Genomic DNA, 57,671 nt, shown 5'->3' with positions numbered 1-57,671 from the left:
CCCAAGATGCGCGCCAGAAGCCCATCTTTAGCGATGTAGTCCACGCCTTTGACACCATACATATCCCCTGCTGCAATCGGGTGGATCGTGGTGATGTTGCGCGGGTGGCCCTGGGCCTCAAACCGCGCGCCGATCCCTTTGAGCACGAGATCAGGGCAGCCAAGCGCCGATGACGACGACACCGTGATAACGGCATGATCAGGGATGCGGGCAACCGCGTCGGTAAGCGTGTGGACCTTGCTCATGGGGCACCTCTAAAGTCTACGGTTTGCGCCACGCCAGTGTCTGCGGCCCGCTTTACGGTATCGGCGATGATCATGGATTTGACGCCGTCCCAGCCTGATGCCGACGGAGTTTTTCCGCTGGCAACGCAGTTGCAAAAATCGCGGATCACCTCGACATAGAGCGAATGGAGACTAAAACTGATCGTCTCCTGAGCGTCTTGGGCGATCACCGTGACAGTGCCGGTCGGATCTTGGGCAAAAACACCTTTGGCGATCACAGATCCCTTGGTGCCGTGCACTTCGATACCGGACCCTGCATGCGGATGCGTAAAACTTTCGTGGCTGAACACCATCGTCCCCGAGGGTATCGACCAAACCGACATCGCGCTGTCTTCGACACCCTGACCAAGACCCGAGACGCAGGACTGCGCGACGATTGTTTGCGGGTCTTCGTCAAGCAGAAAGCGGGCAACATCAGCATTGTGAACGGTCAGGTCAGCAATCACACCACCGCCCGCTTTGGGATCATCAAGCCGCCAGCCGCGCAAATGCGTCGGTAGCTCAACCGCATGAAACAATCGAAGCGACAGTACCCGCCCAATCCGGCCCGATTGAATGATCTCGCGCATGGCTCGATGGCTTCCGGCGCAGCGCAGATGGTGGTTGGTTGCAAAGGTGACACCGGCCGTCTCAGCGGCGCGCACCATGGTGATGGCCTGATCAATATCGGTGGCCAGCGGCTTTTCGCAAAGCACATGTTTCCCGGCTTCAATCGCCGCCATGGATTGCGCAAAATGTTTTTCGTTGGTCGAGGATATATAGACCGCGTCAAGGTCTGGATCGGTCAGAACCTCTGTTAGGTCTGACGTAGAACTGGCAATCCCTTGGGCATCAGAAAACGCTTTGGCACGGGCCGCGCTTGAGCTTTGCACCCAAGTGATGTCAGCACCTGCATGCGAGCGTATCGCGCCAATCATGTATTGCCCAGCGATAGTGCTGGTTCCGATCAAAGCCCAATTCACGGGTATCCTCCTCAGTCGTCGCTCCATTTAATGGAACGTTCCACTTAACTATTGGAACGTTCCATATTTTGTCAATGAGTCTTTTTCGGTCTGTATACTCCTGTCTGTTTTTTCGGAGGTATGGCGCGTCTGGGCGCATAGCCCTGACGTTTTAGCTTGCGCGGATTTCCAGTGATCGCGTCAAGTTTTGAGCCACTTATCCACGCCAACACTGTCGCAAGAGGGCCGGTGCGCGGTATGCAAATCGGTTCCTTGGTCCAGAAGCGCCATCACCAAAAGGCCCCTTGCATTGTACCAATTGCCCAGCGGGCGTAGGATACAAGGGGGAGAGGGCTGAACGACATGTTCAGTTTTGGCAAGGTCTCAAACCAAGTCAGGTGGGACCCCGACCAGCGGCATCTTCCAGAGCGCCATTTTGTGACTGAGAATGGTATTGGGACGGTGACAGTCCTGGCTTTGGCCAACATACGGCCAGCGAAAACCAAGCCCCGGTTGTTACCGGCGCGGGTTTGCTCAGTCAGCTCCTCAGAGAGGAAGGTCTTGATTGTGCAGCTGAACGTAATATTGCACGGAAAATCAGGCCCAAAGGGCGCTATTGCTCGGCAGGCCAAAGCCACATCGCACAATGCCTTGCCCCGCCAAGCAAACCGCGGCGGGGCATGGGGTTACCCCACAGAAATGGGGCGTCCTAATTCTAATGAACGTGCGGCACCATCGGCCAGAATTTGAGCGTTGAGACCATCGGTGATACTCGGTGACATCGGCACATTTTCGACCAGAGCCTGCACGAAATGCACCATTTCTGCGCGGTAGGCGGCCTCGTATCGTTCCAGAAAGAAATGCTGTGCCGGGGCTTTGCGAAACCCGGTTTCCGTGGCGATTTCGACCGTATTTTCGAGCATATTGTCGGCCCGCAACATGCCTTTTGATCCATGCACTTCGACCCTTTGGTCATATCCAAAACTGGCCCGGCGCGAGTTTGAGATTTGGCAAATCTTACCGCTTGCGGTGGTGAGCGTGACAGCAGCTGTGTCAACATCCCCTGCGCGACCAATGTCAGGATCAACCAAAGACGAGCCCACTGCATAAACGGAAACCGGTTCTTCACCCAGCAAAAATCGCGCCATATCCAAATCATGAATCATCATGTCACGGAAAAGGCCCCCCGACGACTTTATGTAGCTAATTGTCGGTGGCGATGGATCGCGGGATAGGATCGTTACGATTTCCACCTCGCCAATGTCACCTGCTGCAATCCGCGATTGAAGGTTCGCGAAATTTGGGTCAAAGCGCCGGTTAAACGCCGTCAAAAAAGGCGTGTTGGTATCTTGGATCAGCTTCAGACAATCCTGAATACGATCCGCTGACAAATCTACGGGTTTTTCGCAGAAAATCGCCTTGCCTGCGCGGGCGGCAGAATGGATCAAATCGTAATGCGTGTCCGTGGGGGTGCCGATGACGATCGCATCCACATCTGGGCTGGTGATGAGGGCTTCAGGACTCATCACCTCTGAGCCAGTCGTTTTGGCTAGTGCCTTCGCAGCGTCTGGAACGGCATCCGCGACGGCTGACACACGCGCTTTGTCAATCTGGGCGATTGATCGGGCGTGTACCTGACCAATGCGGCCACAGCCCAACAGTCCGATTTTTAACATCTTAAGCTCCTTTGAACCCCTGTAAAACACGGCGCGCGGCGGCAACGACAGGATCATGAGTTTCTTTTAGAATTTGCACCCGGTCGAACCGTTCAGGATCGTTGTTGACGGCGTCGCGCAAGGCTTGGCCAAAGGCCATGCGCAGTTCTGTTCCAACGTTGAATTTGCATATTCGCGACCCGCGCGCCAATGCGCTGCGCTGCGACAGGGGCACTCCAGACCCACCATGGATCACCAACGGCCCTTGTGTTGTCGCTTCGATTGCGCGAATGCGGGCTTCGTCGAGACCGCCTTGTTTGTCCTGTTGCAGATGGACATTCCCGACCGAGATGGCCATGGCATCGACATTGGTTTCTCGTTCGAATTGTGCAGCTTCTGCCGGATCGGTTCCGGCCGATTTTTCGCCCCCCGAATAGCCCACAAAACCAATTTCGCCTTCACATGACACGCCAGCAGCATGTGCCATTTCGACGATGGCGGCGGTTTCGGCGATGTTCTCGCTGAGGGATTTGCGGGATCCGTCAAACATGACCGAGGTGAACCCGCTATCTATCGCGATCCTGCATTCCTCAGCGGTGTATCCGTGGTCCAAATGCGCAACGACCGGGACCGAGGCGTTCTCGGCCAAATGACGAAACATCTTGCCCAGAACCGGCAGTGGTGTGTGTTCTCGGCAAGAGGGACCGGCTTGCAAGATGACAGGGACGCTCTCGGCTTCGGCGGCCGCAACATAGGCCCGCATGTCTTCCCAACCAAGTGTCACAAGGCCCGCGACCGCATGCCCTTGTTTCAGGGCCGGTTGAAGCACTTGAGCAAGTGTGACCAATGTCATTTGAACTTTGCCACCATGTCCATAATTCCGGGAATAGTGTGTAGCTGCTCTTCGTGGGTTGGCTGGAAATACTGTTTCAACGATCGCTGGCTCTCGCCGCCTAGGATCGTGAAATAATACATCTCATAACCCGGAAGAACGGCACAGGGGTGATAGCCCTTGTCGATCATAACCGTTGAGCGGTCCATGATATGATAGGCATCGCCTGGTTCGTTGTCCTCACGCTGAAGCATCTGAAGGCCTGACCCATAATTCGGTTTGAAGCGGAAATTATAGGTCTCGTCATGGCGGGTTTCGTCAGGGAGACGGTCGGTATCGTGCTTATGGGAGGGAAAGCCTGACCAACCACCCGCACCAACGGTGTAAAGCTCGCTCACCAACAGGCGGCCGACCTTGTCATGATAGTTCGCTCCGAGGATGTGCTTGATTTTGCGATGTGTTTTTGTGTCATCGGAGCCGTATTGCACCACGTCCAAATCGGCGGCACGCACATCAAAGGGCTCAAGGACCCGGTCGTATTTTGCCCCAGCGACAAAGGTTTCGGTCTCATCGCTGATACAGGTGATCCGTACCTTTGCCCCAACGGGGACATATACGCCTTCGGGCTCGCCATCCCAAACGTCGATGGTTCGGGTGCCTATGTTTTCATAGACGGCCCCGTCAACATCAACCGTGACGGTGCCGGTCGCGGGCACCACGCAGGTTTCATATCCCGGTACGCTATAGTCAAAGGTGTCGCCCTTTTTCAGCTTGACGATGTTGAAATAGTTCAGCGGCACCAACGCGTCTTCCACATCAACGATTGGCTTGTTCTGATTGTCATGAGGCGCAATGTGCATTGGCGTCTCCTTTCATTCTTGAGTGGGGCCAGGGTGGTCCGATAAAAACGTTTCCAGCTCGGCCTTGGTCGGCATGGAAGGGGCACATCCCGGCTTCGAGACAACGATAGAGGCGCAGGCTGAGCCGCGAAGGACGGCTTGACGCAACGGGTAGCCTTCGGCGAGGCTCGCCAAGATTCCGGCCATAAAACTGTCACCGGCACCATTGGGCTTGACGGCGGTAACCGGGAAAATACCGGTGCGAATTTCTTGGTCACCGGATAGGGTGATCGCACCTTCTTGGCCCATTTTGTACACGACAAGCTTGCCTGTCGCGGCCAGTTCACGCGCTTTATCAAGCCCTTTTTCGATACCTCCGGCCATAAAGCCGAATTCCTCGTCATTGCCGACGATCAGATCACTTTCATCACCTGCACGCGACAGAACCTGCGAGGCGATTTCGGCGGAGGGCCATGAATACGGGCGATAATCAATGTCAAAGAGTATCGGAATGCCCGCAGCACGGGCGTTTTCAAACGCGCGAAACGTTGAGCTGCGAGACGGTTCAGCGGCAAAAACAGTGCCTGCGGTAATGATGGATCCGAAGGCGGAATAATCGACCTTGTCGACATCCTCGTTTGTGACTTGAAAATCCACGGCGTTGTTGCGGTAGATGCACAGTTGGAAATCGTCCATGGTGCTTTCGTAAACTGCCAAAGACACGCGATATTCGCCGCCCAGCACCGACACATGTTTTGTATCGACGCCATAGTGCTGCAGCTTGTTGATGCAGAACCGGCCAACGGTGTCATCGCTTACCGATGTGACCAATGCTGACTGCATCCCCAATTTGCAAAGGCCTGCGCAAATATTGGCGGAGGAGCCGCCCAAATCAGCGCGAAACATCTCGGCGTGCTCGGCTTTGGTGCCTTGGGGATCGGCAAACATGTCCATTCCTGCACGTCCAAAGACTGCGAAGTTTCCTTTTTGAATTCCGTCGATAAGAGCGCGCATCAGACACCCCGCCGCTGTTTGCTTCGTGAGGCTTCCCATTCCACATGAGCATCGCGGACACGGGCGTTTTCGGTGATGTGGGGGGTGCCGACTTCCCACCAAGCGTGACCTTGGGTGGTCCAGCCTTCATAGGGATCAACATCCATCACGATGACATAGGTTTTGTCCGATGCTTTGGCACGCTTAAACGCTTCGCCCAATTCAAAGGGATTGGCGACTTTTTCGGACGTTGCGCCCATCGAGCGCGCATGTGCCACGAAATCAACACCAAAGGGGTCTGGGATGGTGGGGCAGTCTTCGAGCAGGTTGTTAAAGCTTTCGTTGCCGGTGTTGTTTTGCAGCTTGTTGATGACCGCAAAACCGCCGTTGTCCAGAACCAGAACAATCATTTTCTTGCGACTTAGGACGCTGGAATAAATGTCCGAGTTCAACATCATGTATGAGCCGTCGCCACAGAACGTAATGGTGTCTTTGTCAGGTTCTCTTTCTGCCTGTGCGATGCGGGCGCCCCAGGCCCCGGCGATTTCGTATCCCATACAAGAGAAACCAAACTCCACGTCCACCGTCCCGATATCCAAGGTGCGCCAATTGGCCGTGACCTCAGCAGGAAGCCCCCCTGCGGCGGCGACCACGCGGTCTCGAGGATCGCAAAGCTCATTCACAACACCAATCGCTTGGGCGTAGGAATTTGGCCGGTTTCCATGCGCGACATTGTCGGCGACATAACTGTCCCATTTTTTCCGTTCAGCTTGGGCAAACGACAGCCATTCCGCAGGGGCGGTATAGTCCAGTCCTTGGGCCAGAGCCGCCAGTGACAGCTTGGCATCACCCACCACCGACAAGGACATGTGCTTGCCCGCATCATGGCGTCCTGCGTTCAGCGAGATGAGCTTTGCCTTCTTGTCGAAGGCGGTCCAGGATCCGGTGGTGAAATCCTGAAGGCGTGTGCCGATGGCGACAATAACATCCGCCTGTTCGGCAATCGCATTGGCGCTGTCTGACCCTGTCACGCCAATGGGGCCAATGTTTAACGGGTGTGTTGCCAGCAAATTGGCACGTCCCGCGATGGTTTCGACAACCGGTATGTGATGCGCCTGAGCAAAAGAGCCGAGCTCATTGACGGCTTGTGAATACTGAACGCCCCCACCCGCAATAATCATCGGGCGCTTGGCGGTTTTCAAAAGGGCGATCGCATCGGAAATCTCCAAAGAGTCCGGGGCTTGGCGGCGGATTCGGTGCACTTTTTTGTCAAAAAATGTCACCGGATAATCATATGTCCAGCCCTGCACATCTTGCGGAAGCCCAATAAAGGCAGGGCCACAATCTGCCGGGTCCAGCATGGTCGCGATGGCGTTTGGCAGCGATTGGATCACTTGGGCGGGGTGGCAGATGCGGTCCCAATAGCGGCTAACCGGTTTGAACGCGTCGTTCACACCAAAGGTTGGATCGCCAAAATGTTCCATTTGCTGCAGAACCGGATCGGGCAGGCGGGTTAAAAACGTATCGCCACACAGCATCAGCATCGGCAGTCGGTTAGCATGTGCCAAACCCGCAGCGGTCAAGAGATTTGCGGTGCCTGGGCCCGCGCTGGCTGTGCAGAACATAAACCGCTGGCGCAACCATTGCTTGGCATAGCCTGCTGCGGCAAAGCCCATGCTTTGTTCGTTCTGGCCGCGGTACAAGGGCAGCTCGTCTTGCACCCCATTCAGCGCTTCACCAAGGCACGTGACATTACCGTGCCCAAAGATGCCAAAGCCGCCTCCGAACAGGCGCATTTCCGTGCCATCAATTTCGATGAATTGATTGGAAAGCCACCGAATTATCGCCTGCGCTGTTGTGAGTTGGATTGTGTCGCTTGAGGTTGTCATATCGGCGCGGGCCTTTCGAAAAAATCGGTCAAACGCCGATTGCAACTTGCGAGGTTTCGATTCTCAAGATACAAGTTTTGCAACCGGTTGCAAACAGAATTTCAAATTGGAGAGATGCGCAGCGTGACTAAAGTCGGGATCGGCATTATTGGAGGCGGCTACATGGGTAAGGCCCATGCGGTTGCTATGTCTTCTGTCGGGGCGGTGTTCAACACGGGCCTGAGGCCGCATTTGGAGATGGTTTGCGCCTCTCGCGACGCAAGCGCCGAGCGGTATCGCAAAGCCTTTGGATTTTCACGGGCCACATCAGATTGGCAAAAGTTGGTCGCGGATCCGAAGGTTCAGGCGGTGGTTATTGCATCGCCTCAGGAGACGCATCGTGAAATTGCCGAGGCTGCTTTTGCCGCCGGCAAGCCCGTCTTGTGTGAAAAGCCGCTTGGCGCATCCTTGGAGGAGAGTGCCGCCATGGTTGCCGCGGCGGAGGCGTCAGGCGTGGCGAATATGGTCGGGTTCAACTACATCCGCACCCCCGCCAGCCAATTCGCCCGGCAATTGGTTGCCGCTGGTGAAATAGGCAATATTACATGGTTTCGTGGGGAGCATACCGAAGATTTCTATGCGGACCCGAACGCACCTGCGTCCTGGCGGACAACCGGCATGGCCAACGGGACCATGGGCGATTTGGCACCTCATATGATCAACGCCGCGCTGGCTTTGATGGGACCAATCGCAAAGGTGATGGGAACGGTTGAGACGGTTCACAAGTCCCGCCCCGGTGGAGAAGTTACCAATGATGATCACGCGCAGGTGATGTGCCGGTTTGAAAACGGAGCCATGGGGCATTTGTTTTTCTCGCGGATCGCGACCGGTAGAAAGATGGGCTACGCCTATGAAATCACGGGAACAAAGGGGGCAATCCGCTTTGACCAAGAGGATCAGAACGCTCTTTGGCTATACCGCATGGACGGACCACAAGCCGAACGCGGGTTTCGCAAGATTTTGACCGGCCCAGCCCATCCCAATTACGAACCTTTTTGCCAAGGACCCGGCCACGGCACTGGCTATCAGGATCAAATCATCATCGAAGCCCGTGACTTTTTGCGCGCAATCGAAACCGGAAAACCCGTCTGGCCAACCTTTCGAGATGGCCATGAGGTCAACCGCGTCGTGGCGGCAACTCTGGCCTCGTCCAAAGACGAAACATGGAAAGATATCAGTCGCTTCTGATAATCGGAGACAAAACATGACCATCAGAATCGGAAATGCCCCTTGTTCCTGGGGCGTGGAATTTGCCCAAGATCCACGTAATCCAACATGGCAAACCGTGCTCAGGGAATGTGCCCAAGCTGGCTACAAGGGGATCGAATTGGGCCCCGTCGGGTTCATGCCCGAAGACCCTGCGTTGCTTGCAGATGGATTGGCTGAGCATGACCTTGAGCTGACCGGCGGCGTTGTTTTTCGCCCCTATCATGATCCTGCCGCTTGGGAGGATGTTCTGGATGCGACGCATCGAACCGCGCGCTCCCTAAAGGCACATGGAGCCGAACATTTAGTCCTTATCGACTCGATCTCTCCCAGACGCGCGCCGACGGCTGGCCGTGCTAGCGAAGCCGAGCAGATGGATCAGGCTGAGTGGAATGCCTACCGTGATCGTATCGCAGAAAGCGCGCGGATTGGGGCCGAAGAATATGGCTTAACAGTCGGTATTCACGCACACGCTGGCGGGTTCTTGGATTTCGAGCCAGAGCTTGAACGCTTGCTCAACGAGGTTGACGAAGAAATCCTAAAGATCTGTTTCGACACGGGGCATCACTCTTATGCGGGCTTTGATCCGGTGGCGTTCATGAAGCGCCATATTGAGCGAATTTCTTATATGCACTTCAAGGACATAGACCCAAAAGTGAAGGCCGATGTCATCGGCAATCGCACCGGGTTTTATGACGCCTGTGGTCAGGGGATTTTCTGCAATCTTGGTGAGGGTGATGTGGATTTTCCAGCGGTGCGCCAGATTTTGGTGGAAGCAGGGTTTGAGGGCTGGTGTACGGTTGAGCAAGACTGTGATCCGACATTGGATCCCGATCCCGTTGGAGACGCTCGGATGAACAGAGAATACCTTGAAAATATTGGCTTTAACTAAAGGGGCCACGAGATGCAGAAGCTTAAATGGGGAATGATTGGCGGCGGCGAAGGTAGCCAGATTGGCCCTGCGCACCGCTTGGGGGCTTTGGCGGATGGCCATTTTGAACTGGCCGCTGGCGCACTTGATCATAGACCGGATGCCGGGCGCGAATATGCGGAGCGGTTGGGGGTTGCCCCTGATCGCGCATATGGTGATTGGACTGAGATGTTAGAGGGTGAAAAGGGGCGGTCCGATCGCATTGATTTGGTCACCATCGCCACGCCGAATTCTACACATTTTGAGATCACCAAGGCCTTCCTGGAGGCTGGGTTTAACGTGCTCTGCGAAAAACCGATGACCATGACGGTCGAGGAAGGTGAAGAGATTGTTCGTGTGGCTGAGAAGACCGGTAAAATCTGTGCGGTAAACTATTGCTACTCGGCCTATCCGATGGTGCGCCAGGCCCGCGCGATGGTCCAAAACGGCGAAATTGGCAAGGTGCGTTTGGTTGTGACGGCCTTTAGTCACGGACATCACGGGGATGCGACGGATGCCGATAACCCACGGGTCCGTTGGCGCTATAACCCTGAAATGGCAGGGGTTTCTGGGCAGTTCGCCGATTGTGGGATCCATGCATTGCACATGGCGAGCTTTATCTGCAACGATGAAGTCGCGACACTGTCCGCTGATTTTGCGTCGACCATCCCAAGCCGTGAGTTGGAGGATGACGCAATGGTCAACTTCCGTATGCAGGGCGGAACTGTTGGGCGGCTTTGGACATCCTCTGTCGCGATTGGCCGCCAGCATGGGTTCGACATTCAGGTATTTGGGGAAACCGGAGGTCTGCGCTGGGCGTCTGAGCAGCCGAACCAGTTGATTTATACCCCGGTTGGTGGCCGAACGCAGATCATCGAAAAAGGCGAGGGTGGGTTGCATGACGATGCACAACGCCTAAGCCGTGTGTCGATTGCGCACCCAGAAGGGTTTCCGCTTGCGGTGGCCAATATCTATTGTGATCTGGCCGATGCCATTCGCGGAGAAATTCGAGATGGGTTGCCCAATGCCGCGGATGGGGTCCGGTCTATGTCAGCGGTTCACACGGCTGTGGCTTCGGCAAAAGACGGCGGGGCATGGAAAGATGCGCGGCCGTCAATTTTCAAATAACATAGGCCGGGCGAACGCCCGGTCTTTTAATTGGAGGTGTTAATTTTCTCAATTTAATATAGCGTCTTAGAGGGTTTTGGGTCAATCCGACCGGGGGCGCAGGGTGCCCCGTTCAACCACGGAGCAAGGGAAGATACGGGCTTCTGGCAAGCGATCAGGTTCGTCGAGCATCCCCGCCATCAGCTCGATTGATGACGAAACAATTTGCCGGATCGGTTGGTGGATCGTCGTCAGGTTGATGTTTTCCCATCGGGACATTTCCATGTCGTTCAATCCAATGATGCCAATGTCTTTGGGGCAGGTCAGTTTGCTGTCTTGTATCGCTGACAAAGCCCCAATCGACAAAACGTCATCACCGCAGAAATAAGCTTGGGCGGGATTTTGGCGTAACAGTCGCATCATTTCGCGGCGACCCGCGTCAAACGAATAGGCGTCTGCAAAAGAATAGCTGGTTTTGACCTTCGAATGCGCGCCCATTTCAGACATGAAACCCGAGTAACGATCTTGGGTGGATGTTGCGGCTTCTGGTCCACCGAGGAATGCCACATGAGAATAGTCACGCGAAACAAGTTCGCGCGCAGCCATCCGACCACATTCGACGTTATCAATGCCGACCACATGCACCTGGGGCGTGGAGGCAGACCGGCCAAAGGCGTGAACAACAGGAACCCCGGCATCACGGAATGCTTTTGAGAAGCCGGGGGGGAGGGTTGACGAGGCGACCACGACACCATCAACGGAATATTGCCGCATCATTCGGACCGAGCTTTCCGGGTCGATTTCGCTTGAAAGGTTGACAAGCAAAGGGCGCAATCCGCGATCTTGGAGCCCCTTTGTAAAAAGATCAAAAACTTCCAAAAAAATCGGGTTATGAAAGTTGTTGGAGACCAGACCGATGAGTTTGGTGCGCCCGGTTGTCAAAGATGAGGCCAGCGCATTGGGGCTATATCCCAGGTCATCGGCGGCTTTCTGCACTTTGCGACGCATTTTTTCGGACACAGACGCGCCGTCGGTGAAAGTGCGCGAGACTGCGGAGCGGGAAACGCCCGCACGCTCTGCAACCTCTTTCAATGTAACGGCCATTCTGGGTCTTCCTTTGGTATCTGCGGCGCCTTTCTTAACGCGTTTCCCCTGAGGATGCAGCATGAAACGTTTTATTAAATTTTGCAACCGGTTGCAAAATGACGGTGGATGTGTTTAACTTTGAGTCGGAGTGGCGGTCCAAGGCCGCTGTCGCTCTTAATAAAGTGAATCTTGGGAGGATCACATGACAACACTGCTTAGGAAACTGACGCTGGCAACTGCACTTGTGGCTGCGCCGTTTATGGCGGCGACCACTGCGTCAGCAGAAGGTGAGAAGTACATTCTCGTCAGCCACGCACCGGACAGTGACAGCTGGTGGAACACCATCAAGAACGGTATCGCGCTTGCTGGCGAACAGATGGGTGTCGAGGTCGAGTATCGCAACCCGCCCACCGGCGACCTTGCCGACATGGCGCGCATCATTGAGCAGGCCGCTGCGTCTGGTCCCAATGGTATCATCACCACCCTGGCAGACCCCGATATTCTCGAAGGGCCTATTCGGTCAGCCGTTGATAGCGGTGTTGACGTGATCATCATGAACACCGGCACCCCGGAAAAAGCCCGCGAAGTTGGTGCTTTGATGTATATCGGTCAGCCCGAGTATGATGCCGGTTACGCCGCTGGGTTGCGCGCCAAGGGTGACGGCATTGGGTCGTTCCTGTGCGTTAACCACTACATCGTTCAGCCCTCGAGCCAAGAACGCTGCCAAGGTTTTGCAGATGGTTTGGGAATTGAACTTGGCAACCAGATGATTGATGCGGGGCAAGATCCGGCAGAAATCAAAAACCGTGTTCTGGCCTATCTCTCGGCCAATCCTGATACAGATGCGGTTTTGACACTTGGCCCGACCTCGGCTGATCCGACGCTTTTGGCGCTTGATGAAAACGGTATGGCCGGTGACATCTATTTCGGCACTTTCGACCTTGGCGGTGAAATCGTCAAAGGTATCAAATCGGGTGTCATCCAGTGGGGCATCGACCAACAGCCCTTCTTGCAGGCTTACCTGCCAGTGGTCGTGATGGCCAACTATCACCGCTTCGGTGTTTTGCCCGGCAACAACATCAACTCAGGCCCCGGTTTCGTAACTGCGGATGGTCTGACTAAGATCGAAGAGTTTGCAGGCGAATACCGCTAAACTCTCCTTGAGGACGCCGCATGACCGGCGTCCTCACTGCTTCTGAATACTTTCCTGACAATCAAATCAAAAAGGGGGATGTCGCATGCAAGACGCGACCCAACCCACGGTACAGACCGACGAGCGCATCAAGGACATCTCTGCGTTCCGAAAAGCGCTGATTCGTCCAGAATTGGGCGGGATGGTCGGAACTGTCGCCGTGTTTACGTTTTTCCTGTTGTTCGCTTTCGATAGCGGAATGTTCAACAGTCAGGGCATTATGAATTGGTCGATCGTTTCGGCCCAGTTCATGATTATCGCAGTGGGCGCATGCTTGCTTATGATCGCCGGAGAGTTTGACCTGTCCGTCGGCTCCATGATTGGTTTTGCGGGAATGTTGGTCGCAATCTTTTCGGTCACGTTGGGGTGGCCGGTTTGGATGGCGATCATTGTGACGTTTGTGGTTTGCATCGCGATTGGTGCGCTCAACGGCTGGATCGTGATCCGGACGGGTCTGCCAAGTTTCATCGTAACGCTCGCCTTCTTGTTCATCCTGCGCGGCTTCACAATCTTTTTGCCGCAAGTGATTGAGCGCAAAACGATTATCGGGGGCATCAAAGACGTAGCCGAGGGCGATTGGTTGGCAGCGGTCTTTGGCGGCGAAATCTTTCAAGGGTTGTTCGTTTGGTTGGCTGACGCGGGCATGATTGCTACATTCGAACGCGGCACCCGCAAAGGTCAGCCCGTGGTCGATGGCATTCCTATGTTGATCGTCTGGGCGATCATTTTGATCATCTTTGGCCACATCCTTTTGACCAAGACCAAATTTGGAAACTGGATTTTCGCCTCGGGCGGAGATGCTGAGGCCGCCCGTAATTCGGGTGTTCCAGTGAACAAGGTTAAGATCCTGATGTTCATGTTCACGGCATTTTGCGCAACGATCTTTGCCGTTTGTCAGGTGATGGAATTCGGCTCAGCGGGTGCAGACCGTGGATTGCTCAAAGAATTTGAAGCGATTATCGCAGTGGTCATCGGCGGGGCGCTGTTGACTGGTGGCTATGGCTCGGTTCTTGGGGCGGCACTTGGGGCGCTTATCTTTGGCGTGGTTCAACAGGGGCTGTTTTTTGCAGGGGTCGAAAGCTCGCTGTTCCGCGTGTTCCTTGGTGTGATCTTGCTCGGAGCTGTGATCCTAAACACCTATATTCGCCGCATCATCACGGGAGAGCGTTAAGATGAACCCGGAAAAAGCCCCCATCATCCAGATGAAGGATATCGAAAAGCATTTCGGCAGTGTCATTGCTCTGGCCGGTGTCTCTGTCGATGTTTTCCCCGGCGAGTGCCATTGCCTTCTTGGCGACAATGGTGCCGGCAAGTCGACCTTTATCAAGACCATGTCGGGGGTTCACCAACCCACCCACGGCACGATTGAGTTCGAAGGCAAGCCCCTGCATTTTCAGAACCCGAGGGATGCGATCGAAGCTGGGATTGCGACGGTCCACCAGCATTTGGCGATGATCCCGCTGATGTCGGTGAGCCGTAACTTCTTTATGGGCAATGAGCCAGAAAAGAAGGTCGGACCTCTGTCATTCTTTGATCATGATTATGCGAACCGTGTCACCATGGAAGAGATGCGCAAAATGGGCATTAACTTGCGTGGCCCTGATCAGGCGGTCGGAACCCTATCGGGGGGCGAGCGCCAAACAGTGGCTATTGCGCGTGCGGTACATTTTGGGGCCAAGGTTCTGATTTTGGACGAACCCACATCGGCCCTTGGTGTGCGGCAGACGGCCAATGTGCTTGCCACCATTGATAAGGTCCGCAAGCAAGGCATCGCTGTGGTCTTTATTACTCACAATGTTCGCCATGCCTTGGCTGTCGGAGATCGGTTCACGGTTTTGAACCGTGGCAAGACACTCGGGACGGCGCAGCGCGGTCAAATCACACCTGAGGAACTGCAGGATCTGATGGCGGGTGGTCAAGAAATGGTGGCGCTTGAAGGCAGTTTGGGCGGCACAGTTTAAGGTCTTAGGCTGCGTCACAAGCAGGTCGAAGTGCCCCGAAAGGGCTTTGACACTATATGCGCGTGGCGCGGCCGACTGTTTTGGCACAAATGGTTGTGCTGTCCGTCGTGAACAGCTGGAATCTTCCACATGACAAGGGCCGCTCCTGCTGTGCTTCGGATCGGGGCAACAACGCCGGTTACGAGACCAAAGCCCAATAGTTTGGCAGTCAAAGCCTTCCCTTAGCTCCGTTTTTAACAGGAGATTTTGACCTCCTGTTTTCAAGACTTGAGGCAAAACACATTTTGGGACCGCCTCCCATTAGTCCTTGAAGGATAACAGAAAATTTTCCGCATATTCTGCGTGCGAAATTCTCGTGTTTAACTGCTTTTTTCCTTGTTTTCGAGACTGTCGGAAAGTGTGTCGTAACAAGGAAACTCTGCAATGCCTGATGTTATAGGGTACAACAAAAAAGCTTTTGATCACATTTCAGCTTTCCCCAAGATTTTCACTTGAGAAGCATTGCCTGCATTTTGATATTACAGAGTCGGGTGCCTCAGCCGATGCTGCGACCTTTAACGCTGGGGTAAATACCCACAGCCATCATAATACACACGGCCACCACGGCCACCATGGCCACCACGGACGATACGAAGACGAGGGCGACTCGGGACAATCCGGGGTGATAGCACGTTTTCCAAAGGTGAGCTGAAGGAAGAGGTAACCGGTGATATTTATCTTGAAACGGCGCACCTTCTCACGGCCGCTAATGGGGACGTTATAACCCTTTACCGGGTTGAGATTGATAACAAGCACGAAGGCTGGGTGAGCGACGGCGAACTGGATCCTGGTGTCACATACACAGTCACATCTGTGTCGGACGTCACCGATGAAAACGCGCCAGACTACAACGATCTTGTGGATGTGACTGCCGGATCTAAGTTCGAGTACGAAATTATCGGCTCCAACGATGATGACCAGATCACTGCCGGTGCCGACAACGATTATGTCCAAGGTGGTTCTGGCGATGATACCATTTTCGGAAATGATGGTGACGACCGCATTGTCGGGGATGGCGCGGGGCTCGTCACCAAGACCATAGACCGAACCAATTTTTCCGATACATCAAACGGTTACACAGTGACTGCAACAAATATTGTTGCGGGGCAGCAAACAACCGCCAGCGTGTCCAACATAGACGTTCATGGCAGCGGTTTTTTTGGCGCAGGTGGGACCGTTTCAGATAGCGATAGTGGCGTTCACCAACAAATTGGTTTCGACAAAGCGTCGGGCCTGAGTGAAAACGTAACGATCAATTTTGACACGGCCACAACAGAGGCGTCCTTTGACTATATTCACTTGTACTCGTCGTATTATGGCGAAGTCGGGCATTGGGCAATTTATAACGATGGCCAGCTGGTCGCCGAAGGCGATTTTGAGGAAAGTGTTCCTGGCCGCGGATATGGTACGATCGACATTGCGGGACATGGCCAGTTTGATCAGCTCGTCATTTCATCAAACATGCAATCTGATGGGTCGGATGGCTCAGATTTCGGTCTGACAACTGTTAGCTTCTCGGCGCCGGATGGCGAAGGAACCGGTCACGATAGCCTTGATGGCGGCGACGGGCACGACACACTGTTGGGTGGGGCCGGTAACGACACGCTCTCAGGCGGGGAGGGCGATGACTACATCGAGGGGGGCGAAGGCAACGACGTTCTTAGCACCGGCATTGGCAATGACACATTGGTCGGCGGCAGCGGCAATGACGCGCTGTACAACTCGGCTGGGGATGACAGCCTATTGGGTGGCAGTGGTGACGACACGATCGTCGCCACGCTTGGCAATGACACCCTAGAGGGCGGCGACGGCAATGACAGTTTGGACGGCGGCGCCGATAACGACAGTATTTTGGGGGGCGAGGGGGATGACTATGCCCTTGGCGGCGAAGGCAACGATACTCTGTCTGGCGGCGGCGGGCAGGATACGCTCCATGGTGGTGACGGGGACGATTTCATCGAAGGTGGTGCCGGTGATGACTTCCTAACCACGGGCCTTGGGAACGACACGCTTGACGGTGGTGATGGGAACGACGTGCTGCACAATTCCGCCGGCGACGATAGTCTTGTCGGCGGAAGCGGTGATGACACGATTGTTGCCACACTTGGCAATGACACGCTGGAAGGGGGGGACGGCAACGATAGCCTCGATGGCGGTGCTGATAACGACAGCCTCGTTGGTGGCACGGGTGACGACCACCTTACAGGTGGTGATGGCGACGATATCTTTGTCTACACAGCTGGCGATGGCCGTGACACGATCTCGGACTTCAATGCAGGAAATACCGGTACTCTGCGTGATGGTGACAGCACAAATAACGATTTCATTGATCTCAGTGCATTTTATGATCACATCCAAGAATTGCATGCAGACCAAGCTGATGATGGGGTTCTCAACCAGTCCAACGATGGCGTTGATGGGGTCGATTACTCTGATAATACGAGCTTTGGCACCGGGGCGCTCACCTTCACCGGAGCAAGTGCAGATGGCACCAGCTTTACAGCAGAAAACACCGGGGTGATCTGCTTTGCGATGGGAACCGCCATTCGCACCCCAAAGGGAGAGGTCCTAGTTGAAGATCTAAAAACCGGAGACCTGGTCACGACTATGGACAATGGGCCCCAGCGTATCCGCTGGATTGGTCACCGTTCCGTTGAAAATGACTTGCTGAGATCGAATCCCAAGCTAAAGCCGGTTTTGGTTCCCAAAGGCGTTTTAGGGGCTAAACGCACTCTCGGTTTGTCCCGGCAGCATTCCGTGTTGATCGGCCGCGACCATTTGGTTCGGGCGGCTCACCTTGTTGATACCAGGGGGCTGCCAGTGCGAATTGCGCATGGGAAAAAACGGATAACCTATTTTCATCTCATGTTTGATGCGCATCAGATTGTGTTTGCTGAAGGGGTCGCCTCTGAAAGCTTCTATCCAGGGACGCGGGCCCTACGGGCGTTAACGTTGGACGCATACTTTCGGTTGCGGATTGCATTTCCAAAACTCTCGCGAACCCAAGATTCCTTGAGCTTTTCAGAGGTCTATGGCCCAAGCGCCCGCGTCTTTGCCAAACGTAGGGACGTCCAGCACATCATGGAACGGTCACATCGGTACGCATCTGTCTATTGCTAACAGGGCAGCACGCAAGACAGCCGTACCGATTGCGTGCCCGCTAGGGGCAGACCATGGGAACTCAGTTTTTCAATTGAATAACCGGCGTTAGTCACTTTCTTGAACCTGCGTTTGAGTACAATGCTGAAGGTTCCGTTTGGGTGTCAGATCTTCGCACAACGGGCAACGCTCCGCCGTCAAATCGCCTTTCAAAGAATGACACGCGTAGATCGCCGGTGTCTTACCGGCGACCCTTTCGTTTGTTTTTCCAAAACGGCGGCACGTCTCCGGCCATGATACAGCCGTAAGGATCGATATAATCTTCGATCTCCGCAAGCCCGTAGGATTTGATTTGGGCCACGACGCTGTCTGCACTCTTGTAGCTGGATGGCAGCTCAGATGCATCAACGCCGCCAGCGTGGAAACGCACATCCAACCCCTCGGTTTCAGCCGCCAGCAACTGTTCAGGCGTAACAGCTCCCATCCGGCGTTTATGCTCGGACCGTGAATAGTTGCGCCCGGCACCGTGCGGGCTGAAACCAAGTCCATTCTTGGTGTCTTGTCCCCGCACGACCAAAACCGGTTCGGACATGTTCAACGGAATGAGCGTCAGCCCCGTCGCGTCCATGGCATAACCATCCCAAGCAGGGGTCGCCCCTTTGCCGTGATAAAACAAATCGTCCCGTTTGAAGACGAAGTTATGTTCATTCCAAAACCGATCACCCATGTCGCCCAGTTTAGCGGTTTCGACTGTCGCTTGGTGGATGGCGTTATGGTTGGCCTTGGTCCATTTGCGGATCAATTGAAGGGCCTCCCAATAGTCGCGCCCTTCTTCGACATCGGCCGGAATCCAAGCGTTTTGTTTGGCCGTTTCAGGCGAAAGTTGTTTGCGAAACCTCTCGGCGACATGCATGCCGGTTTTGTATAGAGCAGCCCCAGGGCCACGTGATCCATGATGGGTCACCATGGCTGTGCGCCCGGTCTTGCGCGACCGACCGACAAAGAGGAAATGGTTCCCATCGCCCTGTGTCCCCATATGTTCTTGCGCCATGCGCACTGTTTTGGGGCTGTTCAAAAACGGGTTTTCCCGAAACACGTCCAAGAGCTTGAGAGATGTGGTGAAACGCTTGCCTTGCGCCCGGCCGCCGGGGCCAAAATGCGTCACGGATTGCGCCGCATCCAGCACAGCTTTTGGATCGGCATTGCCCAGATCAGAGATCATCACCGAACAACATATGTCAGCGGAATGCATCCCCGGATGGATGGCATTGCGCGCAGCCACCACACCGCCAACCGGAATCGTGCCAATCGGACCGGCCGGGCATGCATCGGGCATGATCGCCCCCGCAGCGATTGTCGGCGTCTGCATCACGGCGGTCATGGTTTCGCGCACTTTGCTTACGTTGTGTTGTTCGTCTGGGTGCTCCACGTCAATGTTCTCGGTAAACGGGATTTCCCCCGGTGTGCGCAAGGCCATAGTGGCAGGAGGCGGGGCGATCTCGCTCGCCAGTTCTGCGCGGATGCGGACAAGGCCGTAGCCTTCGGCGCGCAAATCATTTGCCTTGGCCAAAAGTGTTGGAAATTGCTTGCCGGGACGGTGGCCCCAGTCTTTCAAGTGGTCCCCTGTCACAGGATAACCTTGCAGGTCTTTGCTCATCATCTCATCTCACTCTTCAATGGTCCCGGCGACAAAGGTGAAGAAACTTGGAAGACTCGCCCCGCATCTGAATGGGCAGATGCGTTTTCCGTCTGGGCTCTGGCTAGGAGGGGAGTTGAACCCACTCAGTCTTTCCGTTCTGATGCCATGTAGTTCCTTCGGCATTCGCCGGGTTTTCCTTTCAATTCATTTATTTCGAAACCGGAGGACAAGGGGTCGTGAGAGGCCTTTCGGCGGTCGTTTTATAGCGATGTACTCTCACGTGCATTCCCCCGGATATAATTAGGCTCGGTCGGTTGTGTGCGATCCGACGTCATCTTTTACTTGGGTCAGAGCGCTTGTCATTGGTCTCACACCCACTGGTTCTCCGACGCTATAGCGCTGATGAAACATGATATGATCCTGCCGCCTCTGCTCTGACAATGAGCGCTCTTATGTGTTGTTTCACCGGCATTCGCCGCGTCTTATCCTTTGTTAAGTTCCTCGGGCGATCCGTCGCCCGAGGTGATGTTACAAGTCGATCTTCTCGATCTCTCGAACCCAATGGTCCGATCCGCTTTGACCTTTGGCAAAGGCCGCGATCTGGTCAAAGACCGCATCCGAAAACCCGCCGACATTCAGCACGTCTGTGCGTGTCTGGGCCTGCGTGTTCCCATAGGGTGCCAGGTCAATGCAGACCAATTTGGCGTTGGGATTTCGACGTTTGATCGTTTCCCACTCGCGCATCATTGCGGTGCCTTGCCCCGTATTTTTAGTGTCCACACAGGATTGGTTGTCAGACACAAACACCACCAGATCCGGAGCGCGACCGCGCTTATTTAGCCAAACGAGCGGCGCGGCACAGTTGGTGCCGCCGCCAGCCAAACGGGCCAGGCGTTCGGCGTTGGTCAGAACCGCGTCACGCGGACGAAGACGTATTTCTCGTACGTCATAATCGAACGGCAAGACTTGGCATCCCTTGTTGGCGCGCTGGAGCGCAGCGGCCATAAGGGCCGCAACATCCACATGCCGCAGGACCGAGGTCGCCCCGGGGCGATGCCCCGTCAACGGCCAGGTCATGGAACCTGAAACATCAGGGCACACAACCACTTGGCCGTAAACCTTGGGCACGTTGAACAGCGCGCTTTCCATTGCATCATGCAGCGCATCCACGATTTCGTGTGGCATGTCTGCCGCGATGTTTTGGGCTGTCACCATCAGCTGATAAGGGAGCGCTCGTGCCTTGACGATCGCATTGGTGTTGTTAAGAAGGGTGGCCACATGGTCGATATTCCTGCGCACACCGAACACGCCATGACGGTGAAACGTGTTCAGGTTCTGACGAACCATCTGCCACGATCCTTTGCGCGCCAATCGAGCCCACTGGTGGGATGTCAGTTTAAGCTGCGTCAGCATCTGAAACGGAACATCCGGCATCCGGCCTTTCCCGGTCGTTTTAAATGCCAGCCAGTCCTGCACCTCCTGCGGCAGCCGTGCCGCATCGCACGGCCGCCCGAGTATCCAGGAAAACAAGGCTTCCCGTTCGGCTGTTGCCGGCTTTGGGTGCACCATTTTGATCACATCCGCCAAGGACGGGTCGTTGCCAATATTGGTCAAGAGCAAGGCGCGATCCGTGGCGGTGTTTAGCCAGTTTTGCACCATTGCCTTGGGGGCAGATCCCAGTGACTTACGCCCTGTCTGGCCCGAACGGATCACTTGAACAAAGCCCCGCAACATTTTGCCGTTGTCCACCACGCGACCAAAGGTTGCACGAAACAATACAGGATCACGGCGCGCCAACGCGGCGAGCAAAACCACAGGCATATCCTTCATATACCCGCGCTGTCGGGCATATATCGCGGCCTGGGCCAAGAGGCGCGGGTCCAATTTTTCAGCCAGATCAACGACTTGCCCCAGCTCATCCTGAGCGCTTTGATAGAACATGCCGCCGAAGGTCCCGGTCACAGCCGCTTGGGCCAAGGCATGCGCATCGGAATAAGCGTAGGCCGGAGCGCCCTCGGCGTTCTTCACAGTCGCTTTGGGCAGCAACCGGCCTTTCATCGATGCAAACACGGATTTGTTTGCCATTGCTTTCGTCCTTCCTTGTTGATGAGACGTTTTTGACATGAAAGAGGTGCTGGTCCGAGAAAGATCGAAAAATCCTGCAGTCCATTGAAATTAATGGTGTATTTTGAGTGTTGACCGAAATGCGCCGCAAAAATACTATATAGAAAGATATAGATTTATCGAATTGGATAGTGCGTGAAGAATGTAGTGATTGGCTTTCTCGGAACGCAACTTGATATGGGTAAAAAGCGGCGTTGGCGGCCGACGGTCAGTCTTGTCAGCCATGACCACTTCCATGTTGATCGGCTCGAAATTCTATATGACATGAGGTTTCATCGCCTCGCTAAACAGGTGCAGCGTGATATCGAAGTGGCATCGCCCGAAACAGAGGTCCTACTTCGGCAACTTGACCTGACAGACCCTTGGGATTTTCAGGAAGTCTATGGCAAGCTGTTTGATTTTGCGCGCTCATACGGGTTTGACGAAGACCGCGAACGCTATCATGTGCACCTGACCACCGGAACGCATGTGGCTCAGATTTGCTGGTTTTTGCTCACTGAAAGCCGTCATGTGCCTGCACAGTTGATCCAGACGGGTCCGCCGGGGCGAGATGAGGCAACCCCAAGCTTTGACATTATTGATCTGGACCTCAGCCGGTACAACGCGCTGCAGCAGCGGTTTGACCAGTTGTCGAGAGAGCACAGTGATCAGCTGAAGGGAGGGATCGCAACGCGTAACCCGGCATATAATGAGTTGATCGACAAAATTGAGCTTGTCGCGAGCAACTCCGATGCGCCGATCCTGCTTTTGGGAGAGACAGGTACCGGAAAGACAGAGTTGGCCGGGCGCATTCACGGTCTCAAACTTGATCGCCGCCGCGTCAAAGGGCGTCTGGTTCATGTGAATTGCGCGACACTGAATGGCCCGGATGGGATGGCGATGTTGTTTGGTCAGCGGCGCTCCTATCTTGGGGTCGCGGGAACTGAGCGGAGCGGAGTGTTGCGTGAAGCCGATGGCGGGGTCTTGTTTCTGGATGACGTCGATGAATTGAATGCCAATATGCAGTCTGTTTTGCTGCATGCCACCGAAACCGGTCGGTTTTATCCGCTGGGTTCGGATCACGAGATTTCGAGCCGGTTTCACCTTATCGCAGGCGCAAACCGAGACTTGCGCAGTTTGGCTGCCTCAGGTCAATTTCGCCCAGATCTGCTTGCCCGATTGAACATGTGGAGCTTTACATTGCCTGCGCTTCGCACCCGAGTTGAGGACATTGAGGCAAATTTGCTGCACGAGTTGGAGCGCTGCGAAAGGGACTTGGGGACGCATGTCGGTTTCAATACCGATGCGCGTGACCAGTTTTTGAGGTTCGCCCAAGATCCCGCGACCCAATGGCCGGGCAACTTTCGGGATTTTTCAGGTTCAATCCGTCGTTTGTGCACACTTGCCCCCCGAGGTCGGATCACAAAGGCCATGGTTGCAGCCGAAATCGAAACGCTGCAAGCCGATTGGAAATCCGCACAGTCCAACGATGATTTCAAGCTGGTTGCAGACGTGATGGGCGACGCTGCCTCCGATGTGGATCCCTTCGATCTGGTTCAGTTGGCGCATGTCATCCGAACCTGCCGAAACGCCTCAAGTCTGAGCGCGTCGGGCCGTGCTTTGTTTGCGGTGTCCCGTGGTAAGCGGAAAACCCAGAACGACGCAGACAGGCTGCGAAAATACTTGGCGAAGTTTGGTTTGGACTGGGGGGCGATGTAATCTCGTTGCCCGGTTGGAGGGCAGAGTATTCGGCCCGCCCGTTGCCAGGCTATTCTGCCGCAACGCCTTGCAACGGCAAAATCAAACCAGACGCCTGGGCCGCGTCATAAGGGTTGGAACTGTTGGTCAACAACCATCCTTGAATCTGCGCCGGGCTGAATGTCTGACCTCCTAAATGCCGTTCAAAAAGCAGGGCCAAGTCATGCTCATCGGGAAAGAAGCGCGCAAACAAACGTCGCGCTGTCGCTGCGCCAACGAGGCCAAGTTCGACATGAACATCGGCGCGGCCGGGGCGAATGAGGGCGGGATCTAGCTTGTCCTTGTGGTTCGTCGTCATGATCAGCGCACGCCCTTCCTGAGCTGCCACGCCATCAATGGCATTGAGCAACCCCGAGAAGCTGACGCCTGTGCGTTTCTCTCCGCCCTCGCGTTGAGCGAAAACGGCGTCGATATCTTCGATCGCGATCAATGATCCGGCTGGGGCGCACATCATAGCTTCACGCAGATCATCATCTGTCAGACCCGAACGCCCAATATCAAGTGTGGCGATATCCAGCGAAACCTCAGATGCCAAGGCACGAATAAGACTGGATTTTCCCGTTCCAGGAGGTCCGTGAAAAAGGTATCCACGCCGCCACGGAATACCGCGTTCAGCGTACCAATCATTGGCGCGATAAAACCAACGCATGTCGGTTAGCACGCTCTCGATGCGATCATCATCCACAAGCACAGTCTTGATAGAGCGACGCGGTACATCGCCAACGTGATCCCACCAGTCGCCCTTCAAAATATGGAGGCCCGGACCGACCCGGTCCTTGGTCTGAGCAACCTCTTTCCCGGTTTCGATCCAGCCAAGAATGGTCTCTACTTTGCCAAAAAGGACGGTCACTTGCAGCACTTCCATCGGGCGTTGGTTCTGGGCCGCCCCGATTTTTGACTTCTCGTCGATGTCGCGTTCCAAACGGCAGAGCTTGCCGCCCGAAAAGAACCAATGCCGCCCCGGAGCAGGCCCAAAGCCCTTGGTGCCGCTGGCCCATCTTCCGTCCGTCATACGGACATGCCGAGAGCGGGCCAAAACCCTGTTTTGCTCCATCCAGATGCAAAAATAGCGATAGGTTGGGCTCCGATTGTCCAGCGTCAGGCTGACCCAAATGCGTTTATCCAGCGCATGATAGAGAGCGATCAGTGTCGTACGCAAAAAGGCCGCTATGACCCCAAACACACCAAGCGCCAAACCTCCGGCGAAAAGGTCGCTTGCAAAGGCATTGGTCAGGATTGGAACGAGTATCTCCATGCTATGGCTTCCCATCTTCGCGAAACTGATGACCTTTGAAACATCTGACAGCGTTCCCGCGCTCTAACCTATGGTGCAGTTGGTTTGTTGTGGACCTTTGCGCGTCTTCTTGCGCTGCGACCTGCGCTGCCATCAATTGGCGTAGCCGTTCCAGAGCCAGCGATTTGTTGCGATGCTGAGAGCGTTCTTCACGCGCCACCGCCGTCAGGCCAGTCGGTTTGTGCACAACGCGGACGGCGCTATCCGTCGTGTTTTGGTGCTGTCCACCGGGGCCACCAGCGCGAAAGGTTTCGACTGAAACGTCCCGTTCGTACAGGCGCTTTGGGGCGAGGGCGGGCGCGGGCAGGTCGATTACGCCGACAAACCAGTTGGCCCGATTGTGCTGAACGCGAAGATTGCTTTTGGCGCGCCACCGGATCGTGCCGCGCCAACGGTTTGCAAAGGCGTTTCGCTGTGCCCCGCTGATCAGCACCACAGCTGATTTGAAACCGTGCCGTGTGCGTGAACCACTTGCGTCGAAATCAATCGCAAAGAGTTCAGCCTCGTTGCGCATGGCGTTCAGCACATGCGCAACGGCTTGTTGGCATTCTACCGGGCCGTTCCCACTGGTGACCAGAAGGGCGATGCATGTTGTGTCCGTCATGACCGCCCCCCTGCGCGCGTCTTCTTGAAGGTCAGGAGCGGATGAAACTCAGCCACGCGATGCGCCGCACCTGTGCGTTCCAAATCCTCAGCAACAGACTTGGACGATTTGTAAGCAAGGGGGGCCTCTTCAATGAGCAGATCGCGGTCCTCACACAGAACGCGCCCGCCGAACGGTGTGCGTTTCATGGCCTCTAAATCGGACTTTTTCGCCCGAACACGGCCGTGCATGGATGATCTGTCGTACCGCCGACCCGCGCCGTGAGCGAGGCTGCCCAACGCATCCGCATGGTCATTGGAGGACATTAAATAACTTGCGCTCGCCCGCGATCCAGCAAGCGGTACCAGTCGTTGATCAGCAACCGCTGCGCCTTTTCGGTGCAGCCAGCCTCCTTTCTCGGGGGTCAACAGGTTATGTGGCGCATCAACAAGCAAAGTCAGATCAGCGCGCAAGGAAACAGCGGCCCGTTCTGCGATAATCTGACGGTTTAGGCTGGCCCAGCGAACCGCTCGGTCGTGATCTTGCAGGTAAAGCTGCGCCGCGTCCTCCGTGGCAAGCAGGCCGGCAAACGCCCCGTTGGGGACAGAGTTCAGGATCGCATTGCCAAATCCGCGTGATCCCGAATGCACCAACAGATAAAGGCGCGTTTTGTCGAGACCAGTGTTCGCGTCGACTTCGGACAGGGTTTGGATTTCACAAAAGTGATTGCCACCGCCCACCGTACCAAGCGCTTTTGCGAACAGATCAGCAGGCAGGTCGGCTTGTTCGAGTCGACCACGCTGATCCGATGATGCGGGTTGCTCAAGGCAACGCAGTCGGCGCAGCGCCTTTTCGAGCTTGAATTTCCGCCAAGGCAGATCAAGTTGAAACAGCGACATGCCACACCCGATGTCGCTTCCAATCAACTGTGGGAAAATGCGATTTGCCAAAATTGCACAGCCAACCGGCCCATATTTACCGGGGTGTAGATCAGGAAAAGCCGCGACTTTTTGCACGCCAGTCCAAGTGCTGATGTCGTCCAGTTGTTGTTCGGCCTGTCCTTCGATCCAAGCCGCAGAAGTATAGAATTTAGTGATGATGCCGTCGCTGAGCACAGCTGACGCGCGACCATCCAAGACAGAATTGCCCATGTGATAGTACCCAAATACAAATGTAGAGGCACCGGCCGTGCGCCGGTGAATTGGATCAAACCTGACCAGATTTCAGATTAGGAGTTGATCGGCCCAGAAAGGGTGAAATGACGAATAAGCATGTTTGGTCCCTTTCCTAGTTTTGGGTTACGACTTGGGTCCAAGGGACCAATTTGTGCCTTCGTGTATTGGGTAACTGTGATTCTTTCAAAGGATTTTGATGGCGGCCGTGTTGACGTGTGATTTTTTAGTAACACTCATGTGCCCAAACGGCGACAGGGACCTAACCCTTGAGAACGGCACTGATGCGATGTGCTTGCCATGCTTTGAGAACCCGCAACTGCGTCTGGCACGGCATCCTAGGGAAAGGCATTATGATCGCAAGGGGGATGAAAAATTTTAATTTATTCAGATGCTTGAAGCTCTTAGCGGCTCAGATCGCTTTTCTGGTTTGGGCGGCTTGGCGCAAAGGCTTTTAACCGACCCAATATCGAGCCAGCCTTAGGCCAGTACCAAACCAGTATCGGGAAGGTATCGCAGGCGCGTTGCGTTGCATCAAAACACCTTATGGGTGGCGTCATTTGGCGCGAGGTTCGGCAATACCACCGGCCATTCCCGATGAGGCAGAGAGCATGGATCACTCAGAGTGTTATGATCTGTCTCGCTGCCTCATCGGGAATTTGTGGCCTCTGGGGGGAAGGCTGTAAATGGGGCGCTGACTCTATGTCTTCACTTCCGACCTTTGGTCAGCATTGGTTGATTGAGTGTCAGGATCGATTTTCGCAACAGTCGACGGGGCCAACGCAATGAGATTCATCAACGGGCCGACGCCTTTGGGGTCATCACAAACGCAGGTTTCGGAAATGTAATACTCGGCGCTGCCATCCCTGAAACGGTTTTGATACATACCCAGCCCGGCCACATGACATGTCCGATACATTTCTAACCCGCCGTCGGGCTTATGCCTTAACGACTGGGTCAGCAGTTGTTGGATCATCTCCTCAGTATCACCATGCCAAAGGTGCAGGTTTTGCGCCTTCTTCAATGCGTAAACGAACATGGCCGAGGCAGATGTTTCCTCCCAGTTTCCAGGAAGGTCGGGTTGATCGATGACTTGTAGCCAGAGACCGGATTCCTGGCGCAAGGTGACGGCTTTAATCAGCAAATCCATCGTTTGTTGCTTCAAGGGTGCGAAACGGGCAGGGCCAACCAACTCGGCAATATCCACCAATGCCATGGCCAACCAGCCAATGGCCCGTGCCCAATGGGCTTTGGGGTGGCCTGTTTTTGGATCTGCCCAAGGCTGTTTGCGAGCCTCGTCAAAGGCATGCGCATACAGGCCAGTTTCGGGCACATAAGTTTGGCGCAAGGCTTTTTCAACTTGCGTCAAAGCATCCGAAACCAATGCGTCGTTTTGGGTACGAAGCCCGTAGGACATTTGAAATGGGGGGCACATGTACAACCCGTCCAACCAAACCTGCCATGGATAACGCAGCTTGTGCCAATACACGCCTGACTTGGTGCGCGGTTGGGTGACCAGCTGATCAATCAACAGATCGGCATAGCCCAGCCATTTTTTGTCGCCCGTTACCTCATGGAGGTACATAAGCGCCCGACCTGAAAGGATATTGTCGATATTGTAATCGCTGACGTTATAGCCCGAGAGGCTCGGACCAGCTTGCAATTGTGGGTCAATCAACCTCATCAAATGGTCAAGCCATTTGGCGTCGCCTGTGGCGCGGTGCAAGGCCTCTAAGCCGCCATAAACCAGTCCATCTTCGTAGCACCAGTTCCCGGCCTTGTACGGCTTGTGATGCGTGGCATAGCTGTCAAAATAGTCCATCAACATAGGGTTGGATCTTTCTCGAAATCGATTTCGGTGATGCTGCCATCAACGTTGGCAAACTCGGCCCAAACACTCGCATGGCGCATGGATGGCACCGACAGGGACATCAGCGGTACGTCAGGCGTGGCATTGGCCGCATAGGACACGGCAACATCACACAATTGCACGCCGGTTACGGGGGCCTCTGGCAGGCCCAAAACGGCAGCAGCAGCCGTTGTGACACCCTGAGCAGTGACACGTTTCATGGTGATGTTGCGGATGCTCGGGGTGGTTTCGTCAACCGGAGCGGGGGTGCGGGTTTGTACCCAATCCGCCTTGCCATCTGGATCACAAAAGTAAAACGCGTTGATAGCCAGCGGTGTTGGGACGTCGACCATATCGACATCCGTCAAGTGAATGTCGGACACTTCACCGCCGCGTCCGCGGCGCGTTTTGATCCGCAACCCGCGGTCGGTTGCCAAAAACTGGCATTTGGAAATGGTGACATCGTGAATACCGCCAGACATTTCTGATCCGATGACAACGGCACCATGTCCGCGTTCCATCAGGCAATGCTGAATGACGATATCTCGGGTCGGGGCCAGATGGAGGTTTTTGCCCGTCCCACGTTTGCCCGCCTTGATCGCAATACAATCGTCGCCCACAGAGAAATGCAACGCGGTCAAGGTAACCGACTTGCAGCTTTCTGGGTTTAGCCCGTCCGTATTTGGACTATTGGGCGGGTTTTGTATCGAGAGGTTCGAACAATGCAGGTTCTCGCATAGGTAGGGATGCACCGTCCAAGAGGGTGAATTGCAGATCGTCACACCTGAGAGCACCACATCGTTGCAATAGGCGAGATGTACCGTGCGCGGGCGACGCGCTCCGTTGCGTGTTTCTTTTGGCCACTGCCACCAGTCGCCCGTATCGCCGCCACCGTCGATCACGCCGGCACCCGTAATTGTAAGATTGTGACAATCAATGGCCGTCACCAAGGCCGCATGGCTGGAATCGGGCAAGCCTTCCCAGCTTCCGAGGGTTCGGCCGTTTTCATCCAACGCGTTCAGAATTGGCCAAGCGGCCCGGTTCCCTATGGCGCTCAAACGGCATCCGCGCTCCAAAAGGAGGGTCATATTCGGTTTTAAAAACAATGGGGCGGTGTTGAATGTGCCCGGTCTAACCCGCAACGTCCCACCTTCGGGCACGGCACGGATTGCCTTTTGTAGGGCATGGCTGTTGTCAGAGGAGTCTGGCGAAGCGCCATAATCGCTAGCGTCGACTAAGCCCGTGCAGGCCGGTGTTTTGATCTGCAGTGACCCCAAATCGCATTTGAAGTCATAGGTGGTTTCAGGGTGAAGCCCCTCAAGAAAAATCCCGACGCGATCCGACGATCCTGACTGCACGGTGGCACCTGCCGCATCGGTTAGGACCCAGTCCAGATGCTGCGGCAATGTGAATTTTGCGCCATCCGGCACGACAATAAGAGAGATCGTCCTTGCTGTGACAGCAAGGATTTTGGGCATCGACATAGTTTTTCCTGTTCGCGGAGGTGGGGTGCCGAATAGCCCGGCACCCCGTTTGGTGATTAGCCTGCGATATCGGCCAGAGCCTCTTCGATGGCATAGATCATGTCATCAGCAGCGGTGGCCGCATCAATTTCGCCATAGGCAAACAGCTCGAGATTGTCTTGCATCGCGCTGCGCACATCAGGGAATTCCATCATTGGGTGGATGGCTGGCCCTTCGGCATTGATAACTTTGGCTTGGGCATCAATCTGAACTTGTTTGATCGCGTCAGCACCAAGCAATTGATCGCGTGCTGCCATGGATGCAGGAACCCCACGGGCTGTTCCCATTGCGGCAACGCCTTCGGATTCATTCAGCATGCAGTTAACAATCTGCGCCGCAGCTTCCTTGTTAGGAGAGTTGGCGGAGATCGAGAACACCATCGACGCTTTGCGATACACACCAGGCGTTTTTTGACCATCTTGGCTCAGCAAGCCGTGGTAGACGACTTCCTGGTCATCGTTCAGCGGCTTGGTGATCTTGAAGTAGGTCGAATCCCACTGATACGTGCCAGCGATATGACCGTCGGCCCAAAGTGGGTTTTCGTGCAATTTAACATTGCCCGCGCCCGCGACGTCTTTCCAAGACGGAATGACATGGTTGTCGACCAGCTTCTGATAGAACTCGATCGCGTCAGTCAGCTCCTCTTTGGTCCAGCTAAGCTTGTGCGTTTCGGGGTCGATCAACGCTTTGCCGGTCTTTTGGGTGCCGTAGATGGTCATGATCAGCGCGGCATCAAGCTTTGCGCCTTCAAACGGATAGTAATCATCGCCAAGCTTGTCCTTGAAGATCGGACCCGCTGCCAACAATTCTTCCCAGGTGTTTGGAACGTCCAACCCGGCCTTGGCATAGGTGGTTTTGTTAAACACAAACAACCGGCCCGTGGTCGAGATAGGCAGGCCGTTCAGCTTGCCGGCCATCGAACCCGCGTCGATTTGGGCGGCATCCCAGCTGGATAGATCAATGATGTCAGACAGTTCATTAAGATCGGCCAGGCCAGTTCCGTCGGTGGAGTAGATCGACAGCCAAGGCCAGTTGACCTGCATGATGTCGGCTTCGGTGCCACCGGCGATTTGGGTTGTCAGCTTCTCGTAGTGACCGGACCAGCCCGTGAACTCAGGCTTGATCGTATGGCCATGCTTGTCGCCGCAGATTTTGAGCGCTTCTTGGGTTGCTGTATGGCGGCTGTCACCACCCCACCAGCTCATCCGCAATTCTGCGGCCTGAGCGGCCCCTGTCAGTGCTGTTGTGGCCATTACCAGGCCGATTATTTTGGATTTCATTGTCATTCTCCTCCCAAAAGAAATTGTGTTAATTCGACGCAATGGAGATATTTGCTCCGCTGTCTGCGTCGAAAAGATGGATGTGAGATCCAATCGGTTTCAGGCCGACCTGATCGCCACGGTTGAGCGTGTTGTCAAAACGCTCGGACGGAATGACCGCCACAAAATCTGCATCGCCAATGCGAGCGTGCAGGTTAACTTCATGCCCCATGAATTCGAGATTGGTGATCTCGGCGGTGAAGGCATTGTCAGTGCCGCTTTTCACCACTTGGAGCTGTTGTGGGCGAATGCCCAGTGTCACATTGCCAGTCACGTTTTTCACCCGCTCGGACAGGCCGTGATCGACGGTGATGCGTTGGCCGTGAAGCTCAAGCACCGGGGCGTCGCCGGGTGTGAAAACGGCAGGCACCAAGTTCATCTCAGGCATTCCGATAAATCCGGCAACAAAGGCATTTGCGGGCCGTTCGTATAGGGTTTCAGGGTCCGCAACCTGCATGATATGGCCGTCTTTCATCACGCAAATCCGGTCGCCCATGGTCATGGCTTCGACTTGGTCATGGGTGACATAAACCACTGTTGCAGGCCGACCTTCGGCGCGCAGGCGTTTGTGCAAGTCGGTGATACGCACCCGCATCGAGGCCCGCAGTTTGGCGTCAAGGTTCGACAAAGGTTCGTCAAACAAGAACACCTCAGGGGCTTTGATCAATGCGCGGCCCAGGGCAACCCGTTGGGCCTGTCCACCGGACAGCTGTTTGGGCAACCGGTCGAGCAATTCTTCGATTTGCAACACCCCCGAAACCTCGTTGGTGGCGGCTTCGATCTGGTCTTTGGGTTGGCGTTTAAGCTTGAGCCCAAAAGACAGGTTCCGACGGACCTTCATATGCGGATAGAGCGCGTAGTTCTGGAACACCATCGCAATGCCGCGCTTGCCTGGAACCAGATCATTTACGATCTTATCGCCGATGTGGATTTCACCGCCCGATATGGTTTCAAGTCCGGCAATCATGCGCAAAGTTGTCGATTTTGCGCATCCCGATGGTCCTACGAGCACCATGAATTCGCCCTCGGCCACCTCCAAATCGATGCCATGCACAGCCTTGAAGCCGTTGCCGTACGTCTTTTCGACGGATTTTAGATGCAGCTCGGCCATCAGCCTTTTACCCCTCCGGTAGAGATCCCTTCGATGAAATATTTCTGGGCGAGGAAGAATACGGTGAGTGACGGGATCAATGTCAGCACCGACATCGCAAGGATTTGGTTCCAGGCGAAAGCCTCGGTTGTGTCGATGCTCAGCTTGAGGGCCAGAGACACCGGGTACTTATCGACCGAGCTGATATAGATCAGCGGGCCAAGAAAGTCGTTCATTGTCCACATGAATTGGAACAGGCAGACGGATATGATCGCCGGGGCCAGCATCGGGACAACAATATAGATGAGCGTTTGTAGAGTGTTCGCTCCGTCGACACGGGCTGCTTCCTCCATGTCGCGTGGAATGGCGCGCAGGAACTGGATCACCATGAAGACAAAGAAGGCATCCCCGGCAAGCGCTGATGGCACCCACAGCGGCAGGAAACTATCCAACCAGCCAATGTCACGAAACAGCAGGTATTGCGGAATACGTGTGACCACATTGGGAAGCAGCAGCGTCGCAATCACGGTGGCGAACAGAAACTTTTTGCCAGGAAACTCAAAGCGAGCAAAGCCATAAGCCACAAGCGTGCAGGAGATGGCGGTCCCGATCACCTTGGGGATGATGATCCACAAGGAGTTGAGGAAAAAGTGCCCAAAGGTATACGGCGTGGAAGTTTTCCACCCATCTATGTAGCCCTGCAAGGTTGGAGCATTGGGCCAAAAAGACGGGCTTGAGAACATCTCAGCGTTGGTTTTGAACGACGCCCCGATCATCCAGATCAGCGGGTAGACCATGATCAGACCGATAAGGGCGAGAACGCCGTACCGGAACGTTGCGCTGATTTTGGCACGGCGTTGCAACTTGCGTTGTAAGGCGTCGGCGGTTGTTTGTGCGGTAGTAGATTGACTGGTCATGGTTCAATTCCTCTTGTCGCCGGCGTAGTAGACCCATTTTTTGGAGGACCAAAAGGCGATGAGGGTCAGGACCATGATGATGCAGAACAGGACCCAAGAGATGGCCGAGGCATAGCCCATGTCGAAACTCTTGAACGCCTTGTCGTAGATATAGAGAGGCAGCAGATAGGTGGATTTTAGCGGACCGCCCTCGGTGATGATGTAGGGGCCGTTGAATTCCTGAAACGCTTGCACTGTTTGCATGATCAGATTGAAAAAGATGACCGGTGTGATCAAGGGCAGGGTGATGTGGCGGAAAGTCTGCCACGGTCCGGCCCCATCAATCGACGCGGCTTCATAGAGAGATCTGTCAACGGACTGGAGCGCTGCTAGAAAGATCACCATGGCTGATCCGAACTGCCAGATGCGCAGTAAGGTAATGGTAAACAACGCATTTCCGGGATCGCCGAACCAGTTGATTGGCTCTCCTCCAAAACTGGTTATGACCATATTCATCAGGCCTGTGTTGGCAAAGATGTAGCGCCACAAAACAGCAATCGCGATCGAACCACCAAGGATGGATGGCACATAATACGCGGTGCGGAAGAAGTTGATCCCGCGCAGCCGGTAGTTCAGGACAACCGCGATAAACAGCGCAAAAACAAGTTTTAGCGGCACTGTCGTGAACACATATAAGAGCGTCACGGACAGTGATTTGTCAAAGGTGCGGTCTCGGGTGAAGAGCTTTTCGTAGTTCTTGGTGCCGACCCATTCCGGGCTCGACAACAGGTCATAATCTGTGAAGCTCAGGTAAAATGACGCCACAAACGGAAAGGCAATGAACAGCACCAATCCGATCATGTAGGGGGCGACATACCAAAGCCCTAGATATTTGCTATCTCCCCCCATTAGGCAGCCCCAACCAGGGTTTCGGGCAACCACGACGCAGTGGCGAAGAGCATCTGGTCAAACATGTTTTGAGCTTCCTTTGTAGGTAAAGGTGCGACGAGCGGGTCAGATTGAAACAGGTCAAACAAAGCGGATCTGTCTTCTTGAAGTGTCGCACTGAGCAAGTTGGTCTGGCGGTTTGCGTGATCAGAAACAACCGACAATAGTGAGTTTGGCAACCTGCCTGCGAAGACAGGCTTGACGCCCAACCCAGAAAACGCCGCGTTTGTTTCTACAATGGCGCCCAATGGTAGGCCGTCAACTTGCCCGGTGTTAGGTAAATTGACGTTGCTGATAAATGGCGTGCCATGCATCAGGGCTGCGATTTGGTCGATCAGGGATTCGTCGGATTTTTTGGCAACCAGGTCTGTTTGGCCCTGTTGCATTGATTCTGCGCGCGCCAGTTTGGCGGCCCGATCGCGTATGCGATATTCTACAGGCGTAAGCGCAAATCCCCAGCGTCCGGGGTTTGACAGATATTCGTCGACGGGCAGAAACTCGGCCAGATGTCGGTCGCCAGCGGCGGCTGGCACTCCGAACCGACGTAGAAGATCAAAGGCCACAAGGTTGTTGCTACCGAAGAACAAGCTGTGTTCCGCATCATTGCCAGGTTCGGTTTGTGACCAGCCCGTTGTCGAATGCTCCGCAACAAAGGCGCGGTAGGCCGGCATCATGTCACGCCCTGCCAGTGAAATCTGATCCACAAAAGTGAAATGATTGATGCCAAGAACGTTCACCTCGACATCGTGGTGATCATACTGTGCGTCACCGATTTCGCGATTGGCGATCCAAGCGACTTGCCGGCGAATCTTGGTGACTTCGTGGCATTCACCCCAGGCACAAATGCCAGGGAAGGCTGCATAAAGCGCGCCTGTCAGAACGCTCATCGGGTTTGTTAGGTTGCAAACACGTGCCGTCGGGGCGTGGTCGCGAATGGCGGTGCCGATTTGATACATCATCGGAATGGAGCGCAGCGCGCGCACAAATCCACCGGGGCCAACCGTATCCCCAACGGCTTGGGGAATGCCAAAGCTGGCTGGGATTTTGATATCCTGCGCCATGTCTTCGAAGCTGCCGGGCAGGATCGAAATCACAACGATATCAGCGCCGTTCAGCGTTTCTGCCAACGTAGAGCAGGCGCGGTAGCGTGCGGGCGAGCCACGTGACACGCTTGCGAATCGGTTGCCGATTTCGGCATTTCGCTGCGCCGCGTCTTTATCCAGATCATAGAGCCGCACTTGGGCCGCGAGGCGCGTATCATATGCCAAATCTGACATCAGGCCCATTGCCCAATTCAACGAACCACCGCCAATATAGGCGATCTGAACTGGTATATGTTTATCTGACGTATGCATCATGTAACATCAAATTCGGATTGTGACATCCGAACTGACTTCTCCCCCCTTAGTCGTTTGGGAAAATGGCCTGTTTATTGGCCCGATCCCATGTATTTGACTGTAGTATGCTAGATTGAGCTCGAAAATGCCGTTATACAGACAAAATGATGGACGAAAACGAACATTCCCCGCTGAGCCACATCCCTCCCAGCTCTCTCAAGCTGCAATTGGTGCGACCCACCATCAAAATGGTGCATGATCGCAAGTGGCAAATCGACAAAGTGAATCCGACTCATGATCTGGTCATTTGCCTGCGCGGCGGTGGAAATTACTATATGGAAGGGAATGCCAACCCTATCAATTTGCGCCCGGGTGACGTGATGCTAATCCCCGCATCCACTAGGTTTCGGGGGACGCATTTTGGGGGCGAAGAGGTGTTCACGGGCATCGCGCAGCACTTTACGTTGCAGCTTTTTGAAAGCGACGATTTGCTGTCCAAAATGGACTTGCGCCCCTCGGTGCGGATGAGCAGTTGGCCAGTTCTGGCCCCTTTGATGCAGCACTATAGAGATTCGGCTCCGCATGGCCGTACGACCGTGGCCCAGCACCACCAATTTATGGTGTTTCTGCTGGCCTTCCTTGAGGAGGCGTTTCTGGGCTGGCAGGCAAAAGAGCAGACCCCAAACAGCCAAGACCAGCTCTCGGTGCAAATCATGCAAGTGGCCTCGCGCTTGTCTGCAGATTTGATGGGGGCCGATGCGTATGATGTTTTGGATGAGGTTCCTTATAACCCGGATTATTTCCGGCGTGCTTTTAAGGAACGCATGGGGGTGACACCGCATAAATTTCGCGAGCTCAAACGCATGGAGTTCGCGGCTGGTCGTCTGGGGACGGGTCTTTCGGTCAAGGCGGTTGCCGCCGAAGTTGGCTTTAACGATCCCTACTTTTTCAGTAGGATGTTTAAGCGCTATTTAGGGGCGAGCCCCTCAAGTTACAAACCGGGCGGAGAGCGTGGCGGCACGCTCTCCGGTTAGATGATCATCAAGTGTTTGAAAATTAGGACTGCAACGAGCGAAGCGTGTTTTGCGCGCCGTTTTGCACCAATGCGCAATAGGCCTCGGTTACCGAGGTGCGAAAACCGGGGTTTTGAGCCAATTCTGGGTCAAAGACTTCAGCAACCGACAGCAGCGCGGCGACCTTTGCGGTGTCGTCTTCGGCCTGATCGGAAATGGTCTTGAGGCGCTCCGCCAAAGGATCACGCACATCAATGTCATTCCCTTTCTCATCGACGCCCCCGACATAGCGAAGCCAAGCGGCCACCGCCAAGCAAAGCCCTTTGGGCACATGCCCTGACGCAAGGTTATCGCGAATGGTCCCAAGCAGGCGTTGCGGCAATTTTTGACTGCCATCCATGGCGATTTGCCACGTTTTGTGCCGAATAGCGGTGTCGCGATAGCGGGCCAACAGAGTGGCACAGTAGTCCTCAAGGTCTTCACCTTGGGGGCGGGGCACCGTTGGAGTGATTTCTTCGCGCCACAGTGCCGTACAAAACGCGGCAAAGGCTGGGTCCGCCACCGTGTCGGAAATCGTTTCATATCCGCCCAGATAACCAAGATAGGCAAGCGCAGAATGTGTCCCGTTGAGGCAACGCAATTTCATCAATTCATGGGCATCGACATTGGCAACAAATTGCGCGCCTGCCGCGTCCCAGTTGGGGCGTCCCTGGACGAAATCGTCTTCGATCACCCATTGGCGAAAGCTCTCGTGAACCACGCATGCTGGATCATGGTAACCAGCGCGTTGGGCCAATGCGTCGATGTCATTATCGGTTGTTGCGGGTGTGATCCGGTCAACCATCGTTGATGGGAAGCGAACCGTTTGCCCAATCCAATCTGCAAGATCAGGATCAAGCGCACGGGCAAAATCCAGGACCACACCGCGCATTAACGCGCCATTGGCGGGCAGGTTGTCACAGGTCAAAACTGTGAAAGGGGCCGTGTTGTTGCGACGCCGATCCAGCAAGGCGGCGACAATGAAACCGACCGCAGATCGTGGCGTCTGAATTGCCGAAAGGTCATGTTTGATGTCCGGATGATCTAGATTCAAATCTCCGGTAGCTGGGTTGTGGCAATACCCTTTTTCGGTGATCGTCAAAGACACGATTTGAACATTCGGGTCCGACATTCTTGCGATCACTTGTCCGGGATTTTCTGGCGCTACCAAAACTTCGGATACCGAGCCGATGACCCGATCCGACCCGCCGGTTTCCGCCAATGTCACCGATGTAAAGCACCCGCCCTGGGGTTGCATATGATCGCGTGCTGTTGGGCTTCGCAGACTGACGGCGCAAATGCCCCAATCGCCGCCTTGAGCCTCCATGGCCTCTTGGGTGTAGACCGCGTTAAATGCGCGGAAAAACGCACCGGGGCCAAGGTGGACGATCCCGATACGTGGTGCGTCGCCTTGGCGGGTTAGTCGGTGTGAGGTCGTTTCGGGGGGCAATTGCGGTTCCTCTTTTGCGGTATGGGCACATGCCGGGCAACACCTAGTTTGCCCGACGTGTAAGACGTTAGCGTAAATCACCCATTGGGATCATGTCCATGTCAGTGAAATCGACATTGTCCCCGGCCATCGCCCAACAGAACGAATAAGACCCAGTCCCAGCGCCACTATGGATCGACCATGGTGGAGAAATCACCGCCTCTTCGTTTGCCATAACGATGTGGCGCGTCTCGTCTGGTTTGCCCATGAAATGGAACACCCGCTGATCTTCGCTCAGGTCAAAGTAGAGATAGGCCTCCATCCGGCGATCATGGGTATGGGCGGGCATTGTGTTCCAGACCGACCCTTTGGCAAATTGCGTGTAACCCATCAACAATTGGCAGCTGTCGCAGACATCGGGGTGCAGCAGCTGGATGATAACCCGTTCATTCGCAGTTTCCGGCGAACCCAGTTCAACCCGTTTTGCATCGGCAATGCGGATCAGCTTGGTCGGGCAGGTGCGATGGGCCGGGGCGGACAGCACATAAAAACGACCGCCAGTGAAGGTGATCGGTCCGGCACCCTTACCAATATACAGCACTTCGCCTTGGCCCGGTGCAAAGGTCTCACCTGCGACCGTAATTTCACCGTCATCGGCGAGATTCAGGATGCCCATTTCACGGCGATCCAAGAACGATGGCGTGCCGGTTTCAGGCACGTTATCCAGCGTCAAAGGCCCGTCGGATGGCACTACAGATCCAAGGATCAGACGATCATAGTGGGAATAGACCAGTTTGATTTCACCGGGTTGGAAAAGGCCGTCAACGTGGAAATGATCCCGTAGCCCTTGCGTGTCCAAAGTTTTGGCCGTGGCGGGGTCGATGGCGTATCGGGTTTGGGCAGTGGTCATCTGGTGGCCTTTCACAGAAAATCGTCGCGGCGTGGGGTAAAGGTGTCGATCAACTCACCGGCATCGAGGCAGGTACAGCCATGTGTCGCGCCGGAGGGAATGACAAAACTGTCCCCCGGACCGACGTCAAAGCTTTTGTCTTCGAGAGTGAAGGTGAACCGACCCGATTTTACATAGGTCGATTGGATGTGTGGATGGCTGTGCAAGGCCCCTTGTGCGCCTTGCTCAAAGCCGAAGGACACGACCATAAGCTCAGGTTCCTGAGACAAAACTTGGCGGGTCACTCCAGTGTCTGGGTGTGCGATGGGATAGGTTTTTATCATAAGGGACCTCAGTGAAACAAAGCGGGAAGCCAGAGCGAAATGGCTGGGATGTATGTGACCATCATCAACACAGCGATTGCAGCGATGTAAAACGGCCAGATTGAGCGGATGACTTCTGAGATGCGGACCTTGCCGACCGCGCAACCAACAAACAGCACCGCGCCAACCGGTGGTGTGCAAAGCCCAATACCAAGGTTGAGGATCAAAATGATGCCGAATTGGACAGGGTCAATGCCATAGGCCGTGGCCACCGGCAGGAAGATCGGCGTTGTGATCACGATCAATGGAGACATATCCATAAAGGTGCCAAGCATCAGCAAGATCACGTTCAACAGCAACAGGATCACGATCGGATTTTGGCTGAGCCCTTTCATCCAAAGCACCAGGTCGCTTGGCACTTTGAGATAGGCCAAGAGCCAACCAAAGGCCGCTGCTGACCCGATGACCAGCAATACCATCGAAGATGTGCGCACCGCTGCTGTGGTTGCGGCAACAAACTCATCCCATGGCAAGGACCGATAGACAAATATGGTGACGACAATGGCGTAAATCACCGCGATACAAGAGCTTTCGGAGGCGGTGAAAATACCAGATCGTACGCCGCCAAAGATAATCGCAACGAGGATCAGGCCCGGAGTCGCACTGAGCAAAAGGCCCACAACAGCGCGTGCGCCGGGGAAGGGCTCTGTTGGATAGCCGCGTCGTTTGGCCACCCACCATGCGGCGACCATCAGGCCAAATGCCAGAAGCAAACCGGGAATGATCCCGGCGGTAAACAGGTCAGCAATAGAGATTTTGCCGCCAGCCGAGATCGAATAAATGATCAGGTTGTGTGACGGCGGGAGCATCAGGGCGATAATGGATGAGGTCACGGTGACGTTGACCGCATAGTCGCGCCCATAGCCGCGCTTTTCCATTTGCGGGATCATCAAACCGCCAATGGCGGACGCATCAGCCGCAGCTGAGCCAGAAATGCCGCCAAACAGAACTGAGGCGGTGATGTTCACTTGCCCCAGCCCGCCGCGCATATGTCCGACTGCGGCCCCTGCTAAGGCAACGAGCCGTCGGGCGATATCCCCGCGGACCATAAGTTCGCCTGCAAAGATGAAGAACGGGATCGCCAAAAGGGCAAAGACAGAAATGCCAGAGTTCAGCCGTTGAAACACCACCACCGGCGGCAAGCCGATGTAAGCAATGGTGGCAAAGCTGGCAACCCCAAGACAAAATGCGACCGGAGTGCCGATCAGCAAAAGCACGGAAAACGTGCCAAAAAGAACCCAAAGTTCCATGGTTTATTCCTCGATGGGGTCGTCGCCAAATCGGGCCGTGCGCAGGCCGACAAAACGGCGCAAGAGACGCTCAACCGACAGCAGGGTCATCAGAATCCCACCAGTGATCAGCGAAAAGAAGGTTGTGGCACCTGTAATACCCAGATTTGGGATCGTCGTTGACCACGCGTTGGAGGCGAGCTGCCATCCATAAAAAATCATGCCGGTCGCAAAGGCGATTACGACAATATCCGACAGGTAATGAAACAACGTCACGACCCGGTCTGGCAGGATGTAAAGCAATACATCAAAGCTTAGGTGGTTACCTTCGCGAACACCGACAGCGGCTCCGAGAAAAATGAACCAACCCATTAACAGGATTGAAGTTGTTTCTGTCCAGGTCGGGGTGTCGTTAAGTACAAATCGCCCCCAGACCTGCCATCCGATCAAGGCCGTCATCATAACAAGCCCGGCCGCTGCCATCCATAGGATGACGCGGGACATCGCGGCAAGATACCGCGACAGTGTGAGAACTTTGTCTTGCATAGTTTTTCCCAAAAATAAGGGCAGGATGAAACCTGTTCATCCTGCCCAAGGGATTAAGATTACTCGACTGCGCGAATGGCTTCGACCAACGACTTGAGTTTCTCAGAGGTCACGTGCTTTTCATAGACTGGCACCATGGCATCCATGAAAGGCTGCTTGTCGATGTCGTCGATGATTTCAACACCAGCGGCGCGCACTTTTTCTTCAGACGCCGCTTCGCGAGCAGCCCACAAGTCGCGCATGACAGGGACAGAATCCTTGGCAGCCTGGCGAACCAGTGCCTGATCATCCGCTGACAGTTTGCCCCAAGAGGCCTTACTCATAACCAGAATTTCTGGTACGATAAGGTGTTGATCAAGCGTGTAGTGCCCGGCAACTTCGAAATGGCCTGAGCTTTCAAAAGAGGGCCAGTTGTTTTCCGCGCCGTCAATAACACCGGTTTGGATGGATGAGTATACTTCGCCGTAGGGCAGTGGAGTTGCGTTGCCGCCCAAAGCGTCAACCATGTCGACAAAGACGTCAGATTGCATCACGCGGAACTTCAGCCCCTTGATGTCATCAATCGACGTGATTGGTTTTTGGCTGTTGTAAAAGCTGCGCGATCCGCCATCGAAATAGGCAAGCCCAACGAGGTTGTGGTTTTCAAATTCCGACAGGATTTGATCGCCAACGGCCCCGTCAACAACGTTGTGCATGTGATCGGTGCCGCGGAAGATATAGGGCAGCGAGAATACTTTGGTCTCTTCGATGATGTTGTTGAACGGGCCAAGCGAAACGCGGTTAAGGTCAATCACACCAAGCTGTGTTTGCTCGATTGTGTCTTTCTCTTCACCAAGCTGTGCCGAGTGAAATACCTCAACGCAGAGACGGCCGCCCGAACGTTCTTCCAGCAACGATCCCATATGCTGGACAGCTGCAACAGTCGGATAGCCATCAGGGTGCGTATCGGACGAACGCAGCGTGATTTCGCAGGCATATCCTGTCGACGTCAGAGCGACGCTGGCAAGCAATGCTGCTGTGGTTGTTTTAATGATGTTCATGGTCTTCCTCCCAAAAAGTGTTGGCAATCAAAGCCGATAGGCTTGTTTTGCCAGTCGGTATGTAAGGTCATGTGCGACCTCATACGCTTCTGCCTCGCGTAGACGGCCAGTGCTGACCAGCGACGCGAGATAGGCACAGTCCGACCGCCGGGCGACGTCATGGCGCGCGGGGATCGAACAAAAAGCTCGAGTGTCATCGTTAAAGCCGGCGGTGTTATAGAATCCGCAGGTTTCGGTGGTGGCTTCACGGAACCGCTTGATGCCTTCATAGCTGTCAAAGAACCACCATGGTGGACCAAGTTTCAGCGCAGGATAGGCACCAGCCAACGGGGCGAGTTCCCGGCTGTAGCTGGTTTCGTCCAAAGTAAACAAGATGATCGTCACGGTCGGATCCATTCCAACCGCATCCAGCATGGGTTTTAGCGCGGCGACGTAATCCGTCCGTCCAGGAATATCAAAGCCCTTGTCCCGTCCGAATGTTTCGAAAACGGTGGCGTTGTGATTGCGGCGTGAGCCGGGGTGGATTTGCAAAACCAGCCCGTCATCTTGGCTCATCCGCGCCATTTCGGTGAGCATTTGCCCGCGGAAGGCATCGGCCTCCTCGGCTGTGCATTCCGACGTGAGAACTTTTTGGAACAGCTTTTCCGCGTCCTGTTGCGACAGGTTTTCGGTGCGGGCTGTGGGATGCCCATGGTCGCTTGCCGTTGCACCGAAGGATTTGAAGTACTGACGGCGGGCGCGGTGGGCCTTGAGGTACCCGCTCCAAGTATGGGTGTCTTCGCCGGTTATTTGGCCAAGCTCACGTAGGTTTTGCGCAAAGCCTTCGTATTCTGGATCAACAACAGCGTCGGGGCGATATGTGGTGATTACATTTCCGGCCCAAGAACTGTCGCGAATTTGTTGATGCCAAGCCAAGTCATCCAGCGCGCCTTCGGTTGTGGCCAGAGTTTCAATGTTGAAACGATCAAACAGGGCGCGGGGGAGAAACTCCGCCTCGGATAATTTGGCTTCTATGCGGTCGTAATAAACGTCTGCGGTTTCGGCGTTAAGCGGAATGTCCAGATCAAATACATGCTCAAAGGAGTGGTTGAGCCACAAAGATGAGGGCGTGCCACGAAAGAGATGAAAATGCTTGGCAAACAGACGCCAGATTTTGCGTGGATCAGTCTCGATAGCGCTTCCATCAATGCTTGGAACGCCCAAATCTGCCATTGAAACACCGCAGCTGACCAGCATCCGAAACACATAGTGGTCGGGGGTCACAAAGAGCTCGGCCGGGTTCGGAAATCTTTTGTTTTCAGCAAACCATTTGGGGTCGCAATGACCATGCGGGCTGATGATGGGGAGAGATTTAACGCTGTCATACAAATCGCGCGCCAATCCATGCTGGTTTGGGTCACTAAACAAGAGGCGATCAGGGGCAGTCAGAAGCATAAAAATTCCCAGTAGCTACGAATCCATCTAGATGTTAACAAGACTAGTATGCAAGTTTGATGTTTGTGTCAAAAGCTAAACTGCGATACCTCTAGGAAACAAATTTTGACGACCGGAAATGCGATGGTTCATTCAGTCATATCTCACCTCAAGGCTCCGGCTCCCCAAACGGCTTCGGACCAGATCTTTCAGGTTCTCTATGCCGCTGTAATTTCATTGGAATTACCGCCTGGCCTTAAGATTTCTGAGACGGAAATTGCCAAGCAGATGGGTGTATCGAGACAACCGGTGCGCGATGCGTTTTATAGGTTGTCCAAGCTGGGATTCCTATGGGTCAGGCCCCAACGTGCTGCCCAAATTACAAAAATTTCGGAACAGGGCGTTTTGGATGCGGTCTTTTTGAGAATCGCAATCGAAGTGGAGTGTCTCCGAGCGGCCATGTCGAATTTAACCGATCACGATACAATGATGTTGCGGGCCAATTTGGCCCAGCAAGAAACAGCTCTGGAAGACCCGGATCCAGCGCTTTTTCACAAGTTGGACGAGGCTTTGCATGAAAAAATCTGTGAAATTGCCGGGCATCCGCATGCATGGACTTTGATCCAAGAACAAAAGGCGCATGTAGATCGGATTCGTTTCCTCACCCTGACACATGAACGTCGAAAGAGCGTTTTGCAGGAGCACCATAAGGTGGTTGATGCGATTGTGTCGCGCGACGCAGAACTGGCACAACAGAGTTTGCGAGAGCATCTATCGACAGTCAGACGGGATTTGACCCGGATTCGGTCAGATTTTCCCGACTATTTCGCCTCTTGAGAGGCTAGGGCCAAGGACGCGGAATGGAAATGAAGGCAAACCGCCCGCCATTTGCTGCCCTCGTTTTAAGGTCTCTGAGCTAGAGTGCCCGCCGTCTTGCCCCGCGTGCCAACGGCTAAGGCAGTGTTTTAGGGTTTCACTATGGCCATGTGGCCCTGATCTGCTTGCGATTTTTTCGGTGGGGTGCGACCGTGGCACCAATGACCACCGTATATTTGTGAGCCCCCAATGATCCGACCAATAGCACTCCTTACCAGCCCGTTGTTTTGTCTGGGCCTTGCCGCCTGTGAGCCCGTCGCGGGGACCGAGGGGGCTTCGAATGGGCGTGTCACTGTGCCTGAGTCCGTGTCCTCGATCGCGGCATCACATCAGGATCTTAGCACGGCCCGCATTGATCCCAAGGACGGTTGTTTTTGGTACACGCATCGCGGGCCAGTCGAAACCACCGAGCTGCCGTTGCGCACCGCGCAAGGCAACCCGATTTGCACCAGACCGGCCAGCTGAGTGTTATAGGCGGCTTCCGTCTGTGGGATAGAGATAGGCGGTGACGCCGGTATCCACCTGATCATACAGCGCGTTGATATGCGGCATCACCATGCGCACACAGCCCGAACTGGCCCGCGTTCCGATGGACCGTGGGGCAGGGGTGCCATGGACCCGCAGGTAGCTGTCGCGATTCCCGACGTAAAGATAGAGCGCCCGTGATCCCAGCGCATTGGCTGGGCCTGGGTCCATGCCATCGGTCCAATGCGCGTATTTTTCCGGCTCGCGTTTGATCATGGCACTGGTTGGAGTCCAGCGTGGCCATTTAGACTTGCGTTTGATCGTGTAGACGCCCGGCTCATATAATCCGTCACGCCCAATCGCTGCGCCATAACGCATCGCTGTTCCGTCATCTTGAATGTGGTACAAATAGCGGGCAACTGCATCGACATGAATGTCACCCGGTTTTAGCCCCGGATTGGCTTTGACACGACGCGGAAGAAATCTCGGATGCAGGCCCCAGGGGTTGCTGGTCTCAAGCTCAAACCCTTGTGGCGTGACCTGTGCATCCCATGCATCCCAGTCGCTTGGGGCTGCCAAGGCCGGGCTGATAAGTCCGGGAGTGGCCAACGCGGCCAAAGATGCAATCATGTGGCGTCTGGTAAACATAGGAAACCTTTCGAACGTGTCGGACCATTGCCCGACAATAAAACCGCCAAATCGGTGGGAGCTTCAACCACAATCCGGTCAGGAAGGGACATTTCTAGCAAGAATAGGGGTGTTGGTGGCACTGAGCGCCGCTTCACTGCCGCGCCATGGGGCGCATATGCAACGAGCAGAGATCATTTGGCGGTGTTGCGGGCAGCCTATTGCAAAACGTCGAATGCGTAACATTGGTCTGAGGGCTCAGGGCCAATCCATGAGGCTTGTTTCGATGACCTTGCTTTGATGAGCTTTGGACGCCGCCGCCTCAAGTCGAAACTGGCTGGGCGGAACGCTTTCGTGCTTGCGAAAGAAAGCGCTAAACTGCGCGGATGTTCCGAAGCCGAGATAGGCCGCGACTTGTTCGACACTCATGTTGGATCGGGTCAAAAGCGCCTTTGCCTCGCGCAGGGAACGCTCATGTACCAAGGCAAGAGGTGTCCGCCCCAAGGACTTGGTCGCAAGGTTGTGCAGCCGGTCGGCCGTGGTGCCCAAGGCATTTGCGTAATCAGAAATACGCCAGCGATCGCGAAAGTGGGCCTCAACCAACTGGCGAAATCGTCGAAGCAAAATGGTCTGAGGACCATCGGATGAAACAGTGTCCTTTGCATGGTAGCAATGGCGCCAAAGGCGCACCAACAAACAGCGCAACTCGGCTTCAATAATCGTTTGCTGACCCGGTTGGTCGTTGTCAGATTCAAAGGCGATGGCATCGATGGATTTTCGGACCAGGACCTCTTCATTGGGAAGCTCAGCCAGCGGCATAAGAACCGTGCCACGCACCATGATGCGTAATTCGATGGCCTCGGGCCTGCTTCCCAGCACCGTAAACATATCCTGTTCATCAAGGGCGAGATGAACGCCAACCGAGCCCGCAATCAGCTTGACTGACCTGTTATGTGCGACGGGGTGGCACAACAGGCCGGGGCCCGAAAGCTGTTGCGTGACGTCTTTTTCATCCTCATCTCTGCCGGTGAGTTCAAGCATCCCGGAGTGGAGAAAAACCACCTGCCAGGCGCGTGTGTTGTCCTGATAAGGAGAGACAACCATCCTGTCCTGAAGGCCGCTTTGCAGATCAGCAATAAAGATCAAACCTTGGTCTAGGCTCATCGAAACGGCCCTTTTCCCGCTGCTCGTGCCAGAATTTGACAAATATCACCCATATTTTCACATTTCACAAACGCAAAATTACCCACACACTCGCTCAGAGACGTCGGAGGGATTGCAACAAAGAGCAATGCGCGTCTGGGGGGAACGTCCGGGGGGGACACTGATGACACGGCGCCTAGTCACCGTCGCGGGCGATGCGGAACACGTCGCAACGCCTGCCACGCGGAAAGCGGATGATGCCGCCAACCGTGCGGCGCGTGCGTTTGGAGAGTGGTCGCGAACGACACCCAAGGACCGGGTGGATTTGTTGCATTCTGTGGCCCAGATGTTGGACCAAGGCCGCGATGAATTGGTGGCATTGGCGACCGAGGAGGTTGGCGCCTCGCCACAATGGATTGATTTCAATATCGAGATTGCCAAGAACATCCTGCATCAAGCCTGTGATCTTGTCCCGCTGATGGGGGATCAAACCGTCAATCATGAGGATGGGCGCACATCCATTGTCCGACGTCAGGCGGTTGGCGTTGTTCTTGGCTTTGTTCCTTGGAACGCGCCTGTTGCATTGGCAGTCCGCGCTATGGCGGCCCCGATTGCATGTGGCAATACTGTCGTCTTAAAGGCGTCAGAGCATTGCCCCAAAACACATGAAAAAGTGGTTTCGTTTTTTGCAGCTGCGGGCCTTCCGCAAAACGTTGTCTCGGTGGTGACCAATGAAACCAAAGATAGCATAGATGTTGCCAGATCACTGATCCGTCACCCGGCGGTGCGCCGAATAAACTTTACCGGCTCGACCCGAGTTGGGCAGATCGTTGCCGTCGAGGCCGCGCAGGTGATGAAGCGGAGCCTGTTGGAGTTGAGCGGCAAGGCACCTCTCATTGTTTTAGACGATGCAGATATAGACGCCGCAGCAGCTGCGGCCATGACCGGGGCCTTTTTTAACCAGGGGCAGGTTTGCATTTCCACAGAGCGGATCATTGTTCTGAATGATATTGCCGATGCGTTCGTTGCCGCTTTGGTGAGTAAATCCAAGTCGCTGGTTGCGGCGGATCCCAAAGTGAAATCCGCGGATTTGGGACGGCTGATAAATGCTGATGCCGCCACACGGATTTCCGGTCTTATCAGTGACGCTGTTTCCAAAGGCGCATTGCTGCGCTTGGGGAGTGAGACATCGGGCGAGGTCATGCAGCCGGTGATTTTGGACAACGTCACACCAAATATGCGCATTTACAGTGAAGAAAGCTTTGGCCCAGTCGCGTCGATTATCCGCGTACGGAACGAAGAAGACGCGATTTCGGTGGCCAACGACACGGAATTTGGCCTTGCGTCGGCGGTGTTTGGTGGCGACATCGACCGGTGTCATGCCATCGCCAACCGTATCGAAACGGGCATATGCCAAATCAACGGCCCGACGATTTTTGACGATCCAACGATGCCATTCGGTGGGATGAAATCCAGTGGCTATGGCCGGTTTGGAGGAACTGCAGCCCTGGACGAATTCACCGATATCAGGTGGCTGTCACAGCACGATGCGTTGAACAGCTCGAAACTAGAAGAAATGCTGAATCTTGGGAGGACCAAAGCATGATCATGAAAAGAAGAACGGCCCTAAAACTGGGTGTTGCAGCCGCAGCGAGCCTTGCCGCGCCACGTTTGGCGATGGCGCAATCAGATGTGATCAAAATTGGTGCGGTCGCCCCAAAAACGGGTCCGCTGGCGGGCGGCGCTGTTGTCACGCAATGGCCAAATGTTGCGCTCTGGGCGCATGAGGCCAACGCCAAGGGCGGTTTAATGGTCGATGGTGCCAAAAAAATGGTCGAAGTGATTGAATATGACGATCAAACCAATCCGGGCGAAACCATCAAAGCGGTTCAGCGTCTGGCCACCCAAGACAAAGCGGATTTCATTGTCGCCCCCTATGGCACTGGCCTGAACATCGCGGCGGCGCCTTTGTTTAACCGGTATAAGTATCCTCAGCTTGCCGTATCTGCGATCACCGATCAGATCGAAGACCTCTCGGGCCAGTTCAACAGCATGTTCTTCTTGCTTGGCTCGACCACAGCTTTTGTGAAATCCGTTGTGGATGTCCTGAGCGGCATGCAGGCCGAGGGCACTTTGACGGGCAACAAAATCGCAATGGTCAATGTGGCCGACGCCTTTGGCATTGAGCTGGCAACGGCTGCGCGCCCGCTCTTTGCCGAGGCCGGTTTTGAGATCGTTTATGATACGTCGTACCCGCTGGGCACGCCCGATCTATCCCCGGTGGTCAAAGCGGCTAAGGCGGCGAAACCCAACGCGTTTATCGCATGGTCCTACCCGCCGGATACGTTTGGTTTGACCGAGCAGGCAATCATCGAAGACTTGCAGGTTGAAGCCTATTACACCGCCGTTGCCACATGTTTCCCGGCCTTTGGTGGACGCTTTGCAGGCGCGGCCGAGGGTATTTTGGGGGCAGGGGGCGTGAACCCTGACAGCGACAAATTCAAAGCCTATGCCAAAGCACACAGTGACGTGACCGGCAACGCGCCCGATGGTTGGGCATCGGCCACGACATATGCCTCGTTGCAGGTTTTGGAGCAGGCAATCGGCGCGGTTGGATTAGATCGGGAGGGTGTAACCGAACATATCAAGTCCGGCACATTTGATACGGTGCTGGGGGATATGTCCTTTGATGCCAACAACTTCAATCCGAAGTTTTGGACCGTCGGCCAATGGCAAGACGGTGTCTATCAAGGTGTGGCAGAGACGGGGCGTCCGGGCGCAAAACCTGTGCGAACCAAACAAGGCTGGGCCTAAAACTTAACGACTGACCTCGTCGCATTGGCGAGGTCAGCTCTGTCACGGACGACTTCATGGATATCTTTATCATCGGGCTTTTGCTCGGAGGAACCTATGCGTTGATCGCAATGGGTCTCAACCTGCAATACGGGGTTGCCAGGATCATGAACCTTGCGAATGGCGAAATGCTTGTCGCGGGCGGTTTTACCGCGTTTTGGTTCTATACCGCCGGCAATATCAGCCCGCTTTTGACGATTTTCATCGTGGCTCCCGTGGCCTTTGCGCTGAACTGGTTGATCTATCGGATTATGCTCGAGCCTTTGGTTCGCCGGGCAAAATCCCGAGGTCAGCTTGAGGTTGACTCAATCCTCGCCACTTTTGGGATGTCGTTTATCGCCGTGGGGCTGATGCTGTGGGCGTTCGGAGGCGATTACTTCAACTATTCGTTTTTGGCGGTCCCGGTGACGATCATGGGCGACACCTATGCACAAAACCGGGTCTTGGCCTTTGTCTGTGCGGTTGTCATCTGTGCGATTTTATTTGCTTGGATCAATTATTCACGCGCAGGTCTCTCGCTTCGGGCATTGGCGGTTTCGCCTGAAAGTGCGCGATTGGTTGGGATCGACGTGCGCCAACGGTCGGCAATCGCTTTTGCGCTTGGGGGCGCGATCACCGCTGTTGGCGGGGCCTTGATCTCATCCTTTTTGACGCTTGATGCCTCAACTGGTGTCGCCTTTACGCTCAAGGCGCTGATCATCGTCATCATGGGAGGCGTTGGCGACGTTCGAGGCACCATCGTTGCCGCTTTGTTGCTTGGAGTGGTTGAAACCTTGGTTGCCTCCTTGATTGATCCCGGTCTGACACTGGCTGCGGCCTACACGCTCTTCATTTTGACCTTGCTGTTTCGCCCGCAAGGTCTCTTTGGAAGGAAGCCATCATGATCAACGGCAAAGAAATCCAATCCGTTGCGCTGGCGGCAACATTGCTGATTATCGCGGCGGCGCTGCCTTATTATGGCTCCGATTATGTCCTGTCGATTGGCATCACAATCGCGATGTTTACTGTTTTGGCGACAAGCTGGGCGCTGTTTTCAGGGCCAACGCATTATATATCTCTTGCGACGGCCGCGTTCTTTGGCCTTGGAACATACACCACCGGGCTGGGATTTGAGAGCCTGCCGTTTTGGTCACTCGTCTTGTTGGCCGGTGTGTTTGGGGCTGTTCTTGCGGCACTTGTTGGCCTTGCAACCTTGCGACTCTCGGGGGTTTATTTCGTTATTTTCACCCTCGGATTGGCCGAACTGATCCGGCAGGTCATCACTTGGGGGCAAAACATGACCGGGCAAAAAGGCCTGTATGTTCTGACCGATTTCACCGAAGCCAATCTTTACCAAATGCTCGTTGCACTGGGCGCGGGTGTGTTTTTGGCAGGGTGGTTGATCGGGCGGTCGCGCCTGGGCTTTGCGCTCCGCATTATCGGTGATGACGAAACGGTTGCCGCGCATTCTGGCATCAACACCGCTCAGGCCAAAGTCTTGCTGTTCATGGTATCAGGGGCGGTTGCCGCCATGACGGGAGCGATCCTGGCCCCGCGTTACGTGTATATCGAGCCGTCGCTCGCCTTTACGCCGCTTTTGTCCTTTCAGGTTGTGATCATGGCGCTTTTGGGCGGTGTCCACAGGCTTTGGGGGCCAATTGTCGGGGTCATTCCATTCACGATCATCCTTGAGACGATCTCAGCCAATTTTCCCAACCAGGTGACCCTGTTCATCGGGGTGGTTTTCCTGATCATCGTCTACTTTATCCCGCGCGGGTTTGCCGGGTTGATCGAACAAATTCGCACATGGATGCAAAAACGTGAGGGGCTGACATGACTTATGCCGTTCTTTCATTACGCGGGGCCACCAAGCGATTTGGCGGGTTGGTCGCAGTGAACAACATCGATTTTGATGTGCGACCCGGCCAGGTGCTGGGGCTGATTGGGCCAAATGGGTCCGGCAAATCAACGACGCTCAATCTGATTTCCGGCGCTTTGCAACCAACCACCGGGGAAATCTCTTTGCATGGTGCGGCGATCACCAATTTGCGCGCTGACAAAATAGCCAAGCGCGGTATCTCGCGCACATTTCAGTTGGTGCGTCTTTTGCCATCCATGACTGTCGAGCAAAACATCATCGCCGGGGCTGTGTTTGGCCATCGACGTCGTTGGGGGGCCGTGGCGGCTTCAGAAGCCGCGCAATTGGCCGAGCGTGTTGGTCTTGGTGGCAAAACTCACATGAATATTGAGCAGCTGACATATATTGATACCAAACGGGTGGAATTGGCGCGTGCTTTGGCTTCGGATCCCAAGGTGTTGCTCTTGGACGAATGGCTGGCCGGGTTGAACCCAACCGAACTGCAAGTGGGGATTGAGCTGATCCAATCATTGCGGGACGAGGGCCGCACCATCATTCTGGTTGAGCATGTGATGGACGCCATTCGGTCGCTTTGTGATTATTGTGTGGTGATGTCGTCTGGGGCGAAAATCGCCGAAGGCACCCCTCAGGATGTCTTGTCAAACCCCGAAGTGATCCGGGCCTACCTGGGGGATGACAATGCTTGATATTCGTGACCTAAGCGTGTCCTACGGCAAACACCAAGCGTTGGATGGCGCTTCGCTCCATGTCAACATGGGGGAAATCGTCGTAATTCTTGGGGCCAATGGTGCGGGCAAATCGACGCTTCTCAAAGCGATGTCGGGTATCTGTGAAGGCCAAACCAGCGGCAGTGTCACGTTAGACGGACATACTATCAGTGGATTGAAACCGGACCGGATTGTCGAGGAGGGTATTGCCCTCGTGCCGGAAGGGCGTGGCATTTTCGGCGATCTAACAGTCGAAGAAAACCTGAAACTGGGTGCGTTCCCGGAACGGGCCCGAGACGAAGAGCAGGCGAACCTTGACCGCGTATATGCGTTGTTCCCCAAACTGACCGAGCGACGCAAACAGATCGCTCGCACGATGTCAGGTGGTGAACAGCAAATGGTTGCGATTGGGCGCGCGATGATGTCGTCGCCCCAAATTTTGACACTGGACGAACCATCGCTCGGGCTATCACCGCTGCTGTGCAAAGAGCTGTTTCAAAACCTAAGCGCAGTCCGCGAACTTGGCATCGGGATTTTGATGGTCGAACAGAATGCCAAGCAGAGTCTGGCGATTGCAGACCGGGGGTATCTGCTTGAAAACACGCGGATCATTCATGAAGGTCGCGCGGAAGCGTTGATGACTGATCCTGCGGTGCAAGCCGCCTATCTGGGAGGTGGTGGCAAAGCTGCGGCTCCTGTCATAACCAAAGCCACTGACACGGTTCACCAACAGCCAAAACCAAGCAAAGCCGTGATCCCGTCGCAGCGAAAGCCTCGTCAAACTGCCGACAGTTTGGTTGGTTTTGATGTCAGTGATCTGGTGGCAAAGGCAGGTCAGAGCGCGGCATCTGAGCGAACGGCTCATCAGCCGTCATCGGGTGCCACATCAGGCTCAAAAACGTCTCTCACCAGCGCCACGAAGGCGGGGGAATTGGGGGCAATGCTTAAGGAATTTGAGATAGCCGCGGCGCGTGCCGGTCGATCATCTCCACTGCCGAGTTATCAAAAACCGGGATCGCGTAGCGCCGAGACGGTTTCGCCCGCCAACCCGAAAACCGAAAAGCCCGTCACAATCGAAATATATCGCGCGCCGCGCGTGGAGGTTTACCGCCGCAAACCCTCGACCGGCGCGTTTGAAAAAGAATAAGGAGAGGTCAGGTGCTTGACGTGAATACCCCACACACCCTCAAAGGTATGTTTATCAACGGTCAATGGATTGCGTCCGGCGCGAGCTTTGACGACATCAACCCAAGCGATGGCTCCGTCTGGGCCAAAGCCCCGGATGGCGGCGGTGCCGAGGCACGCAAAGCCATTGATGCGGCGCAAGGTGCTTTTCCGGCGTGGTCTGGCCTGATGTTTCAGGAACGTGCGCATTATATGCGTAAAATCGCAGACATTTTAGAGCGTCGGCAAACGGACTATGCGACGGCCAATCAGGGCGAAGCCGGCGGGTGGTTTGGCAAGGGGATGTTTGAGGCGGGGTATGCGGTCGAGGTTTTCCGGGCCGCAGCCGCGATGTGTTATCAGAGCACCGGAGAAATCCTCCCCTCATCGCACGGCAAGCTGTCGACCGCTCAGCGTGTGCCAATGGGCGTCATCAGCGTGATCAGCCCATGGAATATGCCTTGCATTTTGACCGCACGCGGATTTGCCTTTCCTTTGGCAGCGGGCAACACGATTGTGTTGAAACCCTCCGAAGATACCCCTTATTGCGGCGGGATTTTCTTTGCTGAGGTGCTGGAAGAGGCGGGCGTTCCCACCGGTGTGTTCAACGTCGTGACCTCAAGCCGGGCCAATGTCGCAGAGATGGGCGATGAGCTGGTCGAGAACCCACTTGTCAAAGGCGTGTCCTTTACCGGCTCGACACCGGTGGGACGTGCGATTGCCGCCAAGTCGGGCGCGCATCTCAAGAAATGCTGTGTCGAACTGGGGGGAAAAGACAGTCTTATCGTGCTCGACGATGCCGATATGGAGCGCGCCACTGCGTCCGCCAATTTCGGGGCCTTTATGCATCAAGGTCAAATTTGCATGAGCGTGGAAAAAGTGTTGGTGCATGACAGCATTTATCACGAGTTTCTGGCCGGGCTAAAAGCCAGAACGGCCAAGCTCAAGATGGGTGACACCGGCGACAAATCCAACGTGATTGGCCCACTGATCAATGACCGCCAAGTCGACCGGGTCCAAAGCCAGATCGAAGATGCGATTGCCAAGGGGGCCAAGGTTGAAATCGGCGGAGGCGTAAACGGGCGCTTTGTTGAACCGACAATCCTGACGAATGTCGATACCACGATGGATGTCTGGAATGATGAAACCTTTGGGCCCGTTGTGGTTGTGGTGCCCTTTGGCTCGGATGACGAAGCCATCGCGCTGAACAATGACACCGAATATGGGCTGTCCTCAGGAATCATCACCCAAGATGAAGCCCGCGCGCTTGCCATGTCTCAGCGTCTCGAAACAGGCATGTGCCATGTCAATTGTTCGTCCGTCAATGATGAGCCACATGTGCCGTTTGGCGGCTCAAAGGCGTCGGGTGTTGGTCGGCATGGCGGACGGTGGTCGATGGAAACATTCACCGAAACACGATGGATCACGCTAGATCGCGGCCATCGCCCTTACCCCCCTGTTTTCTAAGGAAACCCTATGCAAGGTCTACTCAAAGGCAAACGCATTATCGTCACCGGGTCATCGTCGGGAATCGGCTATGAGACCTCAAAACTCCTTACTGAGCAGGGGGCGGAAGTTCTCGGAGTTGATATCAACAAAAACTTCGATCATGTCGAAGAATTCTATCGTGCCGATTTGTCGGATCCACGGGCCATTGATGCGTTGATCGACGTTTTGCCCGATGGGGTCGACGGTCTGGTTAACAATGCCGGGTTGCCGCCAACGCGCCCGGCGGAACAGCTTTTGGCGATCAACCTGTTGGCAATCAAGCGCTTGACCCAAGGTGTGGTCGCCAAAATGGCCGACAATGGCAGTATCGTGAACGTTGCTTCGCTCGCTGGGTTTGGCTGGCCCCAAGCGGTTGAGGCGATAAAAGCCAGCGAAGCGCTGAGCTTTGATACGATTGCGCCGTTTATGGCCGAGCACAATATCACCAACGAAGGGGGGCGCAGTTACTTTTTCACCAAAGAAGCCCTGATCGTCTGGACCATGCAAAATCGCTGGACGTGGCGTGACCGTGGAATTCGGATGAACTCGGTGAGCCCAGGCCCGGTGGCCACCCCCATTTTGGGCGACTTTCTTGAAACGCTTGGCGCGCGCGCCGAAGAAGATGCCCGCGTGATGGACCGCCCCGGTGAAGCCACCGATATCGCCCCGGTCATCGCCTTTATGCTCAGCGATCTCAGCACCTGGATTCGCGGCACAAATATTCCAACCGACGGCGGCATGTCGTCCAATATCCTGTGTAACATTCACGGGCTCTAAGAGAGGACTTCACTCATGCCTGCACTGGCTTGGATCATTCTTTTTGTCATCGTCGTTGTTGTGCTTGTTGCGCTGGCGGCCTCCTTTTACCAACGCGCATCTAACGAGGTCGCGCTTGTCAAAACCGGCATCGGCGGACGCAAAGTGGTGATCGACGGTGGGACGCTTGCAATCCCTTATTTCCATGAAATTGCGCGGGTCAACATGCAAACAATCCGTATGAGCGTGACCTGCAATGGTGAGCGCTCCTTGATCACCCAAGACCGCCTGCGTGTTGATGTGGGGGCCGAGGTTTATGTGTCGGTCAAACCAGAGGCTGATGCGGTGAGCCGCGCAACGCAGACGCTTGGCAAGCGGTTGTTTCAGGCCGAACAGTTGCGCGGATTGCTTGATGGGATGGTGATTGATGCGCTTCGGGCAGAAGCCGCGAAATCAACCATGGACGAGCTGCATGAAAACCGAGGGGCCTTTGTGGCGGCGGTTCAAGCCGCGCTGAGTGACCCTTTGGCCAAGTTTGGGTTGGAAATGGACAGTGTTTCTTTGATTGGTCTCGATCAGACGCCCTTTTCGGCTTTGGATGAAAACAACGCCTTTAACGCGGTCGGGATGCGCAAACTGACCGAAGTTATTTCCAAGTCACGTAAGGAACGGGCTGAAATTGAACGCAATTCTGAAGTGTCTGTAACGCAGACAACGATGGAAGCCGAAAAGCGCAAGCTTGAGATTGAGCTAGAGCAGCGTCGCGCCGAGATTGCTCAGACGCAAGAGATTGAAACGCTCATTGCCGAGCAGATGGCCGATATTGCGGGCAAGAAAGCCGATGCGGAACGCGCAAAAGCCCGCGCTCGTATTCAAATGGAGCAAGACATTCAGGCCGATGAAATCGCAAGCGCCAAAGCATTGCGCTATGCAGAGATCAGTCGTGAACAGGATTTGGAATTAGCCGAACAGGATCGGCTGATCCAGATTGCGGCCAAAAGCCAAGAAGAAAGCAAAGCGCAAGCCGAGGCAGATGTGGCGCGCACCGAAGCCGTCAAAGCCGCCGAAGCCTTGCGCACTGCCGAGGCCCTGGCCCAAGCCGAACGTGGCAAAGCGCTTGCCTTGATGTCTGCTGAACAGGAGGCCGAAGCCGCGGCAACCCGTGCCCGTATTACATCGGAAAGCGACAAGTCGACAGCGGCCAGCAAACGCGCGGCGATGGAAGAAGAGGCGCTGGCGCTCAAGGCGGTTGAACTTGCCAAGGCCGAAGCGACCCTTGCCCAGATCAACGCTGAAAACGCCCGATCCGAAGCAATTGTTGCCTTGGAACTTGAAAAGGCGAGGCTGGAAGCCATGCCCAAAATCCTTGCCGAAATGGTAAAACCGGCTGAGAAGATCAAAGGGATCAGCATCAACCACATCAGCGGCATTGGTGGCAATGGTTCTGGGCCAAGCGAGGCCAAGGCCCCGGTCGCACAAGCCATCGACTCTATCATGGATATGGCGGTGCAGATGCCTGCGTTGAAAAAGATCGGCGACGCCGTTGGTGTTAATCTGGAAGACCCTCTCAGCGACGCTTTGAGCAAACCCAAAGGCAAGTGACACCCGGAACACGGGTTAGCGGGCGATCTTTGACTTTGAAACAAACGTCGTCGTGGGCGTGCGCAACACTCGGGCTTTGGGATCGCGGCCCCCCCGCTAGTGGGTTCATGACCAACTGCACACATGCGACAAACGGTAGGCCCCAGTTTCGATCAGGGATTGGGTTACCACCGTGGATGGCCATCGGCGAAAAGACCCGTCTGCTGTAACAATTGTCGATTTAAGATGGGCAAATGTGCGGGCGAGGGACGTTTTGGAGTTTTGCACCGCTTAGCGTTCCGGTTGCATTCCTGAGGGGGTTTAGTTGAGGAGAACGCTTTTGCCTATTCCAAACGATTGGAAACCTTGTTGGTGTTTGCTCCAAAGGTCGAGAGCCATCAAGCGCATCTTCCCTAGTCCCCAGTCTCAAAAGGATGGGGGCTTTGGCAGGGCGTTGGTATGAATTCTGCGTAAACGCTTGGCACGGAATGAAACTTTTTTCTGGACGCATTTCGTTATGAAGTATATCTATTATATCAAGTCATTAAATTGCAGCGACTTGATAGAAACACTGGGCCATTATTGAGGA

At 54.9% G+C, this 57,671-nt stretch carries 49 protein-coding genes (1 of these 49 running past the window's edge); 20 read left to right on the top strand and 29 right to left on the bottom strand.

All coding sequences use genetic code 11. The features are described 5' to 3' along the window. From ACRBB0_RS18125 to iolD, 7 genes are all read right to left on the bottom strand, one after another. Positions 1 to 245, bottom strand: the beginning of a protein-coding gene (locus ACRBB0_RS18125) for an acyl CoA:acetate/3-ketoacid CoA transferase (RefSeq protein WP_431375867.1). Its footprint begins 1,327 nt before the window's first position; only the first 245 of its 1,572 coding nucleotides appear in the window; its start codon is at positions 243 to 245; its stop codon lies off the left edge, out of view. Then, complete coding sequence (locus ACRBB0_RS18120) at positions 242 to 1,246, bottom strand: Gfo/Idh/MocA family protein (RefSeq protein ID WP_431375866.1); 1,005 nt, start codon at positions 1,244 to 1,246, stop codon at positions 242 to 244. The genes ACRBB0_RS18125 and ACRBB0_RS18120 overlap by 4 nt, the downstream gene beginning before the upstream one ends. 665 nt (positions 1,247 to 1,911) lie before the next feature. Then, complete coding sequence (gene iolG / locus ACRBB0_RS18115) at positions 1,912 to 2,901, bottom strand: inositol 2-dehydrogenase (protein ID WP_431375865.1); 990 nt, start codon at positions 2,899 to 2,901, stop codon at positions 1,912 to 1,914. A gap of 1 nt (position 2,902) precedes the next feature. After that, entirely contained in the window at positions 2,903 to 3,733 is an 831-nt protein-coding gene (locus ACRBB0_RS18110; RefSeq protein ID WP_431375864.1) for a class II fructose-bisphosphate aldolase, read from the bottom strand. Beyond that, a complete protein-coding gene (locus ACRBB0_RS18105; RefSeq protein ID WP_431375863.1) occupies positions 3,730 to 4,572 on the bottom strand; it encodes a 5-deoxy-glucuronate isomerase in 843 nt (280 codons plus the stop codon). Before ACRBB0_RS18105 ends, ACRBB0_RS18110 begins: the two co-directional genes overlap by 4 nt. A gap of 12 nt (positions 4,573 to 4,584) precedes the next feature. After that, positions 4,585 to 5,565 (bottom strand): 5-dehydro-2-deoxygluconokinase, encoded by a 981-nt coding sequence (gene iolC / locus ACRBB0_RS18100; protein WP_431375862.1) that lies wholly within the window; start codon positions 5,563 to 5,565, stop codon positions 4,585 to 4,587. Next, entirely contained in the window at positions 5,565 to 7,433 is a 1,869-nt protein-coding gene (gene iolD, locus ACRBB0_RS18095) for a 3D-(3,5/4)-trihydroxycyclohexane-1,2-dione acylhydrolase (decyclizing) (RefSeq protein WP_431375861.1), read from the bottom strand. Before iolD ends, iolC begins: the two co-directional genes overlap by 1 nt. 123 nt (positions 7,434 to 7,556) lie before the next feature. On the opposite strand from iolD, the gene ACRBB0_RS18090 reads away from it, so the two are divergent. Genes ACRBB0_RS18090 through ACRBB0_RS18080 form a run of 3 tightly spaced genes read left to right on the top strand, consistent with a single transcriptional unit; the run spans position 7,557 to position 10,716 of the window. Then, the gene (locus ACRBB0_RS18090; protein WP_431375949.1) at positions 7,557 to 8,660 is read left to right on the top strand and encodes a Gfo/Idh/MocA family protein; all 1,104 of its coding nucleotides are present in this window, start codon (positions 7,557 to 7,559) and stop codon (positions 8,658 to 8,660) included. A gap of 16 nt (positions 8,661 to 8,676) precedes the next feature. Then, on the top strand, positions 8,677 to 9,570 hold the full coding sequence (locus ACRBB0_RS18085) for a TIM barrel protein (protein WP_431375860.1): 894 nt from the start codon (positions 8,677 to 8,679) through the stop codon (positions 9,568 to 9,570). 12 nt (positions 9,571 to 9,582) lie between these two features. Continuing rightward, on the top strand, positions 9,583 to 10,716 hold the full coding sequence (locus ACRBB0_RS18080; protein ID WP_431375859.1) for a Gfo/Idh/MocA family protein: 1,134 nt from the start codon (positions 9,583 to 9,585) through the stop codon (positions 10,714 to 10,716). Positions 10,717 to 10,797: 81 nt separating this feature from the next. Here the strand turns inward: ACRBB0_RS18080 and ACRBB0_RS18075 are convergent, their stop codons facing one another. Further along, a complete protein-coding gene (locus ACRBB0_RS18075) occupies positions 10,798 to 11,799 on the bottom strand; it encodes a LacI family DNA-binding transcriptional regulator (RefSeq protein ID WP_431375858.1) in 1,002 nt (333 codons plus the stop codon). 184 nt (positions 11,800 to 11,983) lie between these two features. On the opposite strand from ACRBB0_RS18075, the gene ACRBB0_RS18070 reads away from it, so the two are divergent. The 4 genes from ACRBB0_RS18070 to ACRBB0_RS18055 all read left to right on the top strand — a co-directional run bounded on the left by ACRBB0_RS18070 (position 11,984) and on the right by ACRBB0_RS18055 (position 18,093). After that, the gene (locus tag ACRBB0_RS18070; RefSeq protein WP_431375857.1) at positions 11,984 to 12,934 is read left to right on the top strand and encodes a sugar ABC transporter substrate-binding protein; all 951 of its coding nucleotides are present in this window, start codon (positions 11,984 to 11,986) and stop codon (positions 12,932 to 12,934) included. 85 nt (positions 12,935 to 13,019) lie between these two features. Continuing rightward, complete coding sequence (locus ACRBB0_RS18065) at positions 13,020 to 14,144, top strand: ABC transporter permease (protein WP_431375856.1); 1,125 nt, start codon at positions 13,020 to 13,022, stop codon at positions 14,142 to 14,144. A 1-nt stretch (position 14,145) separates the two neighbouring features. After that, a complete protein-coding gene (locus ACRBB0_RS18060; RefSeq protein ID WP_431375855.1) occupies positions 14,146 to 14,934 on the top strand; it encodes an ATP-binding cassette domain-containing protein in 789 nt (262 codons plus the stop codon). Positions 14,935 to 15,738: 804 nt separating this feature from the next. Next, positions 15,739 to 18,093, top strand: coding sequence for a Hint domain-containing protein (locus ACRBB0_RS18055; RefSeq protein WP_431375854.1), 2,355 nt, complete (start codon positions 15,739 to 15,741; stop codon positions 18,091 to 18,093). A gap of 220 nt (positions 18,094 to 18,313) precedes the next feature. Here ACRBB0_RS18055 and ACRBB0_RS18050 read toward each other — a convergent pair whose 3' ends face one another. Together ACRBB0_RS18050 and ACRBB0_RS18045 are read right to left on the bottom strand one after the other, a co-directional pair. Continuing rightward, the gene (locus ACRBB0_RS18050) at positions 18,314 to 19,729 is read right to left on the bottom strand and encodes an RtcB family protein (protein WP_431375853.1); all 1,416 of its coding nucleotides are present in this window, start codon (positions 19,727 to 19,729) and stop codon (positions 18,314 to 18,316) included. A gap of 510 nt (positions 19,730 to 20,239) precedes the next feature. Continuing rightward, a complete protein-coding gene (locus ACRBB0_RS18045) occupies positions 20,240 to 21,796 on the bottom strand; it encodes an RNA-binding protein (protein WP_431375852.1) in 1,557 nt (518 codons plus the stop codon). A gap of 174 nt (positions 21,797 to 21,970) precedes the next feature. Here ACRBB0_RS18045 and rtcR point away from each other — a divergent pair, with 174 nt between their 5' ends. Beyond that, positions 21,971 to 23,533, top strand: coding sequence for an RNA repair transcriptional activator RtcR (gene rtcR / locus ACRBB0_RS18040; protein ID WP_431375851.1), 1,563 nt, complete (start codon positions 21,971 to 21,973; stop codon positions 23,531 to 23,533). Between the two features lie 49 nt (positions 23,534 to 23,582). Here the strand turns inward: rtcR and ACRBB0_RS18035 are convergent, their stop codons facing one another. The 10 genes from ACRBB0_RS18035 to ACRBB0_RS17990 all read right to left on the bottom strand — a co-directional run bounded on the left by ACRBB0_RS18035 (position 23,583) and on the right by ACRBB0_RS17990 (position 35,604). After that, complete coding sequence (locus ACRBB0_RS18035) at positions 23,583 to 24,827, bottom strand: AAA family ATPase (RefSeq protein ID WP_431375850.1); 1,245 nt, start codon at positions 24,825 to 24,827, stop codon at positions 23,583 to 23,585. Between the two features lies 1 nt (position 24,828). Further along, positions 24,829 to 25,470, bottom strand: coding sequence for a peptide chain release factor H (gene prfH / locus ACRBB0_RS18030; protein ID WP_431375849.1), 642 nt, complete (start codon positions 25,468 to 25,470; stop codon positions 24,829 to 24,831). Beyond that, on the bottom strand, positions 25,467 to 26,600 hold the full coding sequence (locus ACRBB0_RS18025; protein WP_431375848.1) for an RNA ligase RtcB family protein: 1,134 nt from the start codon (positions 26,598 to 26,600) through the stop codon (positions 25,467 to 25,469). The genes prfH and ACRBB0_RS18025 overlap by 4 nt, the downstream gene beginning before the upstream one ends. A 721-nt stretch (positions 26,601 to 27,321) precedes the next feature. Then, positions 27,322 to 28,449, bottom strand: coding sequence for a glycoside hydrolase family 88/105 protein (locus tag ACRBB0_RS18020; RefSeq protein ID WP_431375847.1), 1,128 nt, complete (start codon positions 28,447 to 28,449; stop codon positions 27,322 to 27,324). Next, a complete protein-coding gene (locus tag ACRBB0_RS18015; RefSeq protein ID WP_431375846.1) occupies positions 28,443 to 29,954 on the bottom strand; it encodes a glycoside hydrolase family 28 protein in 1,512 nt (503 codons plus the stop codon). Before ACRBB0_RS18015 ends, ACRBB0_RS18020 begins: the two co-directional genes overlap by 7 nt. Before the next feature lie 56 nt (positions 29,955 to 30,010). Further along, positions 30,011 to 31,273: an ABC transporter substrate-binding protein gene (locus ACRBB0_RS18010; RefSeq protein WP_431375845.1), complete on the bottom strand. Its 1,263-nt coding sequence runs from the start codon at positions 31,271 to 31,273 to the stop codon at positions 30,011 to 30,013. Between the two features lie 28 nt (positions 31,274 to 31,301). Continuing rightward, on the bottom strand, positions 31,302 to 32,423 hold the full coding sequence (locus ACRBB0_RS18005) for an ABC transporter ATP-binding protein (RefSeq protein WP_431375844.1): 1,122 nt from the start codon (positions 32,421 to 32,423) through the stop codon (positions 31,302 to 31,304). Next, positions 32,423 to 33,319 (bottom strand): carbohydrate ABC transporter permease, encoded by an 897-nt coding sequence (locus ACRBB0_RS18000; protein WP_431375843.1) that lies wholly within the window; start codon positions 33,317 to 33,319, stop codon positions 32,423 to 32,425. The genes ACRBB0_RS18005 and ACRBB0_RS18000 overlap by 1 nt, the downstream gene beginning before the upstream one ends. A 3-nt stretch (positions 33,320 to 33,322) precedes the next feature. Continuing rightward, positions 33,323 to 34,207 (bottom strand): carbohydrate ABC transporter permease, encoded by an 885-nt coding sequence (locus tag ACRBB0_RS17995; protein ID WP_431375842.1) that lies wholly within the window; start codon positions 34,205 to 34,207, stop codon positions 33,323 to 33,325. Beyond that, complete coding sequence (locus ACRBB0_RS17990) at positions 34,207 to 35,604, bottom strand: alpha-galactosidase (protein ID WP_431375841.1); 1,398 nt, start codon at positions 35,602 to 35,604, stop codon at positions 34,207 to 34,209. The genes ACRBB0_RS17995 and ACRBB0_RS17990 overlap by 1 nt, the downstream gene beginning before the upstream one ends. Positions 35,605 to 35,747: 143 nt before the next feature. Between ACRBB0_RS17990 and ACRBB0_RS17985 the strand changes: the two genes are divergently transcribed. Next, positions 35,748 to 36,617 (top strand): helix-turn-helix domain-containing protein, encoded by an 870-nt coding sequence (locus tag ACRBB0_RS17985; RefSeq protein ID WP_431375840.1) that lies wholly within the window; start codon positions 35,748 to 35,750, stop codon positions 36,615 to 36,617. Positions 36,618 to 36,639: 22 nt separating this feature from the next. Here ACRBB0_RS17985 and ACRBB0_RS17980 read toward each other — a convergent pair whose 3' ends face one another. The 7 genes from ACRBB0_RS17980 to uxaC all read right to left on the bottom strand — a co-directional run bounded on the left by ACRBB0_RS17980 (position 36,640) and on the right by uxaC (position 43,585). Beyond that, positions 36,640 to 38,085, bottom strand: a complete 1,446-nt coding sequence (locus tag ACRBB0_RS17980; RefSeq protein WP_431375839.1) for a mannitol dehydrogenase family protein — start codon at positions 38,083 to 38,085, stop codon at positions 36,640 to 36,642. 67 nt (positions 38,086 to 38,152) lie between these two features. Then, positions 38,153 to 38,974 (bottom strand): 5-dehydro-4-deoxy-D-glucuronate isomerase, encoded by an 822-nt coding sequence (gene kduI, locus ACRBB0_RS17975; protein ID WP_431375838.1) that lies wholly within the window; start codon positions 38,972 to 38,974, stop codon positions 38,153 to 38,155. Positions 38,975 to 38,985: 11 nt separating this feature from the next. Continuing rightward, positions 38,986 to 39,297: a cupin domain-containing protein gene (locus ACRBB0_RS17970; RefSeq protein ID WP_431375837.1), complete on the bottom strand. Its 312-nt coding sequence runs from the start codon at positions 39,295 to 39,297 to the stop codon at positions 38,986 to 38,988. An 8-nt stretch (positions 39,298 to 39,305) separates the two neighbouring features. Then, positions 39,306 to 40,586 carry a TRAP transporter large permease gene (locus ACRBB0_RS17965; protein WP_431375836.1) on the bottom strand — a complete coding sequence of 427 codons (1,281 nt, stop codon included), beginning with the start codon at positions 40,584 to 40,586 and terminating at the stop codon, positions 39,306 to 39,308. A gap of 3 nt (positions 40,587 to 40,589) precedes the next feature. Beyond that, positions 40,590 to 41,111, bottom strand: a complete 522-nt coding sequence (locus tag ACRBB0_RS17960) for a TRAP transporter small permease (protein WP_431375835.1) — start codon at positions 41,109 to 41,111, stop codon at positions 40,590 to 40,592. Between the two features lie 59 nt (positions 41,112 to 41,170). After that, positions 41,171 to 42,151, bottom strand: a complete 981-nt coding sequence (locus tag ACRBB0_RS17955) for a TRAP transporter substrate-binding protein (RefSeq protein WP_431375834.1) — start codon at positions 42,149 to 42,151, stop codon at positions 41,171 to 41,173. Between the two features lie 27 nt (positions 42,152 to 42,178). Continuing rightward, positions 42,179 to 43,585, bottom strand: a complete 1,407-nt coding sequence (gene uxaC / locus ACRBB0_RS17950; protein ID WP_431375833.1) for a glucuronate isomerase — start codon at positions 43,583 to 43,585, stop codon at positions 42,179 to 42,181. Between the two features lie 123 nt (positions 43,586 to 43,708). Between uxaC and ACRBB0_RS17945 the strand changes: the two genes are divergently transcribed. Both ACRBB0_RS17945 and ACRBB0_RS17940 read left to right on the top strand, forming a co-directional pair. Continuing rightward, positions 43,709 to 44,401: a GntR family transcriptional regulator gene (locus tag ACRBB0_RS17945; protein ID WP_431375948.1), complete on the top strand. Its 693-nt coding sequence runs from the start codon at positions 43,709 to 43,711 to the stop codon at positions 44,399 to 44,401. 228 nt (positions 44,402 to 44,629) lie between these two features. Further along, positions 44,630 to 44,905, top strand: a complete 276-nt coding sequence (locus tag ACRBB0_RS17940; RefSeq protein ID WP_431375832.1) for a hypothetical protein — start codon at positions 44,630 to 44,632, stop codon at positions 44,903 to 44,905. Positions 44,906 to 44,908: 3 nt separating this feature from the next. Here the strand turns inward: ACRBB0_RS17940 and ACRBB0_RS17935 are convergent, their stop codons facing one another. Both ACRBB0_RS17935 and ACRBB0_RS17930 read right to left on the bottom strand, forming a co-directional pair. Continuing rightward, complete coding sequence (locus tag ACRBB0_RS17935; RefSeq protein ID WP_431375831.1) at positions 44,909 to 45,553, bottom strand: L,D-transpeptidase; 645 nt, start codon at positions 45,551 to 45,553, stop codon at positions 44,909 to 44,911. A gap of 237 nt (positions 45,554 to 45,790) precedes the next feature. Further along, a complete protein-coding gene (locus ACRBB0_RS17930; RefSeq protein ID WP_431375830.1) occupies positions 45,791 to 46,696 on the bottom strand; it encodes a helix-turn-helix transcriptional regulator in 906 nt (301 codons plus the stop codon). Positions 46,697 to 46,859: 163 nt separating this feature from the next. On the opposite strand from ACRBB0_RS17930, the gene ACRBB0_RS17925 reads away from it, so the two are divergent. Genes ACRBB0_RS17925 through ACRBB0_RS17885 form a run of 9 tightly spaced genes read left to right on the top strand, consistent with a single transcriptional unit; the run spans position 46,860 to position 57,103 of the window. Continuing rightward, on the top strand, positions 46,860 to 48,281 hold the full coding sequence (locus ACRBB0_RS17925; RefSeq protein ID WP_431375829.1) for an aldehyde dehydrogenase family protein: 1,422 nt from the start codon (positions 46,860 to 46,862) through the stop codon (positions 48,279 to 48,281). Further along, positions 48,278 to 49,489 (top strand): amino acid ABC transporter substrate-binding protein, encoded by a 1,212-nt coding sequence (locus ACRBB0_RS17920; protein WP_431375828.1) that lies wholly within the window; start codon positions 48,278 to 48,280, stop codon positions 49,487 to 49,489. Before ACRBB0_RS17925 ends, ACRBB0_RS17920 begins: the two co-directional genes overlap by 4 nt. Before the next feature lie 56 nt (positions 49,490 to 49,545). Continuing rightward, positions 49,546 to 50,412: a branched-chain amino acid ABC transporter permease gene (locus ACRBB0_RS17915; protein WP_431375827.1), complete on the top strand. Its 867-nt coding sequence runs from the start codon at positions 49,546 to 49,548 to the stop codon at positions 50,410 to 50,412. Continuing rightward, positions 50,409 to 51,344, top strand: a complete 936-nt coding sequence (locus ACRBB0_RS17910; protein WP_431375826.1) for a branched-chain amino acid ABC transporter permease — start codon at positions 50,409 to 50,411, stop codon at positions 51,342 to 51,344. Before ACRBB0_RS17915 ends, ACRBB0_RS17910 begins: the two co-directional genes overlap by 4 nt. Further along, positions 51,341 to 52,072, top strand: coding sequence for an ABC transporter ATP-binding protein (locus tag ACRBB0_RS17905; RefSeq protein WP_431375825.1), 732 nt, complete (start codon positions 51,341 to 51,343; stop codon positions 52,070 to 52,072). Before ACRBB0_RS17910 ends, ACRBB0_RS17905 begins: the two co-directional genes overlap by 4 nt. Continuing rightward, entirely contained in the window at positions 52,065 to 53,240 is a 1,176-nt protein-coding gene (locus ACRBB0_RS17900; protein ID WP_431375824.1) for an ABC transporter ATP-binding protein, read from the top strand. Before ACRBB0_RS17905 ends, ACRBB0_RS17900 begins: the two co-directional genes overlap by 8 nt. 11 nt (positions 53,241 to 53,251) lie before the next feature. Then, positions 53,252 to 54,724: an aldehyde dehydrogenase family protein gene (locus ACRBB0_RS17895; protein WP_431375823.1), complete on the top strand. Its 1,473-nt coding sequence runs from the start codon at positions 53,252 to 53,254 to the stop codon at positions 54,722 to 54,724. 9 nt (positions 54,725 to 54,733) lie between these two features. Continuing rightward, positions 54,734 to 55,522, top strand: coding sequence for a coniferyl-alcohol dehydrogenase (locus ACRBB0_RS17890; protein WP_431375822.1), 789 nt, complete (start codon positions 54,734 to 54,736; stop codon positions 55,520 to 55,522). A 15-nt stretch (positions 55,523 to 55,537) separates the two neighbouring features. Further along, a complete protein-coding gene (locus ACRBB0_RS17885; protein ID WP_431375821.1) occupies positions 55,538 to 57,103 on the top strand; it encodes a flotillin family protein in 1,566 nt (521 codons plus the stop codon). Positions 57,104 to 57,671 lie beyond the last annotated feature (568 nt).

This window comes from Pelagimonas sp., from assembly GCF_050633425.1.
GTDB lineage: Bacteria > Pseudomonadota > Alphaproteobacteria > Rhodobacterales > Rhodobacteraceae > Pelagimonas.
This window is presented reverse-complemented; position numbering and strand designations above follow the sequence as displayed.

Excerpts from the sequence above, each read along its gene's own strand:
- ACRBB0_RS17995 (WP_431375842.1), bottom strand. The coding sequence starts at position 34,207 with ATGGGGGGAGATAGCAAATATCTAGGGCTTTGGTATGTCGCCCCCTAC.
- uxaC (WP_431375833.1), bottom strand. The coding sequence starts at position 43,585 with ATGCTTCTGACTGCCCCTGATCGCCTCTTGTTTAGTGACCCAAACCAG.
- ACRBB0_RS17930 (WP_431375830.1), bottom strand. The coding sequence starts at position 46,696 with ATGAGCCTAGACCAAGGTTTGATCTTTATTGCTGATCTGCAAAGCGGC.
- iolD (WP_431375861.1), bottom strand. The coding sequence starts at position 7,433 with ATGACAACCTCAAGCGACACAATCCAACTCACAACAGCGCAGGCGATA.
- ACRBB0_RS18060 (WP_431375855.1), top strand. The coding sequence starts at position 14,146 with ATGAACCCGGAAAAAGCCCCCATCATCCAGATGAAGGATATCGAAAAG.
- ACRBB0_RS17940 (WP_431375832.1), top strand. The coding sequence starts at position 44,630 with ATGATCCGACCAATAGCACTCCTTACCAGCCCGTTGTTTTGTCTGGGC.
- ACRBB0_RS18080 (WP_431375859.1), top strand. The coding sequence starts at position 9,583 with ATGCAGAAGCTTAAATGGGGAATGATTGGCGGCGGCGAAGGTAGCCAG.
- ACRBB0_RS18050 (WP_431375853.1), bottom strand. The coding sequence starts at position 19,729 with ATGAGCAAAGACCTGCAAGGTTATCCTGTGACAGGGGACCACTTGAAA.
- ACRBB0_RS18020 (WP_431375847.1), bottom strand. The coding sequence starts at position 28,449 with ATGTTGATGGACTATTTTGACAGCTATGCCACGCATCACAAGCCGTAC.
- ACRBB0_RS17890 (WP_431375822.1), top strand. The coding sequence starts at position 54,734 with ATGCAAGGTCTACTCAAAGGCAAACGCATTATCGTCACCGGGTCATCG.
- ACRBB0_RS17900 (WP_431375824.1), top strand. The coding sequence starts at position 52,065 with ATGCTTGATATTCGTGACCTAAGCGTGTCCTACGGCAAACACCAAGCG.
- ACRBB0_RS17990 (WP_431375841.1), bottom strand. The coding sequence starts at position 35,604 with ATGATGCATACGTCAGATAAACATATACCAGTTCAGATCGCCTATATT.
- ACRBB0_RS18015 (WP_431375846.1), bottom strand. The coding sequence starts at position 29,954 with ATGTCGATGCCCAAAATCCTTGCTGTCACAGCAAGGACGATCTCTCTT.
- ACRBB0_RS17955 (WP_431375834.1), bottom strand. The coding sequence starts at position 42,151 with ATGAACATCATTAAAACAACCACAGCAGCATTGCTTGCCAGCGTCGCT.
- ACRBB0_RS18085 (WP_431375860.1), top strand. The coding sequence starts at position 8,677 with ATGACCATCAGAATCGGAAATGCCCCTTGTTCCTGGGGCGTGGAATTT.
- iolG (WP_431375865.1), bottom strand. The coding sequence starts at position 2,901 with ATGTTAAAAATCGGACTGTTGGGCTGTGGCCGCATTGGTCAGGTACAC.
- ACRBB0_RS18010 (WP_431375845.1), bottom strand. The coding sequence starts at position 31,273 with ATGAAATCCAAAATAATCGGCCTGGTAATGGCCACAACAGCACTGACA.
- ACRBB0_RS18025 (WP_431375848.1), bottom strand. The coding sequence starts at position 26,600 with ATGGGCAATTCTGTCTTGGATGGTCGCGCGTCAGCTGTGCTCAGCGAC.
- ACRBB0_RS17915 (WP_431375827.1), top strand. The coding sequence starts at position 49,546 with ATGGATATCTTTATCATCGGGCTTTTGCTCGGAGGAACCTATGCGTTG.
- ACRBB0_RS17965 (WP_431375836.1), bottom strand. The coding sequence starts at position 40,586 with ATGGAACTTTGGGTTCTTTTTGGCACGTTTTCCGTGCTTTTGCTGATC.
- ACRBB0_RS18000 (WP_431375843.1), bottom strand. The coding sequence starts at position 33,319 with ATGACCAGTCAATCTACTACCGCACAAACAACCGCCGACGCCTTACAA.
- ACRBB0_RS18110 (WP_431375864.1), bottom strand. The coding sequence starts at position 3,733 with ATGACATTGGTCACACTTGCTCAAGTGCTTCAACCGGCCCTGAAACAA.
- iolC (WP_431375862.1), bottom strand. The coding sequence starts at position 5,565 with ATGCGCGCTCTTATCGACGGAATTCAAAAAGGAAACTTCGCAGTCTTT.
- ACRBB0_RS17970 (WP_431375837.1), bottom strand. The coding sequence starts at position 39,297 with ATGATAAAAACCTATCCCATCGCACACCCAGACACTGGAGTGACCCGC.
- ACRBB0_RS17885 (WP_431375821.1), top strand. The coding sequence starts at position 55,538 with ATGCCTGCACTGGCTTGGATCATTCTTTTTGTCATCGTCGTTGTTGTG.
- kduI (WP_431375838.1), bottom strand. The coding sequence starts at position 38,974 with ATGACCACTGCCCAAACCCGATACGCCATCGACCCCGCCACGGCCAAA.
- ACRBB0_RS18005 (WP_431375844.1), bottom strand. The coding sequence starts at position 32,423 with ATGGCCGAGCTGCATCTAAAATCCGTCGAAAAGACGTACGGCAACGGC.
- ACRBB0_RS17935 (WP_431375831.1), bottom strand. The coding sequence starts at position 45,553 with ATGTTTACCAGACGCCACATGATTGCATCTTTGGCCGCGTTGGCCACT.
- ACRBB0_RS18070 (WP_431375857.1), top strand. The coding sequence starts at position 11,984 with ATGACAACACTGCTTAGGAAACTGACGCTGGCAACTGCACTTGTGGCT.
- ACRBB0_RS17960 (WP_431375835.1), bottom strand. The coding sequence starts at position 41,111 with ATGCAAGACAAAGTTCTCACACTGTCGCGGTATCTTGCCGCGATGTCC.
- ACRBB0_RS18105 (WP_431375863.1), bottom strand. The coding sequence starts at position 4,572 with ATGCACATTGCGCCTCATGACAATCAGAACAAGCCAATCGTTGATGTG.
- ACRBB0_RS17985 (WP_431375840.1), top strand. The coding sequence starts at position 35,748 with ATGATGGACGAAAACGAACATTCCCCGCTGAGCCACATCCCTCCCAGC.
- ACRBB0_RS17910 (WP_431375826.1), top strand. The coding sequence starts at position 50,409 with ATGATCAACGGCAAAGAAATCCAATCCGTTGCGCTGGCGGCAACATTG.
- ACRBB0_RS17925 (WP_431375829.1), top strand. The coding sequence starts at position 46,860 with ATGACACGGCGCCTAGTCACCGTCGCGGGCGATGCGGAACACGTCGCA.
- ACRBB0_RS17920 (WP_431375828.1), top strand. The coding sequence starts at position 48,278 with ATGATCATGAAAAGAAGAACGGCCCTAAAACTGGGTGTTGCAGCCGCA.
- ACRBB0_RS18075 (WP_431375858.1), bottom strand. The coding sequence starts at position 11,799 with ATGGCCGTTACATTGAAAGAGGTTGCAGAGCGTGCGGGCGTTTCCCGC.
- ACRBB0_RS18065 (WP_431375856.1), top strand. The coding sequence starts at position 13,020 with ATGCAAGACGCGACCCAACCCACGGTACAGACCGACGAGCGCATCAAG.
- prfH (WP_431375849.1), bottom strand. The coding sequence starts at position 25,470 with ATGACGGACACAACATGCATCGCCCTTCTGGTCACCAGTGGGAACGGC.
- ACRBB0_RS17945 (WP_431375948.1), top strand. The coding sequence starts at position 43,709 with ATGGTTCATTCAGTCATATCTCACCTCAAGGCTCCGGCTCCCCAAACG.
- ACRBB0_RS17905 (WP_431375825.1), top strand. The coding sequence starts at position 51,341 with ATGACTTATGCCGTTCTTTCATTACGCGGGGCCACCAAGCGATTTGGC.
- ACRBB0_RS18035 (WP_431375850.1), bottom strand. The coding sequence starts at position 24,827 with ATGGAGATACTCGTTCCAATCCTGACCAATGCCTTTGCAAGCGACCTT.
- ACRBB0_RS18045 (WP_431375852.1), bottom strand. The coding sequence starts at position 21,796 with ATGGCAAACAAATCCGTGTTTGCATCGATGAAAGGCCGGTTGCTGCCC.